The organism is Microtetraspora glauca (assembly GCF_040656155.1).
GTDB lineage: Bacteria > Actinomycetota > Actinomycetes > Streptosporangiales > Streptosporangiaceae > Microtetraspora > Microtetraspora glauca.
The window spans coordinates 170,933-226,282 of the sequence record NZ_JBFALK010000017.1 but is presented as its reverse complement, the minus strand read 5'-3'; the positions used below and the strand labels follow the sequence as shown (position 1 = coordinate 226,282).

Here is a 55,350-nt window from a genome sequence, read left to right as displayed (position 1 = left end):
GATGATCGACAACGTCAGCAAGCGTGTAACCGGCGAAACTACACCAACCTGGAGAGGGACGTACTAGGACGAAAAGTTCAAATCAAACGCCCTCTGAGGGGAAGGATCCGTCGCATGGAAGTACTGAGCAGCCGGATCCTCATCCGCCCTCGCGACCTCGGCGTGAGCCATCACTTCTATCAAGAGGTGCTCGGTCTGGCGGTTTACCGCGAGTTCGGACCGCCGCATGAACGTGGCATCGTCTTCTTCCTCGGCCAGGGCTTCCTGGAAGTCTCCGGGAGCCCCGAACGGCCCCCGCACGACGACGGCGGTCGTGGCCGCAACGCGGAGATCTGGCTTCAGGTGCGTGATGTCCAGGCGGAGCATCGTCGCCTGCTGGACGCGGGCGTCACCGTGATCCGCCCGCCTCGGACCGAACCGTGGGGGCTCGTCGAGATGTGGATCGAGGACCCCGACGGTGTACGCATCGTGCTGGTCGAGGTCCCCGCCGATCACCCGTTGCGCCAGGACATCAGGTGATCTCCGCGCTCAGCCCGCCCACGACAGCAGCGGTTCGATGTGCTCCGGCTGCCGCAGCGACCGCAGGGCCTGGCGTTCGAGCTGGCGGATCCGCTCCCGGGTGAGCCCGAGCCGGTCGCCGATCTCCTGGTAGGTGTGGGTCCGCCCGTCGCCGAGGCCGTACCGCAGGGTGACGATGAACGCCTCGCGATCCGGCAGCATGTCCACGAGGGATCTGAGCTGCTCGGCGAGGACCCTGCACTCCAACACCTCGGAGACGGGGACCACCTCGGCGTCCGCGATCAGGTCCCCGATCCTCGTCTCGCCGTCCTCCCCGACCACCATGTCCAGGCTGACCGTGTCGTGGGCCAGGCGGCGCAGCTCGGCGAGCGTCTCGACGGACTGCCCGGCGGCCGCGGCCACCTCCTCGTCTGTGGGCTCGTGACCGAGGTGGCCTTCGAGATGGCGTTCCGCCCTGGTCACCTTGGCGAGCTGTTCGAGGATGTGAACGGGCAGCCGCACCGTACGGCTCTTGTCGGCCAGGCCGCGTTCGATGGACTGGCGGATCCACCACATGGCGTACGTCGAGAACTTGAAGCCCTTGGCGTAGTCGAACTTCTCGACCGCCCTGATCAGGCCGAGGTTCCCCTCCTGGATGACGTCGAGGAGCGGCCAGCCGCGATGGCCGTACTTCTTGGCCGCGGCGACGACCAGCCGGAGGTTGGCGCGGAGCATATGGTCCTTGGCGGCGTCGCCGTCCCTGACGATCTCCCGGAGCTCCTCCACGCCGCTCCGTTCCGGAGGCTTCGGCGGTGCGGCCTCGGGAGGCGCGGGCTTCCTCGCCTCCGGAACGCCGCCCACCAGATCGCCGCCGGCGGCGTCTCCTCCCTCTCCGGCGTCGTCCGAGGCGGAGCCCGACTCCTCGATCAGATGCTCGGCGTACAGCCCCGCCTCGATGCGTTTGGCGAGATCCACCTCCTCCTGAGCGGTGAGCAGCGGTGTCCTGCCGATCTGGCTCAGATACTGGCCGAGCAGATCATGCTCGTCATAGGGCTCGTACGGCTCCGCGCGGCCGGTGCCCTCATGTCCGCGCATCCTGGTCACCTCTTCGTTTCCAGGCGGCTCCCCCGGGGTTCTTCCTCCGTCTCGTCTCCGCCTACCCAGGGCCCTCCCCGGCATTCCACCTCGTACCGACTCGTACCGGCTCGTACCGACTCGTCCTGGCTCGTCCCTGCCGGTTACGCCGCCGCGCGTTTCTCCCGCCTCCCTCGGGTAGCGGGACCCCTGCGGCCGCTCGCCCGCGACCATGCGGCGAGACGCCGCGATCATGACACGGGGAGGGACACGATGGCCTTCATCGACCGCGAGTGTGTCCGGCATCTGCTCGAAGCACCGGATCCCGACGCGACGCTGGTGTTCGTCCGCGGAGAGTGCGTCGTCCTGTCGGACGCCGAGATCGACGACGCGCACCGGGGGCTGATCATCGCCCGCCGCCGGGACCTGACGGCGCACATCCACGGGGACACGATCACCGATCAGCAGCTCGACCTGCTGGCGGAGCGGCTCGACAACGTCGTACACGATCTGGGCGCCTGACCCGCACTGCAGGCGGCTGAACACCCGCCTGCAGTGAGCGGTCAAGGAAGTTGAAAGTGGTCCATTCCAGACTGCGGGCAACCGCAGCTGAAAGGACCCCTCCCATGAAGATCACCCGCGCTCTCGCCGGTCTGGCCCTCACCACCGCTTTCGTCGCGCTCGCGCCGCTCGCCGCGCAGGCCGCATCCGCCACCTCGTGGGGGCCGTACTACGCCCCGGGAAGCAAGGCGAAGGCTGTCGGGACCCTGGACGCCCTCGGTGAGGACCACGCCGACATCCCCACGGCGGACGTCGTGAAGATCTCCGGCAAGGTGTACGACCTGACCCGGTCGTCCTCGACCTGCGGGTGGGCGGTCTTCCGCATCACCTACCGCGACGCCGGCGGCAACCTGCCCTTCACCCACCGCAGCTTCCGCGACTGCTCGTACGGCACGCCGCTGAAGTTCTCGTTCACGCGGGGCGACGTCTACCAGGTCGAGCTGAAGGTCTGCGCGGAGGGCAAGGCCGCGAAGCCGTCCCTCAACTGCCTCTACGCGGGGACCTGGAAGACGCTCTACCTCTCGAAGTGACCGGACGGGCCGGCGGCCGGGGGAATCCGTGGTTGCCCGTTCGGGACGGCCCCGTACGGGCAACCGAGGGTCAGTCCCCCTCGGGCAGGTCGGGCACGGCGTGGCCGAACCGGAACATGCGCTGAGGGTCGTAGACCTCCCTCAGCCGGGCGAGCCTGCTCAGGACCGGCCGGGTCCAGACCCGGGCGATCTGCTCGGGGGCCGTCTCCGCCCCCAGGAAGTTGAGCAGCGCGCCCCCCGTCAGCCACGGCTCCACGGCGCCGAACACGGCTCCGGCGGCGGCGGGGATCACGGCGGCGAACAACTCGGGCACCGGAGCGCCGATGACCATCAGGGAGAACGCGGCGTCACGCCCGCCGACGGCGTTCTCCGTCCGCGCGGGCCGGGCCAGCGCTCCGCCGAGGTGACGCAGCTCGACCACGGCGAAGGGCACCTCCACGTCCGGCCCCGCGGTCGCGAGGATCGCGTCGACGGTGTCCGCGGTGAGCTCGCGGAGCAGCGCGCCGCGATCCCAGGCGGGCATCGGCCCCTCCGGGTCCTGATGGATGGAGCCGATCGCGGCGAACGGCATCCGGTTCACCGTGTCGATCAGCGGCCGCCCGGCGGCGCGCATGGGAGCGAGCAGCCGCTCTCCCTCCTGCGCCTCTCCGAGGTGCGCGAAACGCAGGTGGGCCACGAAGCGCCCGCGCAGCTCCGGCGGGAGCTCGGGCAGCGGCGGCAGCCGGAGCAGCGCGACGGAGGTCGTGGTGGTCTCCGGCAGGGTGCCGACCCAGTCCCGGTAGGCGTGCAGCACGCCCGCCGCGTCCTCCGCCGGGAAGAAGATCCCACCGCCGTACAGCGTGGCGACCGGGAAGAGATCGACGGTCATCGAGGTGACCACGCCGAAGCTGCCCTTGCCGCCGCGCAGCGCCCAGAACAGGTCGGGTTCGCGGGTGGCGTCGGCGACCCTCGCGTGGCCGTCCGCCGTGACGACCGTCAACTCGCGCACGTGGTCGGCGGCGAAGCCGTACGTGCGGGAGATCGGCCCGATCCCGCCGCCGAGGGTGTAGCCGACCGCTCCGACGCCGGGCGCGGAGCCAGACAGGGGCGCCAGGCCGTACTGCGCGGTCCGCTCGATGACCTCGCTCCACGTCGCGCCCGCGGCGATCGTCGCCGTACGCGCCGACGGGTCCACCGTGACCGCGCGCATCCGGCGGGTGGTGATCATGACGGCGCCGTCGGCCGCCGTCGCGGCACCGTGCCCCGTCGCCTGCACCGCGACCGGGAGCCCATGGCGGGCGGCGAAGCGTACGGCGGCCTGGACGTCGCCCTCGCCCATGGCGCCGACCACCACGACCGGGTGGTGCCGGGTCGCCACGTTGAACCCGCTCACCTCGGCGGCGAAGCCCTCGTCTCCGGGCAGCAGCACCGGGCCGGCCACCTCCTGCCGGAGTGCCTCGACCTCTCGTGACACCCCGGCCGGGTCGTCGGTGATGACGCTCATCGTCTGCTCTTCCTCTCCTGGCCCGTGGGCCGATGTCGGCCGCCTACCGGCCGTGCACGACCTTTCTCCCACGTGGCGCTTGGTGGATTCTTCACATCGTCCTGGCACGGATTAGGACGGCTCCCGCGGCGGCGACGTCGCTCAGGCGTCCCGCGCCGAGCCGGCCCGGCGGATCCGCGCGGGTCCCCGGCGTTTCCGGGCGTTCTCCCGCAGCTCAGAGCACGCCTGTACACGTCCTAGCCGCGTCCTGGTCACGTCCTAGCGCTCTCCAAAGGAGTGGGCCGACGCTACGGGAATGCCGTCTCCTTCCGAGTTCGTCCTGCTTCTCCGGGAGATCCCGGTGCACCCGCACCTGGAGGAGAGCACCCTGCTCGCCGCCGCTGTGGCCGACGCGGCCGCCGAGGTCTCGCCGGCGCGATGCCGGATGTACGTGCTCGCCGACATCGGCCGACCGGCGGCCTCCCCTCCCCTGGCGGCGGCCCTGGTCGAGACGGAGAAGACCGGCCGCCTCGCCTGGATCCGGGAGCTGGCCGTGGCGGAGCCGTTCCGGCGGCGCGGGTTGGGCCGCAGGCTGCTCGCGGACCTGCTCACCGAGTTGCGCGCGGACGGCGTCCGCGAGATCGGCTGCGCGGTGGGGCGAGGGACGGAGAGAGAGCAGGTCGCGGCCGAACAGGACCTCCCGGTGCTCGCCCTGCTGCGCGGCGCCGGGTTCGGGCCGCCCCTTCCCGGGACGGGCGAACGGTGGCGAGCGTTCAGTTACGATTCCCAGGAAACAAGGCGGATCGCGACGGACGCGGCTGTCCTGCTCACCCGGGAGTTGTAGTGCGCGAGGCCATCGACCGTCCGACCTGGGAGCCGAATCCGCTCGACTTCCGCGTCCTCGGCCCCTTCGAAGTGGTCGACCGGGCAGGCACGGCCTTGGATCTCGGTTCCAGGAAGCAGCGGGCGGTCCTCGCTCTGCTCGTCCTGAACGCGCCGCGCGTCGTCCCGCTGGACCAGCTCATCGATCAGCTGTGGGCGGGCGAGCCCCCGTCGAGCGCGACCGGAACGTTGCAGGCGTACATCTCCCAACTCCGCAGGGTCCTCGAACCCCGCCGCGGCCCCCGTACACCGGCCCGTGCGCTGCGCACGCGCGAGCCCGGATACCTCCTGGACATCGAGCCCGCCCAGGTGGACGCCACACGCTTCGTCGGGGACGCCGACGCGGCCCAGGCCGCCCTCCTCCGGGGCGAGGCGGCCCAGGCCGAGTCCCTTCTGGCCGCCGCCCTCAGGGCCTGGAGGGGCGAGCCCCTCGTGGAGTTCACGGAGCCGTTCGCGCGGTCGGCGGTCATCCGGCTGGCCGAGGTACGGGTGACCGCGCTGCAGACGCGCATGGAGGCGTGGCTGTCGCTCGGCCGGTATTCCGAGGCGGCCGCGGAGGTCGGTCACTTCCTGGACGGCGACCCGTACCGCGAGGGTTTCTGGGCGTTGCTCATTCGCGCCCTCTACCGTGATGGGCGGCAGGCCGAGGCGCTCGCCGCCTACCAGCGGTGCCGCACGCTGCTTGGAGAGGAACTGGGGTTGGATCCGAGCCCGGAGTTGCGCCGGCTGGAGCGTGCCGTCCTGGAGCACGACCCCGCGCTGCACGGCCCCTGGCCGCCACGCGCCACACCCGCCTTCACACCCGTCTCCGCCCCCGCCCTCACGACCGTGTCCGCGCCCGTCTCCGCGCCTGCCGGCCCTCGCCCGCAGTACGGGCCGGGGACGGGAACCGGGGCGGGCGCTGCCGGGGCGGGCGCAGCGGATGTGGGAGGCGCGGCCGGAGCCGCCGAACCACCCCGCCTGGTCGGCAGGGAGCCGCACCTGCGCCGCATCGCCGAGCGGCTTGACGACGCCAGGTGCGGCTCGGGAGGACTGCTGCTGGTGACCGGCGAGGCGGGCATCGGCAAGACCCGGCTCGCCGACGGGGCCGCCGAACTGGCCGCGGGCCGCGGGGTGGACGTGGCGTGGAGCCGGTGCCTGGAAGGAAGCGGCGCTCCCGCGTTCTGGCCCTGGATCCAGGTGCTGGAAGCCCTGCGCGACGGCGGCGACGACCTGGCCGACCTGGCCAGCAGCCTGACCGGCGAGGGCGATGCGGGCACCGGCGCGGTCAGCGGTGTCACGGACCCGGACACGGCCCGGTTCCTGTTGCACGACGCCATCGGCCGGGCGCTGGCCCGCCGCGCGGAGAGCGGACCGCTGATGTTGATCATCGACGACCTCCATTGGGCGGACGCGGCGTCGCTGAAGCTGCTCACCTTCCTCGGAGGCGACCTGCACCGGCTGCCCCTGCTCGTGCTCGTCACCATGCGGCCGAACGGGCCGGACGCCGCGCCGCCGCTGGCCGAGGCGCTCGGGGAGCTCACCCGCCATCGCGGCACCGAACGCATGAGCGTCGGCGCGTTCACTCCCGAGCAGGTCATGGACTACCTCGCCGACGCCGGAGCCGATCTCGGCGCGGAGACCGATGCCGATGCCGCGAGCAGCGCCGTGAGCGGTGCCGTGAGCGCCGACGACGTGCGCAGTGCGAGGGTCCTGAGAGGCACGGGCGAGTCCACGATCATCGCCGCCCACGGGCGAGCCGGGAGCGGGGACCGCGCCGGGAACGGCCGAGCCGCCCCGCGGGAGCTCCCGTACGAACGCGACCGCGCGCTCGCCGAGGCGTTGCACGAGCGGACCGGAGGGAACCCGCTCTTCCTCCGCGAGTTGCTGCGCCTGCTCGCGAGCAACCGCCCGGCGCGGAGCGTGGCCGCCGACGACGTACGGTCGATCGCGGTTCCCGACGGGGTCCGCGACGTCATCTCCCAGCGGGTGTACCGGCTGCCCGAGGACACCCAGGCACTGCTCCGCGCCGCCGCCGTGATCGGCAAGGACGTCGACGCGGACGTCCTGGAGGCCGCCACGGGGATCGGAGCCGCGCGCATGATGACGCTGCTCGAACCGGCGGTGGCGACCGGCCTGCTGGCGGAGACGGATGACGGCTGGAACTACCGGTTCTCGCACGCCCTGGTCAGGGACGCCCTCTACGCCGGGCTCACCCGGCTCCAGCGGGCGCAGATCCACGCCAGGGTGGGTGAGGCGATCGAGAGCCGCTACCGGGGTGACCTGTCCTCGCGGCTGCCCGTGCTGGCGCACCATTTCGGCAGCGCCGCGCGCGTCGGCGGCGCGGCGAAGGCCGTCTCGTACGCCACGGAGGCGGCGCGGCAGGCCGCCGTCCACCTCGCGTACGACGAGGCGGTCCTCTTCTGGGAGCAGGCGCTCGCCGTGTTGGATCCGGCGGGGATGGGCTTCGCCGCCCGGCGCTGCTCGCTGCTCATCGAGCTGGGCCGGGCACGGCGGGTGACCGGAGACGTCGTGGGTGGCCGCGTGGCGTTGGACGAGGCGGTGGCTCTGGCGACCGATCTGGGCGACGACGACGCGGTGGTGGAGGCGGCCACCGTCTTCGGCGGCGTGACCCTCTGGTACTGGCGCGCGTACGGGGTCGTGGACGAGCGCATGGTCGCCCTGGTGGAGCAGCAGCTCCGGCGGCTGACCCCCGCGGCCGGCGCGCTGAGCCCGGACGGTGCGCCGACGGGAGTGAACGACGTCCGGCGCGCGGAACTTCTGGGCACCCTCGGGGTCGAGCTGTACTACGGGGATCGCCGCGCCGAGGGGCGGCAGTACACGGCCGAGGCGGTGGCCCTGGCCCGGCGGATCGGTGACGATCTGCTGCTCGCCCGGACGCTCAACAACTACGCCGTCGCCGCGTGGACTCCCGACTGGGAGGAGGATCGGCTGCGCGCGGTGGAGGAGATCCTGACCCTGCCGCGGCTGCCGCTGGCCTGGGAGGTGATCGCCCGGCTGCTGCGCATGCCGTCGCTGCTCAGGTCGGGACGGCTCCCGGAGTACGACGCGGAGCTCGCCCGCTGCCTGCGGATCACCGACGAGATCCGGATGCCGGAGATCAAGGCGCAGGTCAACTACGCCGCGGCCGGGCGGGCGCTGCTCGACGGCCGGTGGGCCGACGTCGAACGGTTCAGCGGCACGGCGGTGACGGGGCACCATCGCACCAGCCTGTGGGGTGCCGGCGCGATCGACATACTGTGCCGCTTCTTCTTCGACTGGGCACGGGGCCGCCACGGCGTGCACCTCGACGAGCTGGCCGCGCTCGCCGCCGATCCCTCGCACCGGCTGCTGCGTCCCACGGCGGTCCTCGCGGCGGTCGAGGCCGGCGAGGAGGAGCTCGCGCACCGCATGGTCGACCAGTGGGGTACCAGGATCGAGCGGGACTGGGCGTGGCAGTTCACGGTCTGGCAGTGGGCGCTGGTCGCCACGAAGCTGGGCCGTCCCGACCCCGAGGAGATGCTCGCCGAGGTCCTGCCCATCGCCGACCAGTTCGTCATCATGGGCACAGGCGCGGTCTCATGGGGGGCGATGCACGATGTGGCGGCCCTGCTCCTGGCCCGGCTGGGCCGTACCGGCGAGGCGGTGGCGCAGGCGGAGCGGGCCGTGGCACTCCACCGTCGCCTCGGCCTGCGCCATCTGGAGGAGGGAAGCGCCGCGCTCCTCTCCCGGCTCCGGTCCTGAAAAGGGGCCGGTCCTGAAAAGGGGCCGGTCCGAAGACCGGCCCCTCAGGTCAGCGGGCTACTGGGCGTCCGGCTTGACGATGATCGGCAGCTGGGCGTCGAACAGGCTCGCGAAGGTCAGCGAGGGCATGATGTGGCCCTTCTTCTGCTCGTCCTGGGACAGGTCGACGGCCCACGAGGAGCTGGCCAGCCGCTGGTTCGGCGTGCCGTGGTGACCGTCGCTGGTGAAGGCGCAGTCGCCCACCTCGAAGAAGGACTGAACCGCGGGAAGCAGGCGCTTGGCGTTCAGGGTGCCGCCGCGCTTGTGGGTCAGGAAGTAACCGGCGAAGGCGTCGGCCATGAGCTCGGTACGGCGGGTGGCCTCGGGACCGGTGAGCGGACTGTCGAAGAGGTTGTCCTCGTACTGGACGTGGTGGCCGAACTCGTGGGCCAGGATGGACTTGGTGGCCACGTCGCCCAGGCCGATCGCGGCCATGCCCTTCATGATGCCGTCGCCCATGACGATCTTGTCGGGAAGGCCCTGCACGACCGGGTCGGGGTCGCCCTCCGCGGTGAAGGCGAAGGCGTTGAAGGTGAAGATCGGGTTGTCCGCGTTGAGCACCGGATCCTCGGCCAGCGCCTCGGTCAGCAGCTCGGCCAGGCCCGTGCCCCCACCCGCGGGCAGGCCCCACAGCACTTCGAGGACGCGGGCGGTGCGGCCGACATCCTTGAGCGCGTCACTGTGCATCGCCACGTCGCGGATGTCGTCGGACGTGATGTCCCAGAACCGCTTCAGGTCGCGCATCTCGTGGGTGACGGTCGTGGTGTACTCGCCGTTCTCGCCGTAGCTCTGCGGCTCGTCGGCCGACTTGAAGAGCAGCGCGTCGTAGGCGGGAACGTCCAGGCCGCCGAGCAGCACGACGATCATGATCGTGCCGAAGTCCGCGCCCTCGAGCCGGGCGTCGAGCCACGCGGTCAGCGTGGTGTCGCCACACTGGTAGTCGTTCGGGTCGATGGCGCTGCGCGCCACGTCGTTCCAGGCCGAGCCGGTGACGCCGAGCCTGGCCTTGAACCGTGCGGCGCGCTCCTGCCAGTCGGCCGGCAGGGCCTTGACGCTCTCGAGGTAGCGGGCCTTGGTGGCGTCGTCGACGTGCAGGGAGTTGATGGCGCCCTCGAGGGCGGCGGTGGGGGAGGTTGCCTGCGCCGAGACCGGGGCGCTGATCGCGAAGGTGGCGGCGACAACGGCGGCGGCCAGCAGGGCCAAAGGCTTGCGCAAAGGTGGCTCCTTCGACATGAAAGCACTTGGCGCAAGTTTCCTGATCTTGACAAGGATTGTGAATATTCCAAATATGTCAGGATCCGGCATGTCCGGAATATGACATGCGACCGGAACCGCTTGAGTTTCAGGCGAAGCTGCGGTTGGATCCTCGATCCGCTTGGGGAAAGGTGAGCAACACGGTGAAGCCGTTACAGGCACTCGGCGTCTCGCCCACGGCGGAAGCCATCTACTTCGCCCTCGCCGAGGCCGGTCCGAGCCCCGTGGAGGCCCTGCCCACGCCGCGCGAAGAGCTCGGCCAGGCACTGGCCGAGTTGGAGTCCCTGGGGCTGGTCACCGTTGTGGACGGATATGCGTCTCCGCTGCCCCCGCTCAGCGCTCTGGAGGCGTACGCCGACCGCCACACGCGTGAGGCCCTCATGGCCAGGGAGAGCGCCGCCGTCCTGGCCAGGTTCTGGCACGATCATCAGCTGTCGGCGCGCTACCTCGAGGCCGTCACCACCTCCGAAGGCACGACGGCGATGCAGCGCAGGCTGCTCGACCGGGCGGAGCGTGAGGTGCGGGCACTGGTCCTCGGGCCGGTCGGCCGTCCCGCCGAGACCCCGCGGGTGGCCGCGGGCACCCTTGAGGCGCTGGCCCGAGGCGTCACCATCCGGGCCGTCTACGGAGCCGAGATCCTGCGCAGGCCCGCCGCCCTGGCCGCCCTGCGCACCTGTGTCGAAGCCGGTGAGCAGGCCAGGGTCTTCCCCGACATCTCCATCCACATGCTCATCGGCGATGACCGTGAAGCCGTTCTGATCTTCGGAGTCGGGAACCCGCAGGCGCGTCACGCCATCGTGGTCCAGCCGTCGGGACTCATGACCGGACTTGCCGGGATATTCGAGTCTTTCTGGAGACTGGCGGTGCCGCTCGCCGCCACCGTGGAGACCAACGACCTCGACGCCGGTCCGACCACCGAGGGGCGGCGGCTGCTCAGCTATCTGAGCGCCGGGCTCACCGACGAGTCGATCGCCCGCGAACTCGGGGTCAGCGAGCGCACCGTCGCCCGCAGGATCGCCAGGCTCCAGGAGATCCTCGGCGCTCAGACGCGCTTCCAGCTCGGCGTGCAGGCTTCCCGGCAGGGCTGGATCTAGAGGTCGCGCCCCGGCTCCGGCACGGGAGCGGGTCTGGACCGGGGCGTAGCCCGGAATGCTTCGCCGACGCCCCGACCTTCCCGGGCCGGGCACACAGCGGCATGGCCAGGGAAGGTCCGCGAACCGCGCGTCTCAGCCGAGGAGACCGTCGCCCACCCACCCGTTCGGCGCGCAACCGGGCGGGATCGCGAAGACGGCCGAGCCGATCGGGACGGTCCACTCGTTCAGCAGGTCCGCCTCCGCCAGCTTCCGCTGGATGGGGACGAACTGCCGGGTGATGTCGGCCTGGTACGACGCGAACAGCAGCCCGGAGGAGGACTTCCCGTCGGAGGTGATCCCCTCGTCGTAGTTGTACGTCCTGCGGAAGATCCGCATGCCGGGATCCTGGACGTGCGCCCGCCTGATGTGGGCGTACTCCGAGATGACGGGGAACCCGGCCGCGCCGAGCTTCTCGAAGTCCGCCTCGTCGTGCTCGGCGTGGCCGGTGAGGGGCGCGCCGGTGTCGAGGCGGCGTCCCACGCTGAACTCCCTGGCCACCCGGTCGGCGGCGTCCCAGGTCTCCAGTTCCATGTGGATACGGCGCAGCACCAGCGTCGTCCCGCCGCGCAGCCACTCGGGTCCGTCGCCGATCCAGACCGCGCGATCGAAGTCCGCCGTCCCCGGCACGGGGTTGACGGTCCCGTCGAGCTGGCCCATCAGGTTCCGCTGCGTCGTCCCCGGAGCCTGGACCTGCGGGCTCCTGCGGAAGCCCCGCTGGGTCCAGCGCACCTTGGCGAAGGCCCGCGCGTCCTTCACGATCATGCGGAGGGCGTGCGCGAGCGTGACTCCGTCCTCGGCGCCGATGTGCACCAGCAGATCACCGCCGGTCCACTGCTTCTCCAGCCGGTCGATGCTGAACGCGGGAAGGGGCGCCACGGTATCGGGCCGCAGGTGCTCGACCCCCGCCGCCGTGAACAGCCCCGGCCCGAAGCCGAACGTGACGGTCAGCCGGGCGGGATCGGCGGCGAGCTCGGGTTCGACGTCGGCCAGCGCCGGCCGTCCCTGGGTCAGGCGGCGGGCGTCGTCCGTGAGCAGCCGCATCAGCCGCCCGAGCGCCTCCTTGTCGACGCCGGTACGGAGGTCCAGGCCGAGGAAGGCGGCGTACGTCTGCGGCGTCGTCGCGATCCCGCTCTGGTGCTGCCCGTGGAAGGGTTCGAGTGCCGTACTCGCGGCGGCGGGAGACCCGGTGATGGAGGTGGCGCCGGGGGCGGAGGTAGTGGAGGGGGAACCGGCGGGCGCGCACGCGGCGAGGGCGCCGACCGCCGTGGCGGCGCCTCCCGCGAGCAGTCCCCGTCGGCTCAGTCGGGGTTCACTCATGTCGATCAGCCGTGGTCCTCGCTCGTGCCGCCGTCACCGTGCGCGTCGCCTCCGGCGCTCTCCGAGTGCCCGCCCGAGTGATCCGTACCGGGCTGGTAGTTCTCCTTGCCACCGGCGAACTCCTTGCCGATGGCGGTGAAGTCGAGCGTTCCGCCGTCCTTGAAGGTGAGCGTGAAGGTGATCTCGTCACCGGGCTTCACCTGCTTCGTGACGCCCATCAGCATGATGTGGTCGCCACCCGGCTCCAACTGGTGCGTGCCGTGGGCGGGGATCACGAAGCCGCCCTTCTTCGCGCGCATGACCATCTTCCCCCCGGAGTCCACAACCTCGTGCAGCTCGACGTCCGGCGACAGCGGGGACGTCGCGGAGACCACGGTCACGTCGGCGTCACCGTTGTTGATCAGGGTGCCGAAGGCCGCCGTCATGCCCGACTCGGTGCCCTTCACCCAGGGATCCGTTACGGAGATCGCGGAGCCGGCGGTGACCGCCGGGGTGACCGCCGGGGTGGCGGCGTCGGGCTGGACGGCGGCCCGGGTCTCGGGCTGGGCGGCGGGCTGCGAACCACAGGCGCCGACCATGGCGACGAGGATCGCGGCGGGAGCGATACGGCGAAGGAACATCGTTGTTGCCTTTCTTCGGCCCGGCTGGGCGTACCGAGGGCGCCTCGGCTCCGCCGTACCGGATGGTGAGCTTGTCAGGAGGGCGATCCGCCAGGTGGCGAGATCGCGGCCGGTCGCTGAACGTGCGGACCGGCCGTGCGAACGGGATCGGCGACTACGGCGTACGCGTACATGGCCGATCGAGACTCTGCTGCCGGACTCGGCGAAGCGGCGCGCCCGATCAGCACGCTTCACCGGCACGCCTAAGCAGCGCGGTGGTCGCGTGCGGTGGTCCTGTGCGCGTGAGTCAGCGTGACGTGAGTGGGACGCCCATGGGCGGGCCACGGCGGCTCACGGCGTGCCGCAGCGACCGGGTGCGGAGGATCTCCGGCTCGGTGGACCGGGAGGCGTGGAACGGCGTGGGGGCCGGGGCCAGCAGGACGTCCAGCAGGAGGCACAGCCGGGCCGCGAGCCGCCGCAGCAGCGACCACAACATGGCCTCGCCGTGGGACAGCCACAACGCCGTCAGGCCGACGGCCCAGCCGTGCATGACCAGCATGCCGACGCCCGGCACCAGTCCGGAGTGGAGGTGCGCCCCGGCCTCGGCGTACGGCGTCGCGTCGCCGGCGGAGGACACGCTCACGGAGAACAGCAGGTGCAGTGCCACCTGGAGGCCGCCGAGGAGCGGCAGGATCACGGCCAGCCCGCGTTCCCGGCCGGTCCACGGAAGCGCGGCGGCGAACGCGAGGATCAGCCCTCCGGCGACCCGGGGCCCGGAGAGCGTGCCTCCGGCGAACAGGTGCGCCAGAACGCCCAGCCCGACGCACACCGCGGCGAAGGCCGTGGTGCGAGCGAGTCGGAAAGGCGTCAGGACGGACATAGTGTCGTTATCGTCCCATGAGGATCCGCCGGTCCCCCAACCGCTCCCATGAATCGGTGAAGATCGTCCCCTGCGTCGTCCGGCGGCTCACATCAGGTAGCGGAACCACAGGTACGGCGTGGAGATCGCGACCGTGACGAGGGTGACGATCAGACCGTATTTGGTGAACTGCCAGAAGCTGATCGGCGTACGGTTGCGCGCGGCGATGCCGAGGACGACGACGTTCGCGGCGGCGCCGACGGCGGTGGCGTTGCCGCCGAGGTCGGCGCCGAGCGCCAGGGCCCACCACAGCGCCCGCGCCGGGCCGTTGCCGCCGTTCGCCTGTACGAGATCGGCCACGATCGGGCTCACCGTCGCCACATAAGGGATGTTGTCCACGACCGCCGACAGTGCCGCCGACGCCCAGAGCAGCAGCATCGTGGCGAATCCGAGCCGGCCCTCGGTGGCCCCGACCGCCGCCTCGGAGATCTTCCCGATGACACCGGTCTCGACCAGCGCGCCCACCATGACGAACAGCCCGGCGAAGAACACCAGCGTGGGCCACTCGACCTCGCGGATCGCCTCCTCCGTGGTGACCCGGGTCGCGGCGACCAGCACCCCGGCCCCGAGGAGCGCCACCACGGAGGGCTCGTAGTGCAGCACCGGATGCAGCACGAACGCGACCATCACCAGCGCGAGCACGACGAGGCTCTGCCACAGCAGCCTGCGGTCGGCGATCGCCTCACGCTCGTTCAGCGCCATGATCTCCGCCGCCCGGTCGGGGTCGTACCGGAACGCGTTCCTGAACATGATCCGGCACAGCCCGATGAACGCCAGGAGCAGGACCACGACGAGCGGGGCGAGATGGACCAGGAAGTCGTTGAACGTCAGCCCGCCCCTGCTGGCGATGATGATGTTGGGCGGGTCTCCGACCAGGGTGGCCGTGCCGCCGATGTTGGACGCCATCGCCTCGGCGATGAGGAACGGCGCGACGTTCAGCGCGAGCCGTTCGCAGACGAGGAACGTGACCGGGGCGATCAGCAGCACCGTCGTCACATTGTCGAGCAGCGCGGAGGCGCAGGCGGTGATCACGACCAGCAGCACCATGAGCCGGAACGGACGGCCCCGCGCCCGTTTGGCCGCCCAGATCGCCAGGTACTCGAAGACGCCCGTCTGCTTCAGCACTCCGACGATGATCATCATGCCGAGGAGCAGGAAGATGACGTTCCAGTCGATCCCCGTGTGCTCGGAGAAGAACGCCGACGGTGCTCCGGTGGCGTGGATGAGCAGCATGATCCCCGCACCGCCGAGCGCCGCCGCGACCCGGTGGATCCGCTCCGTCGCGATCAGCGCGTACGTGCAGACGAAGGCCACCACCGTCAGCCAGGCGGTGACCGTCATGAGGCGAGGGCCCGGTCCAGCAGGGTCTGCAGCGTGACGGCTCCGAGCAGCCGGCCCCCGCCGACGACCGCGACCAGCGGGCTGCGGGTGCGCGCCATCAGCGCGGCGATCTCCAGCACCGTGGCGTCCGGGTCGGTGACCGGCAGTTCGCGCGGCTCCTCCGGCAGGCACTCCCGGACGGTACGGCCGGCGAGCGCGCGCAGGAACGCGTCTGCGTGCGCCTCGTCCACGACACGGGCGAGGGCCGGGTCGTCCTGGCAGTAGCGCGGAACGGCCAGCCGCAGCACCTGCGTTCCCGGCAGGACCGTGCGCGGCCGCCCGCGCTCGTCGATCACTATCAGGCCGGGGAGATCCTGGTCCGCGAGTAACCGGGCCGCTTCGATCATCGGGGTGTCGAGGGTGACGGTCGGGAAGTCGACGGTGAGATCGCGAGCTCGCATCGGGGGCACTCCGGGGTCGGTGAGGTCTGCGCCGACCAGACTTCCCGGCTCACCTCCCGGAAACCTATCAACCCGCCACCCGCCGGAGGAAGTGGGTGTCCAAGGCGGAAATGCCGCGGCGGCCCGCGATCGGGTCAGAACCTCCGGCAGCGGAGCAGGAGCATGGCCGCGTCGTCGTGCAGCGGGGCGTCCACGTGCGCGACCAGGTCGACGCGGAGCGACTCCAGCGCCACCTCGGGGTCGTCCTCCTTCAGCAGGTGAGCCCGGTCGGCGAGCGGATAGAACCGGCCCGCGCGGTCCCGTGCCTCGATGACGCCGTCGGTGTAGAGGAGGACCTGGTCGCCCGTGCCGAACGGGATCTGGGACGGGGTCGGCCCCGGCACCTCCAGTACGGCGAGGCCGAGCGGCGGCGCGAAGGTGTCCGGCTCGACGAAGGCGGTCCCACCGTCCGCCCGGATGATCAGCGGCGCCGGATGGCCGTAGTTGAGCAGGGTCAACGTGCCGTCGGGGTGGGCCTCGGCCAGGATCGCGGTGACGAAGTCCTCCCCCGTCAGGCGCCGGTTGAGCGCCTTCTCCACGCGGGCGCTGACCCCGAGGAGATCCGGCTCGTCGTGCGCGGCCTCCCGGAACGCGCCGAGGACCAGCGCCGCGGTCTCCACGGCCTCCAGGCCCTTGCCCTGGACGTCGCCGACGATCACTCGCACGCCGCTCGGGCCGGTGACCACCTCGTACAGGTCGCCGCCGATGCGCGCCTCCGCCGCCGCCGACGTGTAGGAGACGGCCGCGCGCAGGTGGCCCGCCCTGCGGGGAACCGGGCGCAGCAGTACGCGTTGCGCGACCTCGGCGACGGATCGCACGTTGGCGAGCTCGCGCTCGCGCCGCTGCCGCCCGGCGGTGGCCAGGATGCTGGCGGCGGTCACGCCGCTGATGGAGATGAGGCTCAGGTCGCTCTCGGGGGCGCGCAGCAGGTCGTTGTAGAGGGCGAGCAGCAGGGAGAGCGCCAGCGCGATGAGCCCGATCAGCACGGTACGGCGGATGCCGCCCACCAGGCTCGCGAACGCCGGGCCGATGGCCAGCAGCGAGAGGAAGACGTACTGGGAGCCGGCCAGGATGTCGGCGGCGGCGATGATGCCCATCATCACGAAGGGCAGCATCGCCATCAGGGACTGCGTTCGGGTCACGCGGGCTCGAGTCACGCGGGCTCCGGCCGCCGGCTCCGGTCGGAACGGATGAACCCTGGCTGGCGATTCTGGCGCTGCGTCACTGTGTGCCTCCGATATGTCGCCGAACGCGGTCGCCTGCTGGCCAGGCCCTCCCCCGCGCGCGCCGCCGTCACTGTAACAAGCGAGGTCATCCCAGAACAGGCGATACGTCCCCTGGGCTCCCAGGTTGGGAACCGGGAACGGCGGCCCTCCGGGAGGCCGGGCCGGACCGTTCGCGCGGGATTGGTGCCGCCCCCGCCCCGATGGCCCGCACGCCTCCCCTGCCTGCCAGTACGTCCGTCATGCGCCAAGGATAGATCGTCTGTCTGGCTGCTCCCACCGAGAGCGTCGTGCATGGGCACGGACGGGGACCGTCGGCACCGTCGATAGGGTGACCAGGTGGATCAGGGCAGATACCAGGGCACGGATCACGGCACGGATCACGGCACGGATCACGGCACGGATCACGGCACGGATCACGGCACGGATCACGGCACGGATCGGAGTCCGGATCGCCGTGAGGACCACGGCCGGGACCACCGTACGGATCTTGGCGGCCGGGAGGCGTTGCGGGAGCTGCTCTCCGGAGTGGACGCGCGGCGGTTCCGGCTGGCCCTGGCCCTGCTGTGCGACGGCCGCTGGTGGACGCTGGCCGATCTCGTCCGTGCCACCGCCACCTCCAGGCGGGGTGTCGAGGCGCTTCTTCGCGAGGTCGCGACCGAACGGTCCGGCGAGCGGTTCCGGCCGGTTCCGGAGGAGGCCCGCGCCTGCCGTGAGCTGCTCGGGGACGAGCCCGTCACGGCGCCGGTCCTGCCCGCCGACCCGGTCGGCCACCTGCTCCCCCACCACACGGAGTCGGTCGAGCTGATGGAGCGGCTGATCGCGGGGGCGCCGCGCGGCCTGCACGTCCTGGACCACGTGGCGGCGACGCCGGAAACGGTCGTACGCCGGGCGCTGCTCCTCGGCGCGAGGTTCTGGCTGCCGGGCGCGCGACTGCTGTGCGTGGGCGACCACGACCTGACCTCGCTCGCGGTCGCGCTGCTCCACCCGGACGTCGAGGTGACCGTGGTCGACATCGACGAGCGCATCCTCGCCTACATCGGCGAGCAGGCCGCGCGTCTCGGCCTCGACGTGCGGACCCGCTGGGCGGATCTGCGTCTCGGCCTGCCGCCCTCGGTCCACGACCACGCCGACCTGGCCATCACCGATCCGCCGTACACGCCCGAGGGCATCGGCCTGTTCGTCGCCCGTGCCTGCGAGGGGCTGCGGGATGTGGAGCAGGGCCGGATCCTCCTGGCGTACGGCGCGAGCGAGCGGACTCCGATGCTCGCGCTGAAGGTCCAGAACGCGCTCCACGACCTCAATCTCGCCTATGAGGCGATGTATCCGGACTTCAATCGGTACTTCGGGGCGGAAGCCATCGGCTCGGCCGCCGACCTGTACGTCCTGCGTCCGACGACCAAGACCCGGCCCGCCGTGGCCGCGCGGACCGAGCGCTTCGCCACCGCGATCTACACCCAGGGGCCCCAGGCGGTGGAGTCCCGGGCGGTGGAATCGGGTCGGACAGAGCCGGGGCGGGCGGAGCCTCCGGCGGCCGGACCGTCCGCGGGCACCGTGGACGCGCCGGCGGAGTTCGCTCCGGGGGTCCTGGTGGGTGAATGGCCCAAGGACATGCTGCCCCGGATCCCCCGGGCCCGGTTGTCCACCTGGCTGTCCAAGCCGTACGCCGCCGCGCAGGAACGCGTGGCCATAGCCGTACCGGCCGGGCTGGAAGGCGCGCTGCCCCGGCTGCTGCTCGCCGCCCGGGCACACCACGTACGGGCCTTTCTGGGTGGATCTCCGGGAGATCTCGCGGCGCTGTCCGAGCTGCTCTCACCGGTCTACGAGGTCACCGCGCACGGCCACGTCCTCGACGCGGTACGGCGGCCCCTTCCCGGCGAGGACCGGGGTGAGGACCGGGGCGGGGACAGGGCCGCAGGTCCAAGCGCGCACGCGGACAGGGGCGCGGGTGAGGGATGGGACGTGGACGACGCCACCGACGCGGTCCTGCGCCGGATCCTGGACAACGCCCACGGCAAGCTGGCCAACACCTGGCGTGAGGCGCTGACCAGACTGCCGGGCGGGCCGACCAAGAAGCAGGCTCGCTCGATCGTCGCCGCCGTCGCTCCGTGGTCGGCCGACGTCACTCCCTTGGAGTTGCCCGCGCACCGGTTGCGCGAGCTGCGTTCCGCCGTGTCCTCCTCACTGCGTTCCGTCGCCGGCACGGCCTGAACCGACCGCGTAAACCGCCCCGAGGTTTTTCCCCGGGGCCCCTCGGCGGCACCGCCGTCCGGATCGGCCCCGGTCGGTCCCGGCGGTCCTGGCGGGTCGAGCGGCCCGGTTCGCAAGTCGCCCCCCTGGCCAGGGCGAATTCATCCCTGACCTGATCGTTCTCCGCGTCACGAACCACGCCGCAAGGTCTAGGCTCGCAGAGCGTCGCCGACCAGTTCGCGGGCCTCATCCTGCACCTGGGCGAGGTGCTCGGGGCCGTGGAACGACTCGGCGTAGATCTTGTACACGTCCTCGGTGCCCGAGGGGCGGGCCGCGAACCACGCGTTGGAGGTGCAGACCTTGAGCCCGCCGATGGGCGCTCCGTTGCCGGGCGCGGTCGTGAGCACCTCGGTGATCGACTCTCCGGCGAGGGTGTCGGCGGTGACCTGGTCGGCGGACAATCTGGACAGGATCGCCTTCTCCTCGCGGGTCGCGGGCGCGTCCACCCGCGCGTACGCCGGGTTCCCGAACCGGGCGACCAGGTCGGCGTAGAGCATGCTGGGCGAGCGCCCGGTGACGGCGATGATCTCCGCGGCGAGCAGGGCCATGATGATGCCGTCCTTGTCGGTGGTCCACACCGATCCGTCGCGGCGGAGGAAGGACGCGCCCGCGCTCTCCTCGCCGCCGAACCCGAGCGATCCGTCGAGCAGGCCGGGCACGAACCACTTGAACCCGACCGGGACCTCGACGAGGCGGCGGTTCAGATCGGCGGCGACCCGGTCGATCATGCTGCTGCTGACCAGGGTCTTGCCGATTCCGGCCTCCGCCCGCCAGCCGGGCCGGTGTCCGAACAGGTAGGAGATCGCCGCGGCAAGGAAGTGGTTGGGGTTCAGCAGTCCGGCGTCGGGGGTGACGATGCCGTGCCGGTCGGCGTCGGCGTCGTTGCCGGTGGACACGTCGTACGCGTCCCGCCCCGCGATCAGGGACGCCATCGCGTGCGGCGAGGAGCAGTCCATCCGGATCTTGCCGTCCCAGTCGAGCGTCATGAACCGCCAGGTCGGATCGACGAGGGGGTTCACCACGGTCAGGTCCAGCCGGTGCCGCTCCGCGATCTCCCCCCAGTACGCGACGGACGCGCCGCCGAGCGGGTCGGCGCCGATGCGGACACCCGCGTTCCTGATCGCGTCCAGGTCGAGCACCGATCCGAGGTCGTCCACGTACGCCGCGAGGAAGTCGTACCGGCCGGTCGTGTCGGCCGCGAGCGCCCGCGCGTACGGCACGCGCCTGACCTCCTTCAGCCCTCCGGCGATCAGCGCGTTGGCGCGGTCCTGGATCCACGACGTGGCGTCGGTGTCGGCCGGGCCCCCGTTCGGCGGGTTGTACTTGAAGCCGCCGTCCGGCGGCGGGTTGTGCGACGGGGTCACCACGACGCCGTCCGCGAGACCCGTCGTACGGCCGCGGTTGTGGGTCAGGATGGCGTGCGAGACGGCGGGGGTCGGCGTGTAGCCGTCCCTGCTGTCGATCAGCACGGTGACCCCGTTGGCGGCGAAGACCTCAAGCGCGGACGCCCGGGCCGGCTCGGACAGGGCGTGCGTGTCGGCGCCGAGGAACAGCGGCCCGTCCACGCCCTTGCTCGCCCTGAACTCGCAGATCGCCTGGCTCGTCGCGAGGATGTGGTCCTCGTTGAAGGCCGTGTTCAGCGCCGAACCGCGATGTCCCGAGGTCCCGAAGGACACCCGCTGCGCCACCTGCTCGGGATCGGGATGCAGCGTGTAGTACGCCGTCACCAGACGGGCGACGTCGACGAGGTCGGACGGCCGCGCGGGCAGTCCTGCGCGCTCATGGACCATGGGCTGCTCACGCTCCTACACGTTGGCTAGGGCAAAACGGGCACATACCCGACAGTCTGCCGTACCCGAACCTTGAGCCCTTTTTGGCGCCGCTCTTCGACGTACTGGAGGACGCGGGTGGCTCGCGTTCGACCTCGCTGGTCAGCGGGCGAGCGCTGCCGCGACGGCGGTGGCGAACCCGTCGACATTGTCGATCATGATGTTGTGCCCGCAGTCGGGGATCGGTACGGTCCGAACCCCGTTGTCAGCAAGCTCGGCCGCGCCGGGAAGCGGTCCGTCGGCCGCCGGGTACAGCACCGTCCGGGGGAGCCGAAGACTCAACAGGGTCTGCCGCATCGTCGGCCGCGCGGCTGTGAGCATGTCCGCGGTCGTCCGGTAGAGCGCTTCCCTGCCCGCCAGCCGCATCGTCGCCGCCCAGTGCGGCCCTGCCGCCTCCAGAACGGGTTCCCAGCCCTCCTTGAGGAATTCCTCCTCGCTGTAGCCGACCATCTTCCATGGGGTCGTCGTCGGATCGGGCGTGTGGTGGTCGAGGTGGCTGTCGACCAGGACCAACCGGTCCACCAGGTGCGGGTACCGGCCGGCGAGGAGGATGGCGACCCCTCCTCCCATGCTGTGTGCGACGACGTCGGCCGGAGTGGCGTTCGCCTGGGTCATCACTTCCGCCAGCAGATCGGCGTGCTCTTCGAGGGTGTAGGCGGCGTCGGCCGGCCGGTCGCTGACACCGAAGCCGAGAAGATCGATCAGCAGGCTGCGGAACCCGCTGAGCGCCGGATGGGCTGCGGCTTCCGCGTAGTACGGGGCGGAGGAGGATCCCAGCCCGTGCACGTACACCCGGGGTGGTTCGGCACCGGGCAACTCGACCCAGCGCATGGTCGTACCGTCCGGACGAACCCGTGCCGCGCGCATCGCGACTCCTATACCACATCGCCGACGGCACCCTCTACCCGGCGATCAAGCGCCTGGAACGAGCCGGCCTGCTCGAGCGCGAGACGCGGCCGGGGTCCGTCGCGGCCCCGAGGCACATCCTCATCCTGACCCCGGACGGCCGGAGTGAGCTCCTGCGCCGCCTACGGGAACCCGACGAACTCTTCATCACCGACGAGAACCGCTGGTTCACCGTGCTGGCGTTTCTCCGCCACCTCGACGACCCCGCCGAACAGGCGGCGGTCCTTCAGCGCAGGCTCACGTTCCTGACCCAGCCGGCCAGTTTCTTCTGGGACCGGGACCGACCGTTGCGAGCCGCGGACTTCGACGATCCGTTCCGCAAGGGACTGCTCACCATCGCCACCGCCACCAGCCGTACGGAGATCCGTTGGCTCAGGGAGACCATCGGCGACCTCACCGCCCGCGCCTGAGAACCTACGGGTCCCGCGGCGCGCACACCCGCCGCCGCCGAGGCGAACGCACGCAACCGCAGCGCGTAGCCGATCGCACCCCGGACCAGGCCGAATATCAGGCCGGGGACAGTGCCGCCGGCATCAGTGACAGGCCATCTGGACTGAGTTCCGTGTTCGTCAGCGGAGAGATATCCGATGCCTTAGGGTGCTGTCGCCAACGACTGCGACAGAGGGTGATGTGGCGTTCACACAACGGGTTGCCGCTCCAGAGGGGGCGACATGGACCGTGCTGGACATGCGACGGCGACCTACGCGCGTGGGTTGGGGATCTGCGCGGTCCACGCCCCAGCGTGACCTCGAACTGACGGCACCATCCAGGAGGCCGCGTTGACGGACGCCTTCCAGCTCCCCTTGTTCTATATGCCGTTCCAGGCCAGGGTGAATCCGCACCTGGAGGCCGTCCGTCCCCGAGTTCGCGCCTGGGCATGCGCTGTGGGTCTTCTTGAGCCACTGGGCACCGACTCCTACCACGGTGGCTGGAGTGCGGAGACCTTCGACAGGGCGGACTTCACCCGGTTCACCGCCTGGACCTATCCCCATGCCTGTGCCGAGGAGCTGGAGCTGTTGTCTGGCTGGCACAGCCTCATCTGGTGCCTGGACGACGTCTTCAGCGCCGGGTGTGAAGCTCTCGGTAACCGGGAGCAGATCCTGCGACGTATCGAGCGGCTGATGGCATTCATGCCGATCATGACACCCGGCTTGGTGCCACCTCCCGAGCATCCTGTGGAACGTGCGCTGGCCGACCTGTGGCGCCGCACGGCGCCCTCGGCATCGATTCCGTGGCGCCTGCTGTACACCAGGTCCGTACGGCAGTTCCTGGAGGCATCGCTGTGGGAGACAGAGAACCTCGAACGCCACCGGTTTCCCGACCTCATCGAGCAGGCCGGGATGCGCCGTGACTACGGGGCGGCCGGGTGCAGCGCGCTACTGATGGAGCACTCGCTCGGTTGGGAGATCCCCGATGACATCCGGGGCACCCGGCCGTTCACTGTGCTGATCGACTCATTCCGGGACACGGTCGATCTGCACAACGACATCGTGTCCTATCCCAAGGAAGTCCGCGAGGGCGTCGCCAGGAACAACATCGTGCACGTGGCCCAGGAACTCCTTTGCGCCTCCCTCACGGATGCGGTCTCTTTCGTTGACTGCATCCTGACGGGTCGAGTCAAGACACTCGAAGAGAACGTCGAGACGGACCTCCCGCAAGTGCTGCACGACCTGCATGCGGATCCTGAGACTCAGCGTGCCCTCCTGCGGCATGCCCAGGCCATCCAGGGCTGGGCCGCCGGCTCGCACCGCCAGGATTCCGCGCGGGACCTCACGATCCCTTCGGGCCTGCTGTCCACATGGGAACGGGACGCGTTTCTCCGCGACTTCGGGAGCCGCCCAGAAGTACCCCTCGGTGATTGTGCACTATGCCTGGGTTCCGCCTATGAACACCGTGGCCCAGCAGATCGGCGGGTGACACGCATCTTCGTAATCTTTGCCCGCACAGCCGGACCGGCATCCCCAACAGAGAGTGATCATGATGTGACAATGCGCGAAGGATCTTGAAGGGAAGGTCGACATACATGACCCGTAAGTACGTCCAGGCGTGCGCCATGCTCTCCGCCAGTGCGGCCCTGCTGGCGGTCGGCGTCGGACCCGCCGTCGCTGGTAGCCACCCGAGTTCGCTCGCGCAGGCGGCACGGTCTCTACCTCCGCAGCAGAACGTCCCCGACCTGGACGTGCCCGGCCCCCCGCAAACCGTCACCTATCCGCCGGACGGCAAGCGCCGATTCCACCAGAGCTCAGTGACCATCCAAGCTCCGCCCTACACCCGCATCACCAACGTGAACCTGCGCTGCAGCTGGGCCTGCCCGGTCACCATCGCTCCCGACGGGAAGTCAGCCACCGGCGCGTTCAATGTCAACACCTGGGACTTCCTCTACCCCTACGACGTGGAGGTGGTCGCCGACGCCAACGCCAACGTGCCATTGGCAGGCGGCCAGTTCAGCGGCACCTTCACCCTCGACGGCGACACCCAGCCGCTCACCGTGAACTTCAAGCCCGGCGTTCAGGCCGTCGTGGCGGCCAACCTCAAGAACACCAATCCCAAGGGTGGCGGCGTCCGCGTAGTCTCCGTCGACCCCGGCAGCAAGGCCGACATATCGGGGCTGCAGCCAGGTGATCTCATCACCTCCATAGGGGGCACTCCAACCCCGACCGTCAACGATCTGGACACGTTCCTGGACCAAAAGCGGGCCGGCACCACCTATCCGGTGACCGTCCAGCGTGGCGGCACCACCGTCACCCTGCAGCTCACCTTGGACAGCTAGAACACCGAAGACTCCGTCCAGAGCTGGTTCCCCCTTCACCGCGGCCAGCGTCTACGTCCAGTCCTCGCCACCGCACCACGGCGATCCGGCACCCAGGGACGGGGCTCTTCACATCCGGGTCACTTCGTCAGGAAGCACGTCGCAACGGCCCGAGCCTCGCAACAGCTGATCAGGCGTTCGCGGCAAGGAGCAGAGCGAGACGCTCGGCCGGGGTATCCCAGCCGAGCGTCTTTCGTGGTCTGGAGTGGACGGACAGGTCGGCGCCCTTGGGAACCGTGCGTCACTCGTGCGTGTTGATCTTGGCGCACCCTGGATGACTCTGGAGGATCGTGGAGGATCCCCGCAAAGACATCTCCAGAGGTCAGAGACTATTCCGGCGCTCCGAGCCGCTCGATCGCGCCGATCATCAGGTCCCAGAAGCGGTCGCGGTCGAGGATCAGGCCCACGTTGGCGTTGGGCTCCCAGTCCATCCGGCCGTGCAGGTCCGCGACCGTGGCTCCCCTGGTGTACGCGCCGTCGAGCTCGATCCGCAGCCCGACCCGCGCGTACGTCATGACCTGGGGGTCGATCAGGTACGCGAGGGTGATCGGGTCGTGCAGCGGCGGCGCCTCGAACCCCCACGCCTGGTGGTAGCTCGACCCGAAGAAGGTGAGCAGCTCCACGCAGACGCGGGCCAGCGGGGTGCCGAGCGCGGCGATGCGGTCGAGCACGTCGGTGGTGACCAGTGCCTGGTGGCTCACGTTGAGCCCCACCCACGTCGTCGGGACACCGCTCTCGAGCACCTCGGCCGCGGCCTCGGGGTCGGTGACGATGTTGAACTCGGCGTACGGGGTGTGGTTGCCCCGCTCGGTCGAGCCGCCCATGATCACGATCTCGCGGATCCGGTCCCGGTCGCCGGGGTGGCGCCGGAACAGGGTGGCGATGTTGGTCAGCGGTCCGATGGCCACGATCGTGACCGGCTCGTCCGCCGCCGCGAGGGTGTCGTGGATGAGCTCGACGCCGTGGCGCGGGTCGAGGGGCACGTCCGGCTCGCCGAACGCCGGGCCGTCCAGCCCGCTCTCCCCGTGCACGTAGTCGCCGATCTCCAGGGGCCCGGTCAGCGGCCGGTCGCAACCGGCCGCGACGGGCACCCCGGTGGCCCCCGCCAGGCTGAGCATCCGCCGGGCGTTGAGCGCGGTCTTCGCCACGGTCTGGTTGCCCGCGACGGTGGACACGGCGAGCAGGTCGATCGCCGGGTTCGCGACCGCGAGCAGGATGGCCATGGCGTCGTCATGGCCGGGGTCGCAGTCGAGGATCACCGGGATGGGCACGTCAGATCTCCTTGGCCAGCCAGCGGACCGCGCGGGTGAACAGGGTGGCATACCCCTCCCACGCCACGAACTCGTCAGGGCACCAGTGTGGCGCGATGTCGGACGCCCAGGCCAGTGTCCGGCCGGCCCCGGCGTCCCGTACGGCGAGCAGCGGGTCGCCGCCGACCGTGGCGAGCAGCGTCGCGTCCTCGGGCACCTCGAACCGGTTGTACCCGAGCAGGTCGGGCCATTCGGCGGGCAGCCCGGCCGTGATCGGGTGCGGGGCGCCGGCGAGGAGGCCGGGCACGCCCTGCGGCGTCTCCACCCGGTCGTCGTACCGGGAGATCCGGGCGGGCAGCACCCGCTCGACGGCGGTGCCGCTGTAGGCGGCCTTGGCCTCGAATCCCTGGAAGCTCAGGTAGCCGCCCGCCATGGCGAGGCCGCCGCCCTGCTCCACCCAGTTCGCCAGCAGTTCGATCCGGTTGACCGTCTTGCCGCTGGACAGCCAGGTGTCGGGGTGCAGCAGGATGCTGTTGGCGCCGATGTCGGACAGCACGATGACGTCGTAGGCCGACAGGGCCTCGATCGTCCCGGGGAACAGCTTGGGCACGTCGTGCGCCGGGAGGTGGTCGACCTCGACGCCGTCGGCGACCAGAACGTCCCGCAGCGGCTCGAAACCGGTGTGGTAGGTGGTCGTGGTGAACGCGTCGAAGCCCTTGTAGTGGGTCGATACGCTCACCCACGATTCGCCGGCGACCAGCACGCGGGTCATGAAGATGTCTCCTTCAATGGGTGTCGATTGTGTCGTGTGTTCTTGTACGGAAATACAGGGATAAGCGCAGGGATGCGGCGCGGTGGACCGGCGCGCGGCGGGGGGTCAGCGCGCGGCGGTCGTGGCGGCCGTGGCGGCCAGGAAGAGGTCGCGCGGGTTGTCCACGAGCATCCGTGACGTGTCCGCGGGGGTCAGCCCGTGCTCGTGCAGGCGCGGCACGAAGTGGGTCAGGATGTGGGCGTAGCCGGTACCGCCGTACCGGACCAGCATGGTCTTGAGGAACACGTCCTGGGACAGCAGCACCCGATGACCCAGCCCCGCGCGGTGCAGCCAGGCGACCGCCGCGGCGTTGTCGTCGTCGCACGGGGACTGGCCCTCGCCCGGATAGTGGTACTCCATGCCGCACATGTCGTATCCGAGGTACGCGCCGCGGGTGGCGAGCGCCACCTGGTAGTCGCGGTCCCGCCCGCTGGGGTTGAGGTGCGACAACACGGTGGCCTCGATCAGGCCGCCCTCCTCGGCGATGACGTCGAGCACGCGGTGGCCGTGCCGTACCCATCCGGGCAGGTGCACGGAGAGCGGCACCCCGGTGCGGGCCTGTGCCCGCGCGGCGCCGCGCAGGACCTTCTCCTCCGCGGCGGTGAAGTCCGGGGAGACGCCGATCTCACCGATCACGCCGGCCCGCACGCCCCCGACGCCCTCCGAGAGGTCGTGCTCGATCTCGTCGGCGACGTCGGCGACGCTCATGCCGCGGACCCGCGCCGGATGGGTGCGCTCCAGATAGAAGCCGCAACCCATCACGACGTTCAGGCCGGTGGCGCGGGCGATCGCGGCCAGCTCGGCCGGTGCCCGGCCGAGACCCTCGGGGGTCACCTCGATCAGGGTGCGCCCGCCGCGGGCGGCGAACCTCGCCACCTCCTCGATCGCGACACCGGTGTCGTCCAAGGACACGTTGTCGCGGGAGAGGTAGGGATCGTTGCGCAGCCGGCCGAGGAACTCCATCCGCACCGGCGACCCGGCGATGGCCTCGCCCTCCGCGTCGCCTTCCGGGGCGGGATGCCAGGCGCTGGCGCCGTCGTTGCGCAGGTGCTCGTGGCAGAGCGTGATGCCGAGCTCCTCGACGGGCACCGGGCCGAGCACCGTGGTCACGGTGCTCGGTGCCCCGGCCCCAGTCCCGGCCATACCGGTCATACCGGTCATTTTCGCACCGCGCCGAACCTGGCCCACACCTTGCTGTTGGCGAAGATCGCGAGCAGCAGGATGGCACCCTGCACGATCTGGACGTAGAACGGCGAGACGTGCAGCAGCACGAGACCGTTGGCGATGACGCCGAGGGTGAGCGCGCCCAGGATGGTGCCGAGCATGCTGCCCCGGCCGCCGAACAGGCTGGTGCCACCGAGCACCACGGCCGTGATGACCTCCAGCTCGAACCCGGAACCCGCGTTCGACGAGCCCGAGCTGAGCCGGGTCGCGATCAGTACTCCCGCGAGGGCGGCGGCCAGGCCGGTGAGCACGTAGACGGCCAGCCCGACCTTCCGGGTGTTCACGCCGGTACGGCGCAGCGACTCGCCGTTGGAGCCCAGACCGATCACGTACCGGCCGAACGGCGTACGCGTCAGGGTGAGCCAGCCGACCGCCGCGATGACGACGGCGAGGATGACCGGCACCGGGATGCCGCCGACGCGGCCCTGCCCGAGCTGGACGATCCACAGCTCGCCGTCGATCGGGGTGGAGTACCCCTCGGTGGCGCGCAGGGCGGTACCCCGCATGATCGACAACATCGCCAGCGTGACGATGAACGGCGGGATGTTCTGGTACGACGAGAACCAGCCGTTGACGAACCCGATCAGCGCGCCCAGCGCGAGAATGGCGATCAGCGCCAGCGTCGGGTCCCAGCCGTGCTGCAACACGATCGCCAGCAGCGACCCCGACAACGCGACCGTCGAGCCGACCGACAGGTCGATGCCGGAGGTGCTGATCACGAATGTCATCGCGATCGCGACGATCAGTGTCGGCGAGATCTGCCGCATCAGGTTGAGCAGGTTGCCCGTGGTGGCGAACCGGTCGGCGGAGAACGCGAAGAAGATCAGCAGGACGACCAGCACGACGCCGATCGCGATCGTCTGCGCGTGCTTGCCGATGTGGGCGTTGGCGCGGGCCGCCCTCGTGGTCACGACCCGCTCGCTGGTGACGGTCACCGTCGCGCTCCCTCGGTCTTGTCGTGCCCGGTCCTGTCGTTCTCGATCTGGTCGTGGGCGACGATCTCGGAGACGAGCCGCTCCAGGCTGGTGGCCTTGGCGTCGAGGTCGGCCCGCAGGGTGCCCTCGTACATCACGCAGAGCCGGTCGCAGACCCGGAACAGGTCCTGCAGGCGGTGCGTGATCAGGATCACCGAGACGCCCTGGGCGGAGACCGTCTTGATCAGTTCGAGTACGGTCTCGACCTCGGCGACGGCCAGCGCCGCCGTGGGCTCGTCCAGGATCAGCAGCTTCGGGCCGAAGGTCACCGCGCGGGCGATGGCCACGGCCTGGCGCTGCCCGCCGGACAGGCCGCCCACCGGGATGTCCGTGAGGGGGATCCGGATGTTGAGCGCGTCCAGGTGACGGCGGGCGTCCTTGTGCATCTGCGCGATGTCGAGCAGCAGGCCGCCGGCCTTGCGCGGCTCGCGCCCGAGGAACAGGTTGCCCGCCACGTCGATGTCGTCGCAGAGGGCGAGATCCTGGTAGACCATCTCGATGCCGAGCTCGCGGGCGTCGCGCGGCGTGGCGAACGACACCGTCTGCCCGTCGAAGACGATCTCACCGGAGTCCGGCACGACCGCGCCCGCGAGCACCTTCATCAGGGTGGACTTGCCGGCGGCGTTGTCGCCGACGAGCCCGATCACCTCGCCGGGGCCGACGCGCAGCGTCACACCGCGCAGCGCGTCGACCATTCCGTAGCGCTTGCGGATGTCGCGCATGACCACACGGTCCACGCCCTCCGCTTTCTTGCCGGTCACCGGAGCCGCTTCCTCGCTCACTTGAACGTGGCCCGGTACTGGTCGACGTTGTCCTTGGTCACGATCGTCACCGGCACGTCGATCTTCTTCTTGGCCTGGGCGCCGCCGATCAGCGCCTTGGCCTCCTTGACCGCCTCGTAGCCCTCGGTCTTCGGGTCCTGCTGGACGACACCGGCGACCCAGCCGGCGTCGATGCCGCTGATCGCCTCCTTGGTGAGGTCCCAGCCGAAGACCTTGACCCGGTCGCCCGCGTTCTGCGACTTCACGGCGGCCACCGTGCCCAGCAGGGCGGGCTCGCCGGTGGCGTAGACGACGTCCATGTCGGAGCGGGAGGTCAGCAGGTTCTCGGCGGCCGTCATGGCGGCCTCCTGCTTGTTCTGCCCGTCCACGGTCTGCACGATCTTCGCGCCCGCGCCCTCGACGGTCTTGACGAAGTCGTCCTTGCGGATGTTCTGGATGAACGAGTTCAGCGCGCCGACGACACCGATCTTCGGGGCGGAGAGGTTCTGCGCCTTGGCCCAGTCGTTGACGAACGCGCCGCCCTGCTGGGCCGCGGCGGCGTTGTCCACACCGACCTGGGTGTCGACGGACGGGGAGTCCACGATCGCGTCCACCGCGATCACCTTCATCCCCGCGTCCTTGGCGATCTTGACGGCGGGCTTGATGCCCTCGACGTCGATGGCCACCACGATGACGGCGTCGAACTGCTGCTGGACGAAGTTGTCGATGGCCTCGTTCTGCTTGGCCGGGTCGTCGTTGGCGTTGAAGATCGTCAGATCGACGTCCGCCTCCTTCGCCGCCTGCTGGGCGCCGGCGTTCATCTCGTTGAAGAAGATCGCCTGCTGGTTGATCTGCACCAGACCGACCCTCGGCTTGTCTCCGCCGCCCGAGGCCGCGGAACCGGAGTCGTCCGTGCCACCGCACGCGGCGGCCAGCAGGCCGGTCGCGAGAAGTGCGGTCGCCGTGGTCATGCGGGTGAGTCGAATGGATCGTGCCATCGGACCAGCCTTTCGAGGGCCGCTCTAGGAGCCGCAAAGAAAAGTGTTGGGGAGTGTGGTAATCGATTACCAATTTCTGGGATGCTAGCGACCAGGCCAAACGGGCGTCAAGGTGACGTAAGCCCCGAAACGATCTATCGTTCTGCTGAACTCCTCGGTGAGGCAGCTCACAGCAGGGCGGAACCGCCGTGCTGGCCCGGACACGCTAGGGAAATCGATTACACGGTGATGACTTGATGGGCGTGACAATCCACGACGTGGCCAGAGCGGCCGGCGTCTCCGTCGCCTCGGCCTCCCGCGCCCTCTCCGGGCGCCGCAAGGTCACCCCGGACGTCGCCGAACGCGTGGCGCGCGCCGCAGCCGAGCTGGGATACCAGCCGAACGCGGTCGCCAAGGCGCTGCGCGACCAGACGACCGGGACGATCGGCATGATCGTGCCCGGCATCGGCAACCCGTTCTTCACCACGATCGTGGAAGCGGTCGAGCACCAGCTCCAGGAAACCGGGCGCGACCTGCTGCTGTGCGCCTCGCAGTACCGGCCCGACATCGAGGCGAGGCGGCTCGAAACGCTGCTGGCCCGGCGGGTGGACGGGCTCATCATCAGCCCCTGCGATATCGAGGGCAGCGTGCCCGCGGTGCTGAACGCCGCGCGGCGGGTCCCCCTGGTCCAGGTCGACCGGTACATCGAGGGCGGCGGAGCCGACTGGGTCGGCGTGGACGACGACTCCGCCCTCGCCCAGGCGGTCGATCACGTGGCCGAGGGAGGCGCGCGGCTGGTCGTGTTCGTGGGCAGCCGCCTGATGAACTCCTCGGCCAGGTCGCGGTTGTCCGGGTTCGAGCGCGCCGCCACCCGGGCGGGGGTCGCCACCATGCCGCCGTTCCTGGGCGAGTTCACCCTCGAATGGGGCGTCGAGGTCGGTCGCCTGCTGCTCGACGCTGACACCATGCCGGACGCGGTGATCTGCGGCAACGACCAGATCGCCGTCGGCCTGGTGCGCGCGCTCCGGACGGGCGGCGTCCGGGTGCCCGAGGAGGTGTCGGTCGTGGGGTTCGACGACGTCGGCCACGCCGCGATGTGCGACCCCCCGCTCACCACGGTCCGCCAGCCGGTCGAGGAGATGGCGGCGGAGGCCGTACGCCTGCTCGGCCTGGTCCGGGTGAGCGACCCGCGACCCGCCCAGCGCGTCGCGATCGCCCCCCGGCTCGTCGTACGTGAGACCAGCCGACCGGTGGCCGCCGGCGGCGGAAAGTGAAGGGGAACCGCGTGAGCGATGCGGTGGAACTGGCCCGCGACCTGATCAGGATCGACTCGGTGGGCGGGGGTGAGGCCGCGGTCGCCGAGCCGCTCGCCCGGCGCCTGTCGGCGGCGGGATTCGATGTCAGGGAGCATCGCTACGCGCCCGGACGCACCGGCCTGGTGGCCCGTTGGGGGGCCGGCTCGCCGGTCGTGCTCACCGGGCATCTGGACACGGTGCCGTTGGGCGGCCAGGCATGGGCGCGTGATCCGCACGCCGCCGAGGTGGACGGCGACCGGTTGTACGGGCGCGGGTCGAGCGACATGAAGGCCGGGGTGGCCGCGCTCGTGGTCGCCGCCGAGCGGCACGTACGCGGCCCGGGGCCCCGGACGGCCCTGGAGGTCGTCCTCACCGCGGGCGAGGAGACCGGGTGCGAGGGCGCGATCGACATGATCGCTCTCGGGATGGTCCGGGAGGCGCGGGCGCTGCTGGTGGCCGAGCCGACCGCCAACCGCGCCCTGCTCGGGCACAAGGGCGCGTTGTGGTTGAAGGCGGTCGCCCGTGGCCGGACGGCGCACGGCTCGATGCCGCACCTGGGAGACAACGCGATCTACAAGCTGGCGCGCGCGATCGGCGTCGTGGAGCACTTCGACCTCGGCGTTCCCGCGCACCCGTGGCTCGGGGCTCCGACCGCCAACGTGGGCACGGCGCGCGGAGGGATCAACGTGAACTCCGTCCCCGATCTCGCCGAGGCGACCGTGGACATGCGCACCGTCACCGGCCAGGACCACGCCGAGCTGCGCGAGCGGCTGGGGCGGACTCTGGGGGACGAGACGGCCCTCGAGGTGCTGACCGACCTGCCCGCGGTGTGGACCGACCCGGACGACCCCTTCGTCCAGGCGTTGCTCGCGGCGGGCGCCCTCCCACCTGGCGACCGGCCCGCGGCCAGCTACTTCACCGACGCCTCGGTGCTCGTCGCGGCGTACGGGGGGGTGCCGGCCGTGATCTGCGGCCCGGGAGAGCCCGAGCAGGCGCACGTCACCGACGAGTACTGCGAGATCCCCCGGATCGAGGAGGCCGTCGAGATCTACACCGGCGCCCTGGCCCGGCTCACCCCCTGACGCGCCCGCCCCTGACGCACGCCGCTGACGCCCGACCCTGACGCCTGGCCCTGACGCCCGCCCCGGCCATGCTGCGGGTCCGGGAACGGTGATCCCCCGCCCAAGGCCGGTCACCGGTACGGCACGGCGCCGCCGGGAACGTCGCCGCGAGTGTTACAAAGACACCCATCTCCGGTCCGCCGTCCGCGTGCAACGCGCCGTGGTTCGTCGATTCGCGGCTCGACTCACGCCTCGGCCCATGCCTCGGGTCCCTGCTTGGTCCGCGCCTCGGGACGTGCCTCGGGACGTGCCTCGGGACGTGCCTCGGGACGGTGGAGCGGGCGGCCGGCGGCGGATTGTGGGAGGCGGGATTGAGCCAGTGGCTGGTGCTCTCCGCGCGGGGGCTCTGCGGCGGCCTGTTCGTCATGGTCTTCGCGCTGATCGGAGAGCTCGTCACCCCGAAGCAGTTCGCCGGCGTCTTCTCCGCCGCTCCCGCCGTCGCACTCGCGGGAATGTCGCTCACCCTGCTGTTCCAGGGAGGCCCGCAGGTCACGGAGTCCGCGCTAGGGATGATCGCCGGGTCGGTCGCGATGGTCGCCTACTGCGCCTCGGCCGTACCCCTCGTCACCCGCCTGGGGGCGGTCGGCGGCACGATCGCCGCGCTCGGGGTCTGGGCGGTGGTGGCCGCAGCCGGCCGGGCGCTGATCGCAGTCGCCGGATGAACTCCTCCGGGAAGATCCGGATCCAGCCGTCAAGGCTGAAGAAGATCACCAAGCGGGACATGGCACTGCGGTTCGCCTTCGGAGCGGCGATCTCGGTGGTGGCCGGGTTGATCGGGCACCACTGGGGAGAGGTGACGGGCGGGGTCCTCCTCGCCTTCCCCGCCATCCTCGCCGCGACGCTCACCCTGATCGAGCACGAGGAGCATGACCGGGTCCCCGCCGCTCAGGACGCGCGCGGCGCCGTCCTCGGCGCGGTCGGCATGACGGCGTATGCCACCTGCGTCTGGGCGCTGGCGACGCGGATCCCCACGCCGGCCGCGCTGCTGGCCGGGCTCGCGGTCTGGGCGGTCGTCTCCGCCGCACTGTACTTCCTGGTCTGGGGCCTGCGTCGCAACCGCCGAGGGCGCCACCGCCGCTGACCCGGCACGCGCACGAGTGACCGCGTCACAGCCCCCGGCCCATCACCGCCGCTCAGCCGCCTCAGCGCCCGACCGGTCGCATCACCGCCAGTCGAGTCGCGGCGGGGGCGGTCAGCCCCGAGACAGCCGCAGTCAGTCGTCGTGGACCTTCGCGGTCGGTACGGGGACCCCTCCCGGGCAGGTGATCTTCACGGTGACCTTGTCGGCCTCCGACTCGAACTCCACCTTGACCTCCCGGTCCGGCCCCCGGTCCACATCGTCGGCGGCGTACCCCTGGGCGGGGCTCCATGACAGGAGCGACGCCTGGTCGCGGTCACAGCTCACGACGAAGGAGCCACCGGGGACGGTGAACGCACGGGTGACACCACCCGTGGCGGCCGGGCTCGACGTCACGGGGGCCATGGGACTCCCGGTCGCGGACGGGCTGGGGGTCACGGGCGTCGTAGCACCCTCGGTCGGGGACGGGCTCGGCGTCACGGGACTCCCGGTCGCGGTGGTGACCGCGAGCGCCCGGTCGACGTCGGCCTGGCTCATGGGCGACACCACCTTCTGGGTCAGCCCCTCTCCGAGCAGGGAGATGGCCCATGTGCTGGTCACGGTGGCGACGGCGGCGGCGATCAGCCAGCCGAGGATCCCGAAAAGCGAGCGCCGGTTCACGTGGCCAGCCTGCCAGGCCCGACCTTAACGCTGCCCTAAATCTCTCCCAACCCGAGGCAGGCGAGGCGCCCGTCCCGCCATCTGCGGCCATGGCCGGACCGAGCCGCGCGTTCCCGCGTGAGTACGGCATACCGCCCGTCCCTGCCGGGGCCTGCGTCCGCCCCCGTGAAGAGCCGGGGCTTCCTCCCGCGCTGTGAAGAGCCGGGCTTCCTCCGCCCCGTGAAGGGCCGCGCCTGTATCCCTACAAAGGGCCGAGCCTGCTTCGGCCCCCCGAAGGTTCGTCGGAGGCCCTGCCCTGGTGCGCATCCGAGACCACCGCCTCCGAGACCACCGCCTCCGAGACCGCCACTGCCTCCGAGACCGCTACCTCCTCTGCGGCCGTGGCCACCTCGGACAGGGCGGCGACCGCTTCCTCGACGGACCCGCCGAGCCGGGCGACTTCGGTGAGGTAGGCGCGGGCATGCCCCCTGATCAGGTCAGCCCGCGCCGCCCGGGGCTCGGGTTGCGCCAGCACACGGGTGCCGCCACCGCGTTTCCCGCTGACGTATCCCGCCTGCTCCAGTTCCTTGTAGGCCCGGGCCACCGTGCCCGCCGCCAGACCCAGATCGGCGGCGAGCTGGCGCACCGGAGGCAGCCGGGTCCCCACGCCCAACACGCCGCACCTGATCAGCTCCGCGAGCTGCGACCGGATCTGCTCGTACGGCGGAGAGGGACTGGTGACATCGACCTCGATCACGAGGCCCTGATCCGCGGCCGGGACAGCAGCTCGGCCAGATACCAGACGGCCGAGCCCGCGGCGAGGAGAGCCACCCCCAGGAGCGCGAACGCTCCGGGTGCGGCCCAGCCGGCGAGGTCGCTCTGCCGGAAGAGGGCACCCGCGGCGACGACGGCGACCCCGGTCAGCGGCAGGGCCACGCACAGGCCATAGGCCGCGGTGACCACACGAGCCGAATGGGCACGCTGCGCGTCGTCCACGGCTCTCGCCGCCGGGTCGAGGCCCGGGCGACCACGCTGGACGACACGGTGTGTCACCAGCGCGGAAAGCAGGAAGGCGACCGCGAGCACGGCCAGCATCGGCCACGCGTAGAACCAGCCGGGCCATGGACCGGTCGCGCTGCGCACCGCGCCGTCGGGGCTGCTCATGGCGAGCACCCGCCCTGAACGCCCCAGGTCGTCGGCGCTCGCCGTGGCTGAGGTGACGGACAGCAGCACCACGGCGACCAGGGAGAGCGCGGCCGCCAGCGGCGCCGAGAACCTCGGCAGGTAGTCGCGAGCCCTCCTGATCTCCAATGACGCACCGCGGATCGGCCCGTGGGGCCGTGGCACGGCGAGCTCACCCGCCAGCGTGCCCATGAGGAGACCGATCCCCAGGACGGGGGCGGCCAGCATGGCTCCCCGGCCAAGGCCGTCCCAGGTCAGGGCGAGCCAGGAGGCCGCGATGCCGACCACCAGCCCGGCCAGCCGCGACCACAGGCGCCGTCCCGTGGTGGCGCGCAGCACGGGCAGATGCCCGCCAGCCGGCACCCGCACCTCACGGTTCAGCGACATCAGCACCGCGAGAAGCACGGCGACCAGCACCAGCACGACCGCGAGGGCGTGAGGGATCACAGCGGCCACACCATCTCCTTTGTATCAAGCAAGTGACACAAAGAAGAGTGCCCGATCCCGCCACTTGTCGCAACCCCTTGATACAAACTCGCGTCTTCCCATCGTGTCGCATCGTGTCGCCGGCATCCGCGTCGCCGCCAGAAGTCGTCGGGATGCGCTCCGGGGCCGGAATCCGCGGGACTCGGCCATGGCGGCCCGGGGCTTCGGAGAAGCCCCGGGCCGGCGCCGACGGGTCGCGAGCGTCGCCGGCGAAGGTGACGGCCTGTCCGCCCTCCTGATGCCACCAGCGCGCGATCGCGTCCCACGACCACTCGCCGTGCACGTGGCCGCCCTGGGGAAGCACGGTCTGCCTCTCTCCTGATGCGACGATCCGACGCGCGCCGCTAACGGTTGCCTAAATCTCACTCAACGCGAGGAGGAAAAGGACAGATCTACCATCAGGGTGCGGTTAGCGTGTTCACCGTGGCGCAACTCCTGCTGGTGGAGGACGATCCTGCCGTCCGGTCCGCCCTGATGCGAACCCTCACCGAGCGCGGCCACGCGATGACCTCCGCCTCCACCGGGTTGGCCGGCCTGCGCATGGCCATGGACGACCGCCCCGACCTCGTCGTCCTCGACCTCGGCCTGCCCGACGTGGACGGCTATGAGATCATCCGCATGCTGCGCGCGGTGAGCTCGGTGCCGCTGATCGTCGCCACCGCGCGCGACGACGAGTCGGAGATCGCCCGGGTGCTCGACGCCGGTGCCGACGACTATCTCGTCAAGCCGTTCGGCGCCGTACAGCTCGACGCGCGGATCCGGGCCGTGCTGCGCCGCCTGCAGGGCGGCGAGGACGACGGCATGCGGCCGCTGACCGTGGGCGAACTGCGCATCGACCCGCGCAGCCGCGAGGTGACGATGCGCGGCACGTCCCTGGATCTGCGGCCCAAGGAGTTCGACCTCCTCTGCTATCTGGCCGCGCGTCCCGGCCAGGTGGTCAGTAAGCGCGAGTTGCTCACCCAGGTCTGGCAGGTGCCGTACGGCGGGGCGGACAAGACCGTCGACGTCCACCTCTCGTGGCTGCGCAACAAGCTCGGCGAGTCCGCGCAGGAGCCCCGCTACATCCGCGCCGTCAGAGGTGTGGGCGTCAAGCTGGTGGACCCTGGCGTATGAGGCGGCGCCTGCTCGTCCTGGTGGCCTCCACCGTCTCCCTGGCCCTGGTCGCCTTCCTCGCCCCGCTCGCGTTCCTGGCCGGCGTGCTCGCCGCGGACCGGGCCACCGCCGACGCGCTCGTACGCGCCCAGTCGCTGGTGCCCGTGGTCTCGGCGGGCGGCCGGACCGGGCTCGAACTGGCATTGGAGCAGGCCAACAGCGCGGGCGGCTTCCCGCTCACGGTCTTCCTGCCCTCGGGTGGTGTGCTGGGGGCGCCCGCGGCCGAGTCGGACGCGGTCCGGCTCGCCTTCACCGGCCGCAGTCTTACCGCGAACGCCTCCGGAGGGCGGGAGATCCTCGTGGCCGTCCAGGGGACGTCGGCGCGCACGGCGGTCATCCGCACGTTCGTGTCCGACGAGGATCTGACCCGTGGCGTGGCCAGGGCGCGGGCGATCCTCGGGCTGCTCGGCCTCGGGCTGCTCCTGATCAGCCTGGTGGTCGCCGACCGCCTGGCCCGCTCGCAGGTCCGCCTCATCTCGGGGCTGGCGCGGGTTTCGCACCGGCTCGCCGCCGGTGAACTGTCCGCCCGCGCGCCCGCCGAGGGGCCGCGGGAGGTACGCGAGGTCGCCACCGCGCTGAATCATCTCGCGGGGCGCATCCTCGTGCTGCTCGCCCAGGAGCGCGAGGCGGTGGCCGATCTGTCCCACCGGCTGCGTACGCCGCTGACCGCGTTGCGGCTGGAGGCCGACGCCCTGCCGGAGAGCGAGCAGGCCACGCGGGTGTCGGCCGCGGTGGAGTCGATGGAGCGCATGGTCACCCAGGTGATCAAGGAGGCGCGGCGTTCGCGGCAGGACGCCACCGGCGAGTGTGACGCGGCGCTCGTCGTCGCGGAACGCCTGGACTACTGGGCGATGCTCGCCCGGGACCAGGACCGCCGGGTCACCCGCGACCTGGCGGGCTCCCCCGTCACCGTCGGGCTCACCGCCGAGGCCCTTGCCACCTGCGTGGACGCCCTCCTGGAGAACGTGTTCGCGCACACTCCCGAGGGCACGCCCTTCGCCGTCCGGCTCGACCGGCGTCCGGATGGCGGAGCCGTACTCGTGGTCGGCGACGAGGGGCCGGGCTTCGGCGGCGGCGACCCGGCGCGGCGCGGGGTGAGCGGCGGCGCCTCCACCGGCCTCGGGCTGGACATCACCCGGCGGGCCGCCGAACGGTCGGGCGGCTCGCTGGAGACGGCCGGAGGGCCGGACGGGGGCGCGTTCGTCATCGTGGAACTCGGGCCTCCGCCGAATTAACTCCTCGTTAGGGTTCCGGAAGCTCGCCGCTATGACCGATCAGGAGAACCTTCGGGTGTCAGCAAGGACACCGAACGCACCGGAGGTCAGAATGCGCAAGCTCACGATCATCGCCGGACTCGCCGCGGCGGCCGCCATCACCGCCGGCGGGACCGCCGCCTTCGCCGCGGACCAGGCTTCCGCCCCCTCCGCCTCCCCGTCCGCGGCCAAGGCGCCCGCGGTCTCGAACGAGCAGGCGGTACGGGCGGCCCTCGCCAAGGTTCCCGGCGGCTGGGTCACCGCCACCGAGCTGGAGTGGGAGCACGGACGCCAGGTCTGGGACATCGAACTGCGGACCGCCAAGGGCGCCGCTCGGGAGATCACCGTCGACGCGGTGAAGGGGTCGGTCCTGAAGAACGAGGCCGACCACCATGACGACCGCGGCGACCACCACCAGCGTCACACCGGCACCGACGACAGCGGCCACGACGCCGGGGACGACGACTGACGTACCTTCCCCGCTTCTCCCCTCACGGCCGTACGGTCATCGCGGCCCTGGGGGGAGGACGCCGTCCACGAACATCCCCCGGACGGAGGGTGACGAGTGGACAAAAAGTGCTTGCCGGACAGATCCCCTCTTGTGATCGTAAGAGTGCACCAGCGAATCGACACTCCCCAAGCAGAGGGCGATCATGCGTAGGTTCCTCACCGCTGCCACATGTCTCGCGGCGGCGCTCCTCATGTCCCCCGTCCCGGCGCACGCCGTCACCGAGTCGTCCAAGGCGCACGCGTCCGCCGCTTCCTCCACGGTCGAGCGGCGGACGACCAAGGTCCGGGTGACCTACCCCTCGGCGATCAGGAGGGGCAGCCCCGTCCGCTTCACCTTCACGGTCACCCGTCCCGACCAGATCGACGACGAGGCGCTCGTCCTGGAGACGGACCTGCCGCACGGCATCGTGTCGAAGGTCAGGTTCGTGACCAAGCCCAGGGGCGCCAAGTGCGGCGCCCAGAAGCGGAACTCCGCGGGAAACTACGGGGTGTACTGCGTGGTCCGCTCGCTCGACTACACCAAGATCACCATGTCGTTCAACGTGTGGCTCAAGTCCAGCTACTACGGAAAGTTCCGCGCGTCGCACTACTGGGCGCCCGTGACGCTGGACTACGGCGGCAGCATCGGGGACTACCTCGACGAGATCACCAGGGACGACCTCATCGGCAGGGGCTGGGTCAAGGTCCGTTAGCAGATCCCCCGTGGCGCGCGGTCGTGGCGGCGAGGTCCGCGCCCGCGAAGGCGAGCTCGCCGTCCGGCCGCCCGGTGATCCCCGGCCCTCCAGGCGCTCCGCCCCCGTGAGCGTCACTCCGTGCCGAACTGGAGGTCCGATCCGGCGAGCTGCTCCTCCTCCGTCTCCTTCAGCCGCAGCGTCCTGTCCACGAGCTTGCCGAGCAGGTACGTGACGACGAAGGTGTAGAACATCACCGCGAGGATCGCCAGGACCTGCTTGCCGAGCAGCGCTCCCCCGCCGCCGTAGAACAGCCCAGCGCTGCCGAGAAAGCCGGTCGAGAAGAAGCCGAGCGCGAGCAGGCCCACGACGCCGCCCGCGCCGTGCACCCCGACCACGTCCAGCGTGTCGTCGTACCCGAGCACGAACTTCCACTGGACCGCGAACGAGCAGACCAGCGCGGCGAAGATGCCGATCGCGAAGGCGCCCTCGACGTTCACGTACGCGCACGAGGGCGTGATGGCGACCAGCCCGGCGACGGCGCCGGTGCCCGAGCCGAGCTTGCTGAGCCGCCGCTTCCTGAACCATTCGACCGCCATCCAGGTGAGCATCCCGGAGCAGCCGGCGATGAACGTGTTCGCGAAGGCGTTGACCGCGACCCTGCCGTCCGCCATCGCGGATCCGCCGTTGAATCCGAACCAGCCGAACCAGAGCAGGGCCAGGCCGATCATGACCATCGGGATGTTGCTGGGCTCCGGCGGCTCCCTGCGCCGGTAGCGGATGCCCGGCCCAAGTGCGATCGCCAGCGCGAGCCCGGCCATCCCCGAGTTCAGCTCGACCACCAGCCCTCCGGCGAAGTCGAGCGTCCCCATCTTGTTGATCCAGCCCGTACGGTCGAACACCCAGTGCGCCACCGGCGAGTAGACGACGGTCGACCACAACAGGGAGAAGACCATCCACGGACCGACGCGGATGCGCCCGGCGACCGAGCCGCTGATCAGCGCCACCGTGATGATCGCGAACGTGAGCTGGAAGAGCGCGAAGGCGTACGTCGGGACCCTGCCGGTGAGGTCCGTCGGCAGGACGTCCGCGAAGCGGAAGTCACCCCAGCCGATCAGGCCGAGCCCGCCGGCGTCCTTGCCGAACGCGAGGCCGTAGCCGTAGCCGAACCAGATGATCGTCACGATGCTGATCGAGACGAAGCTCATGAAGACCATGCTGAATACGTTCTTCGCACGGACCATTCCGCCGTAGAAGAACGCCAGGCCCGGGGTCATGAGCAGCACCATCGCGGTGCTCACGAGCACCCAGGCGGAGTCGCCCGTGTTGAGTCCGATCGGCATCACGGAACCTCGCTTAACGGAGCAGGATCACCTTCTGTTCCTTCCTCGTCCACGAATCGGCGAGGCGCGGGTAAGGCAAAGTCTTCCTCCGTAGCCGGTCCCTTCATCGCCCAGGGACGCGTCCGGCGGCGGCCGCGCGGAAATAAGCCGGCGAGAAGCACGCCCTCACCACGGCATGTCCTCGTCCCGGGAGAGGCCACTCCTTGACACCCGCGACCCCGCACCCGCTCGCCGAAGCCATGCGACGCCCGCCGCTGGTCGCGCTGCTTCCCGTGATCAGGGGTGTCGGTCAGGTCGACTTCATGGCCAGCTACTGGACCGGCGTCCTCTTCATCGTCGCCCTGTTCGTCGGCGGCTGGCAGTACGGGATGTTCGGCCTGCTCGGCTCGGGGGTGGCCACACTCACCGCGTACGTGTTCGGCGCCGCGCCGGATCGGATCCGGCTCGGGCTGGAAGGCTTCCCCGGCACGCTCATCGGCGTGGCCTTCGTCCTGTACTTCGGGACGAGCTGGGTGACCATGCTGTTGACCATCGGCGGGTGCATCGGCGGAAGCGTGCTCACGTCGGCGCTGAACAGCGTGCTGACGCCGTACAACCTGCCGACCCTCACCGCGCCGTTCTGCGTGATCACCACCGTCATGCTGCTCGCCGCCTTCTCCTTCCAGTACGTGGCGCGGGGCAGGATCGGACCGGCGCCGCCGTCCGCCGCGCACGGCCCCGTCACGCTGTCCTGGAACGACGTCTGGCAGGGCATGTTCCGGGGGATCGGCCAGATCTTCTTCCAGGACAAGTGGTACGTCGGCCTCATCTTCCTGGTCGGGCTGCTGGTGGCGAGCCGGGTCGCCGCGGCCGCCGCGGTCCTCTCCAGCCTGCTCGGCATGTTCGTCGCCTGGGCCCTGGGCGCGCCCGCCGCCCACGTCGCCGCCGGACTGTACGGCTACAACGCCGTCCTGACGGCGATGGCGCTCTGCGGCGTCTTCGTCGCCCTGTCGCCGCTCGGCGTCCTGTACGCCGTGATCGGCGCGACCTCGGCCACCGCCCTGACCGCGGCCATCACCAACTTCTTCATGCCGTTCGGCGGCCACACGCTCACCTGGCCGTTCGTCCTCGTCACCTGGGTGTTCCTCGCCGCCGTACCGGTGCTGTCCCGGCTCCGCCGGACATGACCCGGGCCGGGTGGAGGAACCGCGCAAGAAAGGGAAACCCATGAACCTCACACCGCGCGAAATCGACAAGCTGCTGATCTACGTCGTGGCCGACCTGGCCGCCAAGCGCAGGGAACGCGGGCTGAAGCTGAACTACAGCGAGACGGTGGCGCTGGTCAGCGCGGCGATCCTGGAGGCCGCGCGCGACGGCAAGAGCGTCGCCGACTGCATGGAGCTGGGCAAGCACGTGGTCGGCCCCGAGGATGTGATGGACGGCGTGCGCGAGATGCTCCCGCTCATGCAGATCGAGACGACCTTCCCGGACGGCACCAAGCTGGTCTCCTGCCACGACCCCGTCGGCGGCTGAGCGTGTCGGCGGTCCGGACCCGGGCGGCGACCGAGGACGCGGCGGAGACGGCGGCGGTGAGGGTGACGCGCGAGGTCGTGCTCGTGGGAGGGCACGAGAGCGGGTACGGCAGCGCACTGCGCGGGCTCTGCCGGGAGACCGTCACCGGAGTCGGCTCGGGGCTGCACACGCTGACCCGCCGGCCGGCCGTCGTCGTCCCGATGACCCTGGGACGGGACGCCGGGCTCGTCGACGACGTCGCGCAGGTGCTTCGCTGGAACAGCCGTGGCCGCGAGCCGGGTGAGCTGCTGCTGGCGCCCGCCCTCGCCACGGCGGATCACCTGGTCGGGTGGATCCGGGCCGCGGCCGGGCGGGTCGCCGTACCGGAGCCGGAGGAGCGGGCGATCCTGGTCGCCGCGCCGGCGGCGTCCGCCGCGGAGGACGCCGAGCTGTTCCGGGTGGCCCGGCTCGCCCGGCAGCACAGCGGGTGTCGCTGGGTCGAGGTCGCGCTGATCGGCGGGGATCCGGACGTGGCGGAGGGCGTGACCCGATGCCGACTGCTCGGCGCCCGGCACGTGGTCGTCGTCCCGGCCTCGTTCGTCGAGCCCGTCGTACCCGAGGGCGCGACCGGGTCGGGCCCGCTGCTCTCCCCCGTCGCCCTGGAGGAACTGGTCGGGCGGCGGGTCGCCGCCGCCGAGCACCGATGGGCCGAGCATCGCGACGACGGCCTCGCCGCCGCGCCGTCCGGCCGGCACGAGCACCACCACCACGACCGCAACCACGGCCACTGAGAGGGAGCCATGGCGACCAAAGCACGAGCCGACGCGCACGAGCGCCTGCCGCACGGCGAGAGATACCTGTACGGCGACGAGCCCATCGAGATCAACGTGGGCCGCAGGAAGACGACGCTGACCGTGCGGAACACCGGGGACCGGGCCGTCCAGGTCTGCTCGCACTATCACTTCTTCGAGGCCAACCGGGCGCTCGCCTTCGACCGGGACGCGGCCTTCGGCATGCGCCTGGACATCCCGGCGGGCACCGCGGTCCGCCTCGAACCGGGCGACACGCGTGAGGTGCCCCTCGTCGAGTACGGCGGCGGCCTGCGCCTGGTGGGCTTCAGCGGCCTGGTCAACGGGTCCATCCGCTCGGGGCGGACCCACGCCGTCGCCCTGATGAAGCTGCGGGCCTTCGGCTTCACCGACACCGGAGAGGTCATGCAGCCGGTCACGGCGGCGCAGGCCGAGAAGCCGGGAAAGCCGGCGAAGGCCGAGAAGCCCGCCAAACCCGCCAAGGCGGCCAAGCCCGCGAAGGCGGCCGAGACACCCGAGAAACCGAAGAGGGCGGCCAAGCCCCGGACCACCAAGAAGGGAGAGTCCTGATGACCACCATGAGCCGCCGGCAGTACGCCGACATGTTCGGCCCCACGGTCGGCGACCGGTTCCGGCTCGCGGACACCAACCTCGTCGTCGAGGTGGAGAAGGACCACAACGCCGGTTGCTACGGCGACGAGGCCGTGTACGGCGGCGGCAAGACCGTCCGCGACGGCATGGCCGCAGACCCCGCCTCGACCAACTCGACCGTCGCCCTCGACATGGTGATCACCAACGTGGTGGTCATCGACCCGATCCTCGGCGTGGTCAAGGGGGACATCGGCATCAAGGACGGCCTGATCGCCGGGATCGGCAAGTCGGGGAACCCGCACACCCAGAACGGCGTGGACCGGCGGCTCATCATCGGGCCGGGCACCGAGGTACTCTCCGGCGAGCACATGATCGCCACAGCGGGCGCGATCGACCCGCACGTCCACCTGCTCTCCCCGCTGCAGGTCGAGGCCGCGCTCAGCAACGGCATCACCACGCTGATCGCCGGCGGCGTCGGCCCCTCAGACGGCAGCCGGGGCACCACCTGCACGCCGGGCCCGTGGGCCATCGGCGCCATGCTCCAGTCGTTCGAGTCGCTGCCGATCAACATCGGCCTGATGGGCAAGGGCAACAGCAGCCTCCCCGGACCGCTCACGGAGCAGATCCTCGCCGGGGCGTGCGCGCTGAAGGTCCACGAGGACTGGGGGACGACGCCCGCCGTCATCGACACCTCCCTGCGCGTCGCCGACGAGTACGACATCCAGATCGCGATCCACACCGACAGCCTCAACGAGAGCGGCTTCGTCGAGGACTCGATCGACGCATTCAACGGGCGGGCGATCCACACGTTCCACAGCGAGGGCGCGGGCGGCGGGCACGCCCCCGACCTGCTCCGCGTCACCGGTGAGCCGAACGTGCTGCCCTCGTCGACCAATCCGACGCTGCCCTACACGGTGAACTCGGTCGACGAACTGCTCGACATGGTGATGGTCTGCCACCACCTCAGCCACGACGTGCCGGAGGACGTGGCCTTCGCCGACAGCCGCGTACGCGCCGAGACGATCGCCGCCGAGACCGTGATGCACGACCTGGGCGTGATCAGCATGGTCTCGTCCGACTCCCAGGCGATGGGCCGGATCGGCGAGACCTTCACCCGGGCGTTCCAGGTCGCCCACCTCTGCAAGGAGCGGCGCGGCAGGCTGCCGGAGGACTCCGAGCGCAACGACAACTTCCGGGTGCTGCGCTACCTGGCGAAGCTCACCATCAACCCGGCCCGTACCACGGGCGTGGCGGACGCGATCGGTTCCCTGGAGGACGGCAAGATCGCCGACATCGTGATCTGGCCGATGACGTCCTTCGCCGCCAAGCCGTACATCGTGATCAAGGGTGGGATGATCATCTGGTCCCAGATGGGCGACCCGAACGCCTCACTGCCCACTCCGCAGCCGGTCTACTTCCGGCCCACGTTCGCGGCCTTCGGCCGGGCCCTGCCGAAGACGAACGTCACCTTCATGTCGCAGGCGGCCATCGCGGCGGGCGTCCCGGAGAAGCTGGGCCTGCAGCGCATCATCCGCCCCGTCCGGAACACCCGCGCGGTCACCAAGCAGCACATGATCCGCAACAACGCCCTGCCGGAGATCCGGGTGGATCCGGAGACGTACAAGGTCACGGTGGACGGAGAGCACGCCACGATCGAGCCGGCCCGGTCGCTGCCGCTCACCCAGCTGTTCTTCCTGGCGTGAGCGTGCGAACGGACCCGGGGCCGCTGCTGGCCCAGCTCCAGCTGACCGACTCGGCGTTCCCGAGCGGCCGGTACACGCTGTCGTACGGCCTGGAGGGGTTCGTTCAGGAAGGTCCGGTGGACGTCACCGCCTACCTGGTGGACCTGCTCTGCCACTCGGCCGGGCCGGGCGACGGCAGGGCGCTGGTCCTCGCGCACCGGGCCGTCACCGCCGGCGACTGGGACGCGCTGGTCGCGGCCGACCGGCGGCTGCACGCGGTCAAGCTCAACCGCGAGATCCGCGCGGCCGCCACCAGGACCGGGCGGCAGGTGCTCGACACTGCCTGCCTGGTCTTCGGCGGGCCGGTGCCCGACCGGCTGTCGGATCTGGTCCGCGCGAAGGCCACGCCGGGCAACCACGCGGTCGTGGTCGGCGCGCTGCACGCCGCTTCCGGGGTGGGCGTCGAGAACGCCGTCACCGGTGACCTCTTCTCGTTCGCGTCCGGCGTGGCGAGCGCCGCCGTACGGCTCGGGCGGATCGACTTCCGCCGGGCCCAGTCGATCCTGTACAGCGTGCGGGACGAGATCGGGCACGCGGCGCGGGTGGCCCTCGCCGCCCGCGTTCCGCGCGACATCCACAGCTCCACCCCGGCCGCCGACGCCGCGTCCGCCGCGCACGAGCGGGCGGCGGCCCGCCTGTTCACCACCTGACCGGCTCGTTCACCACCCGGCACGCACGAACAAGGAAGACTCCATGCAGAACGTGTTCAAGGTAGGCATCGGCGGGCCGGTGGGCTCCGGCAAGACCGCCCTGATCGAGGCGCTGGTGCCGATCCTGATCGAGCGGGGCCACCGGCCCGGCGTCATCACCAACGACATCTACACCCAGGAGGACGCCCAGCACGTCCGCCGGGTGCTCGCCGGGATCCTCGCCCCCGAGCGGGTCGTCGGCGTGGAGACCGGCGCCTGCCCGCACACGGCGGTGCGCGACGACCCGACGATGAACCTCGCCGCCGGCGCCGAGTTGCTCGACCGTTTCCCCGACATCGACGTGCTCCTGTACGAGAGCGGCGGCGACAACCTGACGCTGACGTTCAGCCCGGCGCTCACCGATGTCTTCGTCTTCGTGCTGGACACGGCCGAGGGCGACAAGATGCCGCGCAAGCGCGGCCCCGGCATCACCGACTCGGACCTGCTCGTCATCAACAAGATCGACATCGCGAAGTACGTGCGGGCGGACCTGGCGGTCATGGAGGGGGCGGCGCACGACGTGCGCGGCGAGCGGCCGGTCATCCTGACCGACTGCCTGACCGGGACCGGTGTACCGGAGGTCGCCGACTTCGTCGAGGAGCGCATGGCGGTGGCGTGTTCACCGGCACGGTAGAGAGCCCGGACCACACACCCCCGGCGGACCCCGTGGACCCGGCGGACCGCGTGGACCCGGCGGACCCCGTGGACCCGGCGGATCCCGTGGATCGGCTGGCTCCCGAGTGGTACACGGTCTCCGGGATCCCGGAGGCCGTCACGCGGTACGCGCAGGTCCCCGACACCCTGCCGGTGGGAAGTCCCGGCAAGGTGGGCGTGCTCGATCTGGCGTTCACCCGGTCCGTACGGCGTACCGAGCTGTCCGGGCACTTCCAGAAATCACCGCTGCAGATCATGCGGCCGCACTATTACGACCCGCTGCGACCGGACATGGCGTACGTCCTGCTGCTGTCGTCCGGCGGGGGGATCCTGCAGGGCGACCGCTACCGGACGGACGTCGTGTGCGGCCCGGGGACGGCCGTCCACCTGACCACCCAGGCCGCCACCAAGATCTACCGGATGGAGCAGGACTACGCCACGCAGCTCGTCCGCCTCACCGCCGGTCCGGACAGCTATCTGGAGTACCTGCCCGACGCGACCATTCCGTACGTGGACTCCCGCTACTACCAGCGGATCGAGGTCACGGCCGACCCGTCGGCCACGGTCGTGATCGGCGAGACGCTGCTCGCGGGCCGCCTGGCGCACGGCGAGCGGCACGCGTACGCGGCCTTCTGCGGCGACCTGGAGGTGGCCGGGCCGGACGGTGAGCCGATCTTCGCCGACACCGTACGGCTGGTGCCCGGCGACGCCGGGGTGACCGGGCCCGCCGTGTTCGGCGGCTCCGGGGTGATGGCCTCGCTGTTCGTCGTGACCGGAGCGGTCCCGGCGTCCGAGGTGGCCGACACGCTGCACCACGCCCTCGCCCCGCTGATCACGCGGACCGGCCTGAACGGCACGGGCGGCGCGGGCGGCGCGGGCGGCGCGGGCGGCATGGGTGAAGGTGGCGCCGGCACCGGATTGCGCGGCGGCGCCAGCGTGCTGCCCGGGGAGCGCGGCGCCTGGATCCGCGTCCTGGGGCAGGAGTCACCGCAGGTCAACCACGCGCTGCGCGCCGCGTGGGACGCCGCACGCCGGCTCATCATCGGCGTGCCCGCGCCCGAGCCCCGAAAGCACTGAGCGGCGCACTTCGGCCGCTTGCGTGTCCGGCACCGCACGCATACCCGACAATGACCTGAGCCGCCTACAGTCTGAGGAGAGCCGTGAACCCCAGAGACAACCTCGACGTCGCCACGAGTGCCAGGGAGATGGCGGACAACGCGCCGCCCGGATCGCTGCACCAGGCGGCGGCAACGTCGGTGGCGATCAGCTGCGCCACCGCGCGCGACATCGACCAGGCCCGCGTCGCGCTCGACGGCATCACGCCCGACGAGGTGCGGCAGGCCGCGATCGAGATCTTCGACCGGCTGGCGGCGAGCGACGCGCCGGGTGACGAGCCGGACGACGACGCGGGCGCTTCAGCGCCGTAACGTGTCCAGGAGGGACGCCAGGATCTCCTCGGCGTGGGTCCACAGCAGCGATCCGCCCGCCTCGGGCAGCAGGTGCCTGCGCGAGGCGGGGACCCGGCGCGACATCTCCGCTCCGTGGTCCGGCGAGTGGACGGTGCTGGTGTCGTGCCCGCCGTACCAGAGGTCCACCGGAACGGCGATCAGTGCAGGGTCGAACGGCCAGCGGCCGAAGGCCAGCACGAGGTCGCGGACGTAGCCCGCCGGTCCCTGCCTGAAGCCCTCCTCCAGCGCCGTGCGGTAGGCCGCCGCGAAGGCCGGTTCGGTGTACACGGCGAGATCGGCGTCGGAGCTCGTCCCGATGACCAGCCGCCACATCATCTCCGCGTCGGCGTCCTGGGCGAACGTCGCCTCGAACCCCTCCGGATCGGCGGCCACGGCGTGGAGCAGGCCCGCCACACCCGGGTCGAGCAGTTCGGCGAAGGCCGGATGGGTGAGGTCGTCCTGCCCCGAGACCACGGCCACGGCCTTGGGGAGGCCCGCCGCCGCGCAGGCCAGCGCGAACGGCGCGCCCTGGGAGAAGCCGACGATCCCGAAATCCGGGAGGTCCAGCCGCTCGGCCAGGTGCGCGACGTCGGAGGCCCAGTCGTCCAGCGTCCGGCCCGGACGGGGGCCGGAGGCGCCGAGCCCCGGACGGTCCACCGCGATCAGCCGTACTCCGAGCCGGCCGAGCACGTCGGCGCCGAATCCGAGGCTCCGCCCCATCGCCGCGCCGGAGAAGAACAGCACCGGAGTCCCGTCCGGCGCTCCCCACCGCGCCCACCCCAGCGTCCGTCCATCGGGCAGGTCCGTCGCGCCGAGCAGGTCCGGCGGGCACACTCCATGACTCACGACGCGCCATCGTAGGTCTTCGGAGCCGCCCGCCCAACCGGTTTTCCCGCCCGCGGCAGGCGTCCGCGCACCGCGCCGGGACAGCGCCGGAACAGCGTCAGGACAGCGTCAGAAGACGCGGCGCAGGATCCGGGCGGCGGTACGGGTGAGCGTCTCGACCTGCCTCGCGTCGTAGCCGGCGTCTCCTCCCGCGAGGACGACGCGGGGCGCCACCCGGGGATAGGCGAGGATGAGCCCCTCGGCGACGACCACCCCGCGCGGCCCGCCGGGGGTGAAGAGCCTGCCGCCGTGCACCGCGAGCAGCGGCCGGACGGTCACCTCCACGCCCGACTCGCGGGACAGCAACTCCGACATGGTGGCCGCGGCGTCGGTCAGCCCCTTGGCCACCGAGCTTCCCGACTTCTCCTCGAAGAAGAGCTTGTCGCCGTATCGGGCGATGTAGACGTCGGGACCCCATGCCTCGTTGTCCACGAGCCACACCCCGCCCGGCCCGATCACGAGGTGGTCGATCGACGTCTCACCGGGTACGGCACGGCCGTCCAGCACGTTGTAGCCGCGCCGGCGCAGACCGCGGCGGAGGAGCTTGCCGGTGCGCACCTCGCCGCGGCGCTTGCCCCTCCATACGGCGGTCGACTCGTGGTCCCACCAGACGAGGAACAGGTCGCCTCCGGCGGCGACGGCGGCGCCGAGCGGGGCCATCAGGACCGGGGAGAGCGCGAACCGCATCGCCAGCAGAAGCCCGGCCACGGCGCCGACGCCGGCGATCCAGCGGCGCCGCCGTACCCGGGAGGGACGCGCCTCGATCCAGAACTGCTCGTACCACCACTGAGGGGAACTTCCCTGGAACTTCTCATCCTGCTCGACATAGATCGATTTTCCGGGCACCAGGCACCCCCGAAGGTGAGGTGGGAGAAATGCGCTTGATCACGCAATACCCGGTAGATCTCCGGCGATTGAGCCAGGTTAGTGAATTAAACCGGCAAAGCCACACGCACTATGTCGTATCCCTCAACAGCGGACACATCGCTCAGCGCAACATCATCGGCACCGCCTGACACGGACCGCGGCTCAGCGGCCCGCGCCGCCCATCACCAACTCCCCCCTGCCCGGTCACCGGACCGCTCACCGGCCCGGTCACCGGGCCGCCATGACGAGCTCGACGAGATCGGCGACCGCGCCGTCCGCGCAGGCGCCCACCACGACACCGGCCGCCGCGCGGACGTCCGGATGGCCGTCCCCGACCGCGGCGCCCAGTCCGGCCGCCGCGATCATGTCCAGGTCGTTGGGGTTGTCGCCGATGGCCGCGATCTGCTCCATCGGCACCCCGCGCGACGCGGCGAGCTCGCGCAGCGCGGTGCCCTTCGTCGCCCCCTCGGGCAGCACCTCGAGGTAGGTCGCCTCGGACCGCAGGACGACCGTCCCCGGCAGCTCGACCTCGACCGGGGCGGCGCCGATCAGCATGCACTTGGTGATCTCACCGGGCGGCAGCGCCGCCCAGTCACCGGGGTCGCGCAGCGCGACCCCGTCCCGCCGCGCGTAGTCCCGCAGCTCGGGCACGTCGTGCACGGCCAGCGCCTCGCCTCCGGTGAACGCCACGGGGTAGACACCCTCGGGAAGCTCGTCGAACATGCCGATCAGGGACTTCCACGCGTCCACCGGCAGGGCGCGCGACCGCAGCACGGCCCCCGAGCCGAGATCCACGGTCCGCGCCCCGTTGTAGAGGATCGCCGGGCTGGTCAGTCCCAGCTCCTCGACGTAGCGGCGGGCCGACGACTCCATCCGGCCGGTGGCGACGATCACCTCGCCGCCCGCCGCCATGAACCGGCGCAGCGCGTCCCCGCTCTCGGGGACCATGGCCAGGTCGCGCCCGACGAGGGTGCCGTCCAGGTCGGTGACGATCCAGCGGATCACGAGGCCCTCCTCGTGGAGACCTCCGCCATCACGGAACCCGCGAGGTCGAACCCGCCCACGCAGGCGAGGTAGCCGCCGGAAACGAAGACGCTGCCGGACAGCGGGATGAACACGCCTCCGGCCCGCTCGACCAGGAGCGAGCCCGCGGCCACGTCCCAGGCGTTGACGTGCGTGCCGTAGGCCACGTCGGACCAGCCGGCGGCGACATGGGCGAGCTTCAGCGCGGCGCTCCCCGGGCGGCGGGTGGTCGCGAACGCGTCGACCATCCGGGCGAAGCGGTGCAGGGCGGCGTCGCCCTCGGCGGCGAGGTCGCGCGGGGTGGGGAAGCTCGACAGCAGCACCGCCTCGCGGTCGGTGCGCGCGCCCCTGCTGCGGATCGCCTCGCCGTTGCAGAACGCGCCTTCGAGGGAGGCGGTGAACTCGTCGCCGCTCACCGGGTCGTAGATGGTGCCCGCCACCACCTCGTCGCCGACCACCGCCCCGATGGACGTGCAGAAGAACGGCAGGCCGGCGGCGAAGTTCGCGGTGCCGTCGATGGGGTCGACGTACCAGCGGATGGTGCCCTCCCCGTGGGTGCCGCCCTCCTCCCCCACGATGACGCTGTCCGGGCACAGCCGGGTCAGGACCTCGCGGATGCGCTCCTCCGCCGCCTTGTCGTGCTCGGTGACCGGGTCGTGGAAGTCGCGCTTCGTCTGTACGGCGGGGCGGGACCTGAACGCCTTCCTGAGCTGGTCACCGACCGACCTGGCCGCCTCCACCGCGATGGCGGCCAGGTCACGCGAGATGCTCAGATCCATGTCTCCTCCAGGAGTTCCAGCAGGCCGCGCGGGTCCTCGACGATCGCCTGAGGGCGCTGCCGTACCTTGTAGGGAATCTTGTCCGTGCTCCGGGACGCCATGAGCACGGTGGCTCCGACCGTGGCGCGGGCGCCGCAGACCACGTCCCTGTCGTAGTTGTCGCCGACGTACCAGACCTCCGCGGGGTCCACGCCCAGGGCCCGGCAGGCGATCCAGATCATCTCCGGGTTGGGTTTGCGCACACCGACCTCGTCGCTGTAGACCTGCACCGCCACCTGGCGGTCGAGGCCGGTCGCGGCCATGTAGTCGCGGTGCACGGCCCCGCACAGGGCGTTGCTCACCACGCCGGGCACGACGCCGTTGGCCCAGCAGGCGGCCAGCAGCTCCTCCATCACGGGACGCGTCTTGCGGTCGCTGCGCAGCTCGCCCATCCGCCGGCAGAGCGGCGTCGCCTCGGCCGTCACCAGGGAACGCGCCTGGACGGGCCAGTCCCCGGCGACGAAGTCGGCCCAGTACCGGCGGTGCGTCATCTCCTCCGGGTCGAACTGCCGCGAGGTGGAGTCCTTCCAGTACTTGTCGGCACGGGCGGCCGCCTGGATGTCGCTCTCGACGTCCTCGACGCCGAGCTCCTCGAAGCCCGCCCGGGTCAGCATGCCGTGTACCTCGGCGGCGAGCTCCGCCGCCCACTCCGGTCGCCTCGCGGTCTCGACGATCACGCCGCCGAAGTCCAGGAGCAGCGCCTTCGGCCGGATCACGCGGCCACCCCCGCCTCGTCCCAGGCGGCGATCCGGGCGCCGTCCGCGTCGAACAGGTGCATCCGCTCGGTCCAGCAGGTCACCGTGTCCCCGGGCGCGGAGTCGACCGGCGTGTAGGAGACGGCGTACAGGTCCGTGTCCAGGATGCGGAGCCGTACGGTCCAGGACGACCCGGCGGGGAGCACGGCCTCGACCGTCGCCTCCTCGTGCCAGGCTCCCGCCGGAGGCGGGCCGAACCGGAGCGCCTCGGGCCGGATGCCGACCGCGGCGGGGACGCACTCCGCCCGCGCGGCGACATGCCGGAGCAGCGAGCCGGCCAGCCCGCCCGGCTCGGGGCCGGTGTCCACGATGGCCATGGGAGGGCTGCCGACGAACTCGGCGACGAACCGGTTGGCCGGCCGGTCGTACATGTCCATCGGAGCGGCGAGCTGCTGCAGCTCGCCCTGGTTCATGACCGCGATGTCCGTCGCCATCGTCAGCGCCTCGAGCTGGTCGTGGGTGACGAAGACGATGGTCGCGCCCGACTCCTCGTGGATGCGCTTGAGCTCGGCGCGCATCTCCAGCCGCAGCTGCGCGTCGAGGTTGGACAGCGGCTCGTCGAGCAGCAGCACCTCGGGGTTGATCGCCAGCATCCTGGCCAGCGCGACGCGTTGCTGCTGGCCGCCGGAGAGCTGGGAGGGATAGCGGTCCATCGCGGCGTCCACGTGGACCATCCGCAGCGCCTCCTCCGCCCTGGCCCGCCGCTCGGGGCCGGGCACCTTGCGCATGCGCAGCCCGAACTCGACGTTCTCGCGGATCGACAGGTGCGGCCAGAGGGCGTAGTTCTGGAAGACCAGCCCCATGCCGCGCTTCTCCGGCGGGACATAGCGGCCGTGCTCGACGGAGTCGAGGATCCGGTCGCCGACCGCGATGGTGCCGGCGGACGGCTGCTCCAGCCCGGCGATCATCCGCAGGGTGGTGGTCTTGCCGCAGCCGGAGGGACCGAGAAGGCACATGAAGGCGCCGTCCGGAATGGTCAGGTCGAGGTTCCTGACGGCGTAGTCGTGGCCGCCGTAGCTCTTGGCGACTCCGCTCAAAGTGATGTTCGGCATCTATCCTCCCAGGCCGGACGCCAGGCTGCTGTTGGTCAGCCGCTGGGTCAGGTAGGTCATGGTGAAGGACACCAAGGCGATCACGAGCACGACCGCGTTGGCGAGCTGGGTGTATCCGTAGTCCACGAGCCCGATGGAGAGGGTCGTGAGCAGCTGGGTCCCGGTGGTGGTCAGCATGATCACGATGCTGAGCTCCTTGAGACCGGAGACGAACGGCAGGATGATCCCGGTGACGAGGGCGCCCTTCTGGATCGGGAAGACGATCCTGCTCATGCGTTGCCACCAGGACGCGCCCGCGATCTGCGCGGCCTCCTCCGGCTCACGGCCGAGCTGCGTCATCGCCGCGATGCCCGAGCGTGAGCTGTACGGCAGGTGCGTCACCGCCATCACCAGGATCAGCAGGAACGTGGTGCCGTACAACGCGGGGATCGGTCCCCTGGCGACGGCGAACAGGGACAGCGAGGCCGCCGCGAACGCGATGCCGGGGATGAGGTAGGGAAGGAACGAGACCTGGCGGAGGAACGCGGCGACGCGCGGCGCCGTCCCGCGCACCACGACGTATCCGATCAGCAGGCCGAGGACGGCGCAGATGATCGAGGCGAGGCCGACGATGCGCAGCGAGTTCCAGGCCGCCGCCCACAGTTCGGATCCGCGGAACACGCCGTGCGGGAAGCCGACCGCGCCGGGCAGCTGCTCGGCCAGCCAGTAGTCCAGCGTGAACGTGGACAGGTCCAGCGGCGTGCGGGTGACCGTGGACAGCAGCAGGGTGAGCACGGGGACCAGGACGCTCACCACGAAGACGACCACGCCGAGCGCGAACGCGGGCCAGCGCCAGCGGCGCAGGTCGCTCAGCCGGTCCATCGCGCCCTTGCCGCCCACGGTGACGAACCGGCGGTGCTCGCGCATCATCCGGGTGTCGGCCAGGACGATCAGAATGCCGATGGCGACGATCACCATCGCGATCACCGAGG

General features: G+C 71.1%; 55 protein-coding genes (1 of these 55 running past the window's edge). 27 read left to right on the top strand and 28 right to left on the bottom strand.

What is annotated here, in order from left to right; genetic code table 11:
* The first annotated feature begins 114 nt into the window (after window positions 1-114).
* Window positions 115-519 carry a VOC family protein gene (locus AB0I59_RS29080; protein WP_358137968.1) on the top strand — a complete coding sequence of 135 codons (405 nt, stop codon included), beginning with the start codon at window positions 115-117 and terminating at the stop codon, window positions 517-519.
* Window positions 520-528: 9 nt separating this feature from the next.
* Here AB0I59_RS29080 and AB0I59_RS29075 read toward each other — a convergent pair whose 3' ends face one another.
* The gene (locus AB0I59_RS29075) at window positions 529-1,593 is read right to left on the bottom strand and encodes a sigma-70 family RNA polymerase sigma factor (RefSeq protein WP_358137965.1); all 1,065 of its coding nucleotides are present in this window, start codon (window positions 1,591-1,593) and stop codon (window positions 529-531) included.
* Window positions 1,594-1,845: 252 nt separating this feature from the next.
* Between AB0I59_RS29075 and AB0I59_RS29070 the strand changes: the two genes are divergently transcribed.
* Together AB0I59_RS29070 and AB0I59_RS29065 are read left to right on the top strand one after the other, a co-directional pair.
* Window positions 1,846-2,094 (top strand): hypothetical protein, encoded by a 249-nt coding sequence (locus tag AB0I59_RS29070; RefSeq protein WP_061257927.1) that lies wholly within the window; start codon window positions 1,846-1,848, stop codon window positions 2,092-2,094.
* 104 nt (window positions 2,095-2,198) lie between these two features.
* On the top strand, window positions 2,199-2,663 hold the full coding sequence (locus AB0I59_RS29065; RefSeq protein ID WP_061257926.1) for a hypothetical protein: 465 nt from the start codon (window positions 2,199-2,201) through the stop codon (window positions 2,661-2,663).
* Between the two features lie 70 nt (window positions 2,664-2,733).
* On the opposite strand, the gene AB0I59_RS29060 is transcribed toward AB0I59_RS29065, so the two are convergent.
* Window positions 2,734-4,146 (bottom strand): FAD-binding oxidoreductase, encoded by a 1,413-nt coding sequence (locus AB0I59_RS29060; RefSeq protein ID WP_061257925.1) that lies wholly within the window; start codon window positions 4,144-4,146, stop codon window positions 2,734-2,736.
* A 295-nt stretch (window positions 4,147-4,441) separates the two neighbouring features.
* Here AB0I59_RS29060 and AB0I59_RS29055 point away from each other — a divergent pair, with 295 nt between their 5' ends.
* Together AB0I59_RS29055 and AB0I59_RS29050 are read left to right on the top strand one after the other, a co-directional pair.
* Window positions 4,442-4,969, top strand: coding sequence for a GNAT family N-acetyltransferase (locus tag AB0I59_RS29055; RefSeq protein WP_061257924.1), 528 nt, complete (start codon window positions 4,442-4,444; stop codon window positions 4,967-4,969).
* Complete coding sequence (locus AB0I59_RS29050) at window positions 4,969-8,730, top strand: ATP-binding protein (protein ID WP_358137961.1); 3,762 nt, start codon at window positions 4,969-4,971, stop codon at window positions 8,728-8,730. Before AB0I59_RS29055 ends, AB0I59_RS29050 begins: the two co-directional genes overlap by 1 nt.
* A gap of 57 nt (window positions 8,731-8,787) precedes the next feature.
* Here AB0I59_RS29050 and AB0I59_RS29045 read toward each other — a convergent pair whose 3' ends face one another.
* Window positions 8,788-9,984, bottom strand: coding sequence for a neutral zinc metallopeptidase (locus tag AB0I59_RS29045; protein ID WP_358137958.1), 1,197 nt, complete (start codon window positions 9,982-9,984; stop codon window positions 8,788-8,790).
* A 182-nt stretch (window positions 9,985-10,166) separates the two neighbouring features.
* Here AB0I59_RS29045 and AB0I59_RS29040 point away from each other — a divergent pair, with 182 nt between their 5' ends.
* Entirely contained in the window at window positions 10,167-11,117 is a 951-nt protein-coding gene (locus AB0I59_RS29040; RefSeq protein ID WP_063818844.1) for a LuxR C-terminal-related transcriptional regulator, read from the top strand.
* A gap of 132 nt (window positions 11,118-11,249) precedes the next feature.
* On the opposite strand, the gene AB0I59_RS29035 is transcribed toward AB0I59_RS29040, so the two are convergent.
* From AB0I59_RS29035 to AB0I59_RS29010, 6 genes are all read right to left on the bottom strand, one after another.
* Window positions 11,250-12,473 (bottom strand): Dyp-type peroxidase, encoded by a 1,224-nt coding sequence (locus tag AB0I59_RS29035; protein WP_358137955.1) that lies wholly within the window; start codon window positions 12,471-12,473, stop codon window positions 11,250-11,252.
* Between the two features lie 5 nt (window positions 12,474-12,478).
* Window positions 12,479-13,093 (bottom strand): copper chaperone PCu(A)C, encoded by a 615-nt coding sequence (locus tag AB0I59_RS29030; protein WP_358137953.1) that lies wholly within the window; start codon window positions 13,091-13,093, stop codon window positions 12,479-12,481.
* 286 nt (window positions 13,094-13,379) lie between these two features.
* A complete protein-coding gene (locus AB0I59_RS29025) occupies window positions 13,380-13,952 on the bottom strand; it encodes a hypothetical protein (protein ID WP_061257919.1) in 573 nt (190 codons plus the stop codon).
* 87 nt (window positions 13,953-14,039) lie between these two features.
* Window positions 14,040-15,332 (bottom strand): ArsB/NhaD family transporter, encoded by a 1,293-nt coding sequence (locus AB0I59_RS29020; protein WP_358137951.1) that lies wholly within the window; start codon window positions 15,330-15,332, stop codon window positions 14,040-14,042.
* Window positions 15,329-15,772 (bottom strand): CBS domain-containing protein, encoded by a 444-nt coding sequence (locus AB0I59_RS29015; protein ID WP_061257917.1) that lies wholly within the window; start codon window positions 15,770-15,772, stop codon window positions 15,329-15,331. Before AB0I59_RS29015 ends, AB0I59_RS29020 begins: the two co-directional genes overlap by 4 nt.
* Before the next feature lie 134 nt (window positions 15,773-15,906).
* Window positions 15,907-16,953: a PP2C family protein-serine/threonine phosphatase gene (locus AB0I59_RS29010; RefSeq protein ID WP_358137948.1), complete on the bottom strand. Its 1,047-nt coding sequence runs from the start codon at window positions 16,951-16,953 to the stop codon at window positions 15,907-15,909.
* Between the two features lie 420 nt (window positions 16,954-17,373).
* Here AB0I59_RS29010 and AB0I59_RS29005 point away from each other — a divergent pair, with 420 nt between their 5' ends.
* Window positions 17,374-19,245, top strand: coding sequence for a bis-aminopropyl spermidine synthase family protein (locus AB0I59_RS29005; RefSeq protein WP_358137945.1), 1,872 nt, complete (start codon window positions 17,374-17,376; stop codon window positions 19,243-19,245).
* A 188-nt stretch (window positions 19,246-19,433) separates the two neighbouring features.
* On the opposite strand, the gene pgm is transcribed toward AB0I59_RS29005, so the two are convergent.
* Window positions 19,434-21,074 (bottom strand): phosphoglucomutase (alpha-D-glucose-1,6-bisphosphate-dependent), encoded by a 1,641-nt coding sequence (gene pgm / locus AB0I59_RS29000; protein ID WP_358137942.1) that lies wholly within the window; start codon window positions 21,072-21,074, stop codon window positions 19,434-19,436.
* A 141-nt stretch (window positions 21,075-21,215) separates the two neighbouring features.
* The gene (locus tag AB0I59_RS28995; RefSeq protein WP_358137939.1) at window positions 21,216-21,980 is read right to left on the bottom strand and encodes an alpha/beta fold hydrolase; all 765 of its coding nucleotides are present in this window, start codon (window positions 21,978-21,980) and stop codon (window positions 21,216-21,218) included.
* On the opposite strand from AB0I59_RS28995, the gene AB0I59_RS28990 reads away from it, so the two are divergent.
* The 3 genes from AB0I59_RS28990 (at window position 21,968) to AB0I59_RS28980 (ending at window position 24,789) form a co-directional block, all read left to right on the top strand.
* The gene (locus AB0I59_RS28990; protein ID WP_358137936.1) at window positions 21,968-22,429 is read left to right on the top strand and encodes a PadR family transcriptional regulator; all 462 of its coding nucleotides are present in this window, start codon (window positions 21,968-21,970) and stop codon (window positions 22,427-22,429) included. The two genes, AB0I59_RS28995 and AB0I59_RS28990, sit on opposite strands and share 13 nt — an antisense overlap.
* 369 nt (window positions 22,430-22,798) lie before the next feature.
* Window positions 22,799-24,025: a terpene synthase family protein gene (locus tag AB0I59_RS28985; protein ID WP_358137933.1), complete on the top strand. Its 1,227-nt coding sequence runs from the start codon at window positions 22,799-22,801 to the stop codon at window positions 24,023-24,025.
* Window positions 24,026-24,042: 17 nt separating this feature from the next.
* Window positions 24,043-24,789, top strand: coding sequence for a PDZ domain-containing protein (locus AB0I59_RS28980; protein WP_061257913.1), 747 nt, complete (start codon window positions 24,043-24,045; stop codon window positions 24,787-24,789).
* Between the two features lie 368 nt (window positions 24,790-25,157).
* On the opposite strand, the gene AB0I59_RS28975 is transcribed toward AB0I59_RS28980, so the two are convergent.
* From AB0I59_RS28975 to AB0I59_RS28950, 6 genes are all read right to left on the bottom strand, one after another.
* Window positions 25,158-26,099 carry a nucleoside hydrolase gene (locus AB0I59_RS28975; protein ID WP_358137930.1) on the bottom strand — a complete coding sequence of 314 codons (942 nt, stop codon included), beginning with the start codon at window positions 26,097-26,099 and terminating at the stop codon, window positions 25,158-25,160.
* A gap of 1 nt (window position 26,100) precedes the next feature.
* Complete coding sequence (locus AB0I59_RS28970; RefSeq protein ID WP_061257912.1) at window positions 26,101-26,850, bottom strand: glutamine amidotransferase; 750 nt, start codon at window positions 26,848-26,850, stop codon at window positions 26,101-26,103.
* A 105-nt stretch (window positions 26,851-26,955) separates the two neighbouring features.
* Window positions 26,956-28,041, bottom strand: coding sequence for a phosphotriesterase family protein (locus AB0I59_RS28965; RefSeq protein ID WP_358137926.1), 1,086 nt, complete (start codon window positions 28,039-28,041; stop codon window positions 26,956-26,958).
* Between the two features lie 5 nt (window positions 28,042-28,046).
* Window positions 28,047-29,048: an ABC transporter permease gene (locus AB0I59_RS28960; protein WP_061257910.1), complete on the bottom strand. Its 1,002-nt coding sequence runs from the start codon at window positions 29,046-29,048 to the stop codon at window positions 28,047-28,049.
* Complete coding sequence (locus tag AB0I59_RS28955) at window positions 29,045-29,848, bottom strand: ATP-binding cassette domain-containing protein (protein ID WP_358137923.1); 804 nt, start codon at window positions 29,846-29,848, stop codon at window positions 29,045-29,047. Before AB0I59_RS28955 ends, AB0I59_RS28960 begins: the two co-directional genes overlap by 4 nt.
* A 17-nt stretch (window positions 29,849-29,865) precedes the next feature.
* Window positions 29,866-30,819, bottom strand: a complete 954-nt coding sequence (locus AB0I59_RS28950; protein WP_061257909.1) for a substrate-binding domain-containing protein — start codon at window positions 30,817-30,819, stop codon at window positions 29,866-29,868.
* Between the two features lie 263 nt (window positions 30,820-31,082).
* On the opposite strand from AB0I59_RS28950, the gene AB0I59_RS28945 reads away from it, so the two are divergent.
* The 4 genes from AB0I59_RS28945 to AB0I59_RS28930 all read left to right on the top strand — a co-directional run bounded on the left by AB0I59_RS28945 (window position 31,083) and on the right by AB0I59_RS28930 (window position 34,322).
* Window positions 31,083-32,099, top strand: coding sequence for a LacI family DNA-binding transcriptional regulator (locus AB0I59_RS28945; protein ID WP_061257908.1), 1,017 nt, complete (start codon window positions 31,083-31,085; stop codon window positions 32,097-32,099).
* An 11-nt stretch (window positions 32,100-32,110) separates the two neighbouring features.
* A complete protein-coding gene (locus AB0I59_RS28940) occupies window positions 32,111-33,202 on the top strand; it encodes a M20 family metallopeptidase (protein ID WP_061257959.1) in 1,092 nt (363 codons plus the stop codon).
* Between the two features lie 350 nt (window positions 33,203-33,552).
* Window positions 33,553-33,903 (top strand): DUF3147 family protein, encoded by a 351-nt coding sequence (locus AB0I59_RS28935; RefSeq protein ID WP_063818842.1) that lies wholly within the window; start codon window positions 33,553-33,555, stop codon window positions 33,901-33,903.
* Complete coding sequence (locus AB0I59_RS28930; protein WP_358137917.1) at window positions 33,900-34,322, top strand: DUF3147 family protein; 423 nt, start codon at window positions 33,900-33,902, stop codon at window positions 34,320-34,322. Before AB0I59_RS28935 ends, AB0I59_RS28930 begins: the two co-directional genes overlap by 4 nt.
* A gap of 132 nt (window positions 34,323-34,454) precedes the next feature.
* On the opposite strand, the gene AB0I59_RS28925 is transcribed toward AB0I59_RS28930, so the two are convergent.
* The 3 genes from AB0I59_RS28925 to AB0I59_RS28915 form a co-directional block, all read right to left on the bottom strand.
* A complete protein-coding gene (locus AB0I59_RS28925; protein ID WP_358137915.1) occupies window positions 34,455-34,979 on the bottom strand; it encodes a hypothetical protein in 525 nt (174 codons plus the stop codon).
* 241 nt (window positions 34,980-35,220) lie between these two features.
* Window positions 35,221-35,715: a GntR family transcriptional regulator gene (locus AB0I59_RS28920; RefSeq protein WP_358137912.1), complete on the bottom strand. Its 495-nt coding sequence runs from the start codon at window positions 35,713-35,715 to the stop codon at window positions 35,221-35,223.
* A complete protein-coding gene (locus AB0I59_RS28915; protein ID WP_358137909.1) occupies window positions 35,712-36,596 on the bottom strand; it encodes a hypothetical protein in 885 nt (294 codons plus the stop codon). The genes AB0I59_RS28920 and AB0I59_RS28915 overlap by 4 nt, the downstream gene beginning before the upstream one ends.
* Window positions 36,597-37,049: 453 nt before the next feature.
* On the opposite strand from AB0I59_RS28915, the gene AB0I59_RS28910 reads away from it, so the two are divergent.
* From AB0I59_RS28910 to AB0I59_RS28895, 4 genes are all read left to right on the top strand, one after another.
* Window positions 37,050-37,739, top strand: a complete 690-nt coding sequence (locus AB0I59_RS28910; RefSeq protein ID WP_061257958.1) for a response regulator transcription factor — start codon at window positions 37,050-37,052, stop codon at window positions 37,737-37,739.
* Window positions 37,736-39,013: a sensor histidine kinase gene (locus AB0I59_RS28905; RefSeq protein ID WP_061257901.1), complete on the top strand. Its 1,278-nt coding sequence runs from the start codon at window positions 37,736-37,738 to the stop codon at window positions 39,011-39,013. Before AB0I59_RS28910 ends, AB0I59_RS28905 begins: the two co-directional genes overlap by 4 nt.
* A 91-nt stretch (window positions 39,014-39,104) precedes the next feature.
* Window positions 39,105-39,500: a PepSY domain-containing protein gene (locus AB0I59_RS28900; protein WP_061257900.1), complete on the top strand. Its 396-nt coding sequence runs from the start codon at window positions 39,105-39,107 to the stop codon at window positions 39,498-39,500.
* 184 nt (window positions 39,501-39,684) lie between these two features.
* Complete coding sequence (locus AB0I59_RS28895; protein ID WP_061257899.1) at window positions 39,685-40,233, top strand: hypothetical protein; 549 nt, start codon at window positions 39,685-39,687, stop codon at window positions 40,231-40,233.
* A gap of 113 nt (window positions 40,234-40,346) precedes the next feature.
* On the opposite strand, the gene AB0I59_RS28890 is transcribed toward AB0I59_RS28895, so the two are convergent.
* Complete coding sequence (locus AB0I59_RS28890; protein WP_061257898.1) at window positions 40,347-41,555, bottom strand: ammonium transporter; 1,209 nt, start codon at window positions 41,553-41,555, stop codon at window positions 40,347-40,349.
* A gap of 203 nt (window positions 41,556-41,758) precedes the next feature.
* On the opposite strand from AB0I59_RS28890, the gene AB0I59_RS28885 reads away from it, so the two are divergent.
* The 9 genes from AB0I59_RS28885 (at window position 41,759) to AB0I59_RS28845 (ending at window position 48,958) form a co-directional block, all read left to right on the top strand.
* Entirely contained in the window at window positions 41,759-42,721 is a 963-nt protein-coding gene (locus AB0I59_RS28885; RefSeq protein WP_358137905.1) for an urea transporter, read from the top strand.
* A gap of 40 nt (window positions 42,722-42,761) precedes the next feature.
* Window positions 42,762-43,067, top strand: a complete 306-nt coding sequence (locus tag AB0I59_RS28880; RefSeq protein WP_061257897.1) for an urease subunit gamma — start codon at window positions 42,762-42,764, stop codon at window positions 43,065-43,067.
* 2 nt (window positions 43,068-43,069) lie between these two features.
* Window positions 43,070-43,837 (top strand): sirohydrochlorin chelatase family protein, encoded by a 768-nt coding sequence (locus AB0I59_RS28875; RefSeq protein WP_061257896.1) that lies wholly within the window; start codon window positions 43,070-43,072, stop codon window positions 43,835-43,837.
* A 9-nt stretch (window positions 43,838-43,846) separates the two neighbouring features.
* On the top strand, window positions 43,847-44,425 hold the full coding sequence (locus AB0I59_RS42160) for an urease subunit beta (protein ID WP_082777132.1): 579 nt from the start codon (window positions 43,847-43,849) through the stop codon (window positions 44,423-44,425).
* Window positions 44,425-46,149, top strand: a complete 1,725-nt coding sequence (gene ureC, locus AB0I59_RS28865; protein WP_061257895.1) for an urease subunit alpha — start codon at window positions 44,425-44,427, stop codon at window positions 46,147-46,149. The genes AB0I59_RS42160 and ureC overlap by 1 nt, the downstream gene beginning before the upstream one ends.
* A complete protein-coding gene (locus AB0I59_RS28860; RefSeq protein WP_358137901.1) occupies window positions 46,146-46,838 on the top strand; it encodes an urease accessory protein UreF in 693 nt (230 codons plus the stop codon). Before ureC ends, AB0I59_RS28860 begins: the two co-directional genes overlap by 4 nt.
* 43 nt (window positions 46,839-46,881) lie before the next feature.
* Entirely contained in the window at window positions 46,882-47,511 is a 630-nt protein-coding gene (gene ureG / locus AB0I59_RS28855; RefSeq protein ID WP_061257893.1) for an urease accessory protein UreG, read from the top strand.
* Window positions 47,493-48,608 (top strand): urease accessory protein UreD, encoded by a 1,116-nt coding sequence (locus AB0I59_RS28850; RefSeq protein WP_358137897.1) that lies wholly within the window; start codon window positions 47,493-47,495, stop codon window positions 48,606-48,608. The genes ureG and AB0I59_RS28850 overlap by 19 nt, the downstream gene beginning before the upstream one ends.
* 83 nt (window positions 48,609-48,691) lie before the next feature.
* On the top strand, window positions 48,692-48,958 hold the full coding sequence (locus AB0I59_RS28845) for a hypothetical protein (protein ID WP_061257892.1): 267 nt from the start codon (window positions 48,692-48,694) through the stop codon (window positions 48,956-48,958).
* On the opposite strand, the gene AB0I59_RS28840 is transcribed toward AB0I59_RS28845, so the two are convergent.
* The 7 genes from AB0I59_RS28840 to AB0I59_RS28810 all read right to left on the bottom strand — a co-directional run.
* A complete protein-coding gene (locus AB0I59_RS28840; protein WP_358137894.1) occupies window positions 48,947-49,825 on the bottom strand; it encodes an alpha/beta fold hydrolase in 879 nt (292 codons plus the stop codon). The genes AB0I59_RS28845 and AB0I59_RS28840 overlap by 12 nt on opposite strands.
* Before the next feature lie 108 nt (window positions 49,826-49,933).
* On the bottom strand, window positions 49,934-50,710 hold the full coding sequence (locus AB0I59_RS28835) for a nuclease-related domain-containing protein (RefSeq protein WP_061257890.1): 777 nt from the start codon (window positions 50,708-50,710) through the stop codon (window positions 49,934-49,936).
* Between the two features lie 249 nt (window positions 50,711-50,959).
* Window positions 50,960-51,736, bottom strand: coding sequence for an HAD family hydrolase (locus tag AB0I59_RS28830; RefSeq protein WP_061257889.1), 777 nt, complete (start codon window positions 51,734-51,736; stop codon window positions 50,960-50,962).
* Window positions 51,733-52,533: an inositol monophosphatase family protein gene (locus AB0I59_RS28825; RefSeq protein ID WP_358137890.1), complete on the bottom strand. Its 801-nt coding sequence runs from the start codon at window positions 52,531-52,533 to the stop codon at window positions 51,733-51,735. The genes AB0I59_RS28830 and AB0I59_RS28825 overlap by 4 nt, the downstream gene beginning before the upstream one ends.
* Window positions 52,524-53,288: an HAD family hydrolase gene (locus tag AB0I59_RS28820; protein ID WP_061257887.1), complete on the bottom strand. Its 765-nt coding sequence runs from the start codon at window positions 53,286-53,288 to the stop codon at window positions 52,524-52,526. Before AB0I59_RS28820 ends, AB0I59_RS28825 begins: the two co-directional genes overlap by 10 nt.
* Window positions 53,285-54,379 carry an ABC transporter ATP-binding protein gene (locus AB0I59_RS28815; RefSeq protein ID WP_061257886.1) on the bottom strand — a complete coding sequence of 365 codons (1,095 nt, stop codon included), beginning with the start codon at window positions 54,377-54,379 and terminating at the stop codon, window positions 53,285-53,287. The genes AB0I59_RS28820 and AB0I59_RS28815 overlap by 4 nt, the downstream gene beginning before the upstream one ends.
* On the bottom strand, window positions 54,380-55,350 hold the 3' portion of the coding sequence (locus AB0I59_RS28810; RefSeq protein WP_358137887.1) for an ABC transporter permease. The gene runs 856 nt beyond the window's last position; 971 of the gene's 1,827 nt are visible here — the last part of the coding sequence; its start codon lies off the right edge, out of view — the gene reads right to left on this strand; its stop codon occupies window positions 54,380-54,382.

What these genes read in the sequence shown, in the direction of transcription:
- AB0I59_RS29035 (WP_358137955.1), bottom strand. Translation starts at nt 12,473, where the DNA reads ATGAGTGAACCCCGACTGAGCCGACGGGGACTGCTCGCGGGAGGCGCC.
- AB0I59_RS29080 (WP_358137968.1), top strand. Translation starts at nt 115, where the DNA reads ATGGAAGTACTGAGCAGCCGGATCCTCATCCGCCCTCGCGACCTCGGC.
- AB0I59_RS28930 (WP_358137917.1), top strand. Translation starts at nt 33,900, where the DNA reads ATGAACTCCTCCGGGAAGATCCGGATCCAGCCGTCAAGGCTGAAGAAG.
- AB0I59_RS28965 (WP_358137926.1), bottom strand. Translation starts at nt 28,041, where the DNA reads ATGACCGGTATGGCCGGGACTGGGGCCGGGGCACCGAGCACCGTGACC.
- AB0I59_RS28905 (WP_061257901.1), top strand. Translation starts at nt 37,736, where the DNA reads ATGAGGCGGCGCCTGCTCGTCCTGGTGGCCTCCACCGTCTCCCTGGCC.
- AB0I59_RS28945 (WP_061257908.1), top strand. Translation starts at nt 31,083, where the DNA reads ATGGGCGTGACAATCCACGACGTGGCCAGAGCGGCCGGCGTCTCCGTC.
- AB0I59_RS42160 (WP_082777132.1), top strand. Translation starts at nt 43,847, where the DNA reads ATGGCGACCAAAGCACGAGCCGACGCGCACGAGCGCCTGCCGCACGGC.
- AB0I59_RS29020 (WP_358137951.1), bottom strand. Translation starts at nt 15,332, where the DNA reads ATGACGGTCACCGCCTGGCTGACGGTGGTGGCCTTCGTCTGCACGTAC.
- AB0I59_RS28825 (WP_358137890.1), bottom strand. Translation starts at nt 52,533, where the DNA reads ATGGATCTGAGCATCTCGCGTGACCTGGCCGCCATCGCGGTGGAGGCG.
- AB0I59_RS28880 (WP_061257897.1), top strand. Translation starts at nt 42,762, where the DNA reads ATGAACCTCACACCGCGCGAAATCGACAAGCTGCTGATCTACGTCGTG.
- pgm (WP_358137942.1), bottom strand. Translation starts at nt 21,074, where the DNA reads ATGGTCCATGAGCGCGCAGGACTGCCCGCGCGGCCGTCCGACCTCGTC.
- AB0I59_RS28995 (WP_358137939.1), bottom strand. Translation starts at nt 21,980, where the DNA reads ATGCGCGCGGCACGGGTTCGTCCGGACGGTACGACCATGCGCTGGGTC.
- ureC (WP_061257895.1), top strand. Translation starts at nt 44,425, where the DNA reads ATGACCACCATGAGCCGCCGGCAGTACGCCGACATGTTCGGCCCCACG.
- AB0I59_RS29025 (WP_061257919.1), bottom strand. Translation starts at nt 13,952, where the DNA reads ATGTCCGTCCTGACGCCTTTCCGACTCGCTCGCACCACGGCCTTCGCC.
- AB0I59_RS29015 (WP_061257917.1), bottom strand. Translation starts at nt 15,772, where the DNA reads ATGCGAGCTCGCGATCTCACCGTCGACTTCCCGACCGTCACCCTCGAC.
- AB0I59_RS29075 (WP_358137965.1), bottom strand. Translation starts at nt 1,593, where the DNA reads ATGCGCGGACATGAGGGCACCGGCCGCGCGGAGCCGTACGAGCCCTAT.
- AB0I59_RS28890 (WP_061257898.1), bottom strand. Translation starts at nt 41,555, where the DNA reads ATGCCGATCGGACTCAACACGGGCGACTCCGCCTGGGTGCTCGTGAGC.
- AB0I59_RS29070 (WP_061257927.1), top strand. Translation starts at nt 1,846, where the DNA reads ATGGCCTTCATCGACCGCGAGTGTGTCCGGCATCTGCTCGAAGCACCG.
- AB0I59_RS29055 (WP_061257924.1), top strand. Translation starts at nt 4,442, where the DNA reads ATGCCGTCTCCTTCCGAGTTCGTCCTGCTTCTCCGGGAGATCCCGGTG.
- AB0I59_RS29060 (WP_061257925.1), bottom strand. Translation starts at nt 4,146, where the DNA reads ATGAGCGTCATCACCGACGACCCGGCCGGGGTGTCACGAGAGGTCGAG.
- AB0I59_RS28970 (WP_061257912.1), bottom strand. Translation starts at nt 26,850, where the DNA reads ATGACCCGCGTGCTGGTCGCCGGCGAATCGTGGGTGAGCGTATCGACC.
- ureG (WP_061257893.1), top strand. Translation starts at nt 46,882, where the DNA reads ATGCAGAACGTGTTCAAGGTAGGCATCGGCGGGCCGGTGGGCTCCGGC.
- AB0I59_RS29065 (WP_061257926.1), top strand. Translation starts at nt 2,199, where the DNA reads ATGAAGATCACCCGCGCTCTCGCCGGTCTGGCCCTCACCACCGCTTTC.
- AB0I59_RS29030 (WP_358137953.1), bottom strand. Translation starts at nt 13,093, where the DNA reads ATGTTCCTTCGCCGTATCGCTCCCGCCGCGATCCTCGTCGCCATGGTC.
- AB0I59_RS28895 (WP_061257899.1), top strand. Translation starts at nt 39,685, where the DNA reads ATGCGTAGGTTCCTCACCGCTGCCACATGTCTCGCGGCGGCGCTCCTC.
- AB0I59_RS28980 (WP_061257913.1), top strand. Translation starts at nt 24,043, where the DNA reads ATGACCCGTAAGTACGTCCAGGCGTGCGCCATGCTCTCCGCCAGTGCG.
- AB0I59_RS28815 (WP_061257886.1), bottom strand. Translation starts at nt 54,379, where the DNA reads ATGCCGAACATCACTTTGAGCGGAGTCGCCAAGAGCTACGGCGGCCAC.
- AB0I59_RS28950 (WP_061257909.1), bottom strand. Translation starts at nt 30,819, where the DNA reads ATGACCACGGCGACCGCACTTCTCGCGACCGGCCTGCTGGCCGCCGCG.
- AB0I59_RS28900 (WP_061257900.1), top strand. Translation starts at nt 39,105, where the DNA reads ATGCGCAAGCTCACGATCATCGCCGGACTCGCCGCGGCGGCCGCCATC.